We start from the raw sequence: 57671 nt of genomic DNA on the forward strand, positions 1-57671 counted from the left end.
GGGGTAGATCACACGGTTTCGGGTCTACGTCCACGTACTCATTCGCCCTATTCAGACTCGCTTTCGCTGCGGCTACGGCTTTTCACCTTAACCTTGCACGGGAACGTAACTCGCCGGTTCATTCTACAAAAGGCACGCCATCACCCATAAAACGGGCTCTGACTTTTTGTAAGCACACGGTTTCAGGTTCTATTTCACTCCCCTTCCGGGGTGCTTTTCACCTTTCCCTCACGGTACTGCTTCACTATCGGTCGCTAGGGAGTATTTAGCCTTGGCAGATGGTCCTGCCGGATTCATACGAGGTTTCACGTGCCTCGCACTACTCGGGATCCGTCTCGGAGGGAACAGGCTTTTGACTACAGGGCTTTTACCTTCTCTGGCGGGCCTTTCCAGACCTCTTCAACTAACCGGTTCCTTTGTAACTCCATGTGAGACGTCCCACAACCCCAACCAGCAAGCTGATTGGTTTGGGCTAATCCGCGTTCGCTCGCCGCTACTGACGGAATCACTATTGTTTTCTCTTCCTCAGGGTACTTAGATGTTTCAGTTCCCCTGGTATGCCTTCAACCACCCTATGTGTTCAGGTGGAGATAACTGTCCATTACGACAGCTGGGTTTCCCCATTCGGACATCCCCGGATCAAAGCTTGCGTACAGCTCCCCGAGGCAGTATCGTTGTTCGCCACGTCCTTCATCGGCTCCTAGCGCCTAGGCATCCTCCGTGTGCTCTTAATAGCTTAACCATATTGTTCGGTATTTTGTCTCCTTCGCTCCACTTGTTTTGCTTACGCAAAGCCAAAAGTCGCTCACGATCCAAAAACCTCACTCAGCAATCCTTTAATCTTTACTTGTTTAACACAAGTTCAGCTTAAAGGATATTTCTAAAATCGCAAAATTGTTTCGTTATCTAGTTTTCAAAGAACAACACAAATAATGATGAAATTATTATGGTGGAGCCAAGCGGGATCGAACCGCTGACCTCCTGCGTGCAAGGCAGGCGCTCTCCCAGCTGAGCTATGGCCCCTCAAATTCCATCAAAACCGAACAAATGGATGAATGATTTGACTTATTAAGTCGATTTGAATGTTTCCGTTTCAGGAAACGATTCTCCATAGAAAGGAGGTGATCCAGCCGCACCTTCCGATACGGCTACCTTGTTACGACTTCACCCCAATCATCTACCCCACCTTCGACGGCTGGCTCCTTGCGGTTACCCCACCGGCTTCGGGTGTTGTAAACTCTCGTGGTGTGACGGGCGGTGTGTACAAGACCCGGGAACGTATTCACCGCGGCATGCTGATCCGCGATTACTAGCAATTCCGACTTCATGCAGGCGAGTTGCAGCCTGCAATCCGAACTGAGACCGGCTTTTAAGGATTTGCTCCACCTCGCGGCTTTGCTGCCCGTTGTACCGGCCATTGTAGTACGTGTGTAGCCCAGGTCATAAGGGGCATGATGATTTGACGTCATCCCCACCTTCCTCCGGTTTGTCACCGGCAGTCACCTTAGAGTGCCCATCCGAAATGCTGGCAACTAAGATCAAGGGTTGCGCTCGTTGCGGGACTTAACCCAACATCTCACGACACGAGCTGACGACAACCATGCACCACCTGTCTCCTCTGTCCCGAAGGAAAGGTCTATCTCTAGACCGGTCAGAGGGATGTCAAGACCTGGTAAGGTTCTTCGCGTTGCTTCGAATTAAACCACATACTCCACTGCTTGTGCGGGTCCCCGTCAATTCCTTTGAGTTTCAGTCTTGCGACCGTACTCCCCAGGCGGAATGCTTAATGTGTTAACTTCGGCACCAAGGGTATCGAAACCCCTAACACCTAGCATTCATCGTTTACGGCGTGGACTACCAGGGTATCTAATCCTGTTTGCTCCCCACGCTTTCGCGCCTCAGCGTCAGTTACAGCCCAGAAAGTCGCCTTCGCCACTGGTGTTCCTCCACATCTCTACGCATTTCACCGCTACACGTGGAATTCCACTTTCCTCTTCTGTACTCAAGTTACCCAGTTTTGGGTGCGACCCGAGGTTGAGCCCCGGGATTAAACACCCAACTTAAATAACCGCCTGCGCGCGCTTTACGCCCAATAATTCCGGACAACGCTTGCCCCCTACGTATTACCGCGGCTGCTGGCACGTAGTTAGCCGGGGCTTTCTTCTCAGGTACCGTCACTCCTTGAGCAGTTACTCTCAAGGACGTTCTTCCCTGGCAACAGAGCTTTACGATCCGAAAACCTTCATCACTCACGCGGCGTTGCTCCGTCAGACTTTCGTCCATTGCGGAAGATTCCCTACTGCTGCCTCCCGTAGGAGTCTGGGCCGTGTCTCAGTCCCAGTGTGGCCGATCACCCTCTCAGGTCGGCTACGCATCGTCGCCTTGGTAGGCCTTTACCCCACCAACTAGCTAATGCGCCGCAGGCCCATCCATAAGTGACAGATTGCTCCGTCTTTCTTTCTTCCCTCATGCGAGGGAAGAACCTATCCGGTATTAGCTACCGTTTCCGGTAGTTATCCCAGTCTTATGGGCAGGTTGCCTACGTGTTACTCACCCGTCCGCCGCTAAGTCTCAGAGAAGCAAGCTTCTCATTGACTCCGCTCGACTTGCATGTATTAGGCACGCCGCCAGCGTTCGTCCTGAGCCAGGATCAAACTCTCCAATAAAGTTATTGAAAAGAGCGATAAGCTCATTTAGAAAATGCTGACGAGAACTTAAAGTTCTCTTATAGTTTATCGTCCTTCTATTAAGAAAGACGTTCATCATCCATTTGTTCAGTTTTCAAAGAACTTGTTGTTCCAGTTAATTGTTCGCAACTGGATATTCAGTATAGCATGTCGATCATTTCGTTGTCAACTACTTTTTTCGACATTTTGTTTTAACTTGTTACTTAGTTAGCTTTTCTAACTCGTAACAGTATCGCTCGAAGCGACAATAAATAATATATCATGATAAAATAAATTTGACAAGCCTTTTTCTAAAAACAATATAAAAGATAGGTATCTAGCTTAACACCTTCCTTAGATTAAGTACTTATATAACTATAACAGGAGTCGCATCTAATTACATACGACTCCTGTTTTTCTTTTACTTTACCTATAGCTGAAGCAGTCTAATAAGCTCATCTTCATCTTCAATTGTATCAATACCTAGCTGTTGGGCTTTAGCAAGCTTACTGCCTGCTTTTTCACCCGCAATCACGAGATCTGTTTTCTTAGATACACTCCCCGTTACTTTGGCGCCGAGTGCTTCAAGCCGTTCTGTAGCCTCATCACGTGTCAACTTATGAAGGGTACCAGTAAGAACGACTGTTTTACCGCTGAAGAAAGAATCGGTGACGACTACTTGCGGTTCTTCCGGTGCTTTGGCTTCTACGCCAAGCGACAGCATTTTTTCTATACTAGCTCTAACAAAAGGATCCTGGAAGAAAGTCACGATACTCTCTGCAACGATCTGCCCAACATCAGGAAGTTCTACAAGCTCTTCTACAGAAGCATCCATGATCCGATGAAGATCACGGTAATGTTCTGCCAGCATTCTAGTTGTCGACTTTCCTGTATTCGGTATTCCAAGTGCATAGAGGAAAGAAGCTAGATCTCTGCCCTTACTGTCTTCAATGGCTTGAAGCAGGTTGTTTGCTTTTTTCTCTCCAAAGCGAGACAGTCCAATGATATCCTCATAAGTGAGAGAGTATAGATCTGCAGGTTCTTTTAGTCCGACCTCGTCATAAAGTTGAATTGCCGTTTTATCGCTAAACGTCTCTATGTCCATGGCATCCCGTGAAGCAAAATGGGAGATACGAGCGACAATCTGCGGCTTACAGTTTGATTTGTTATTACAGAATAGATGCGCCCCCCGCTCTTCAAGCGGATATCCGCAGGCTGGACATTCTACTGGGTACACGATTTCTTCTCCGTCTGCTTCATCCGTAACTTTTCCAAGAATCTCAGGAATGACATCATTTGATCTGCGGATAAAGACACGGGTGCCGAGTGCATGCTTCAGGTTCTTTCGCTCAATATCCCCCACATTGTTAAGTGTACAGTTCGAAACGGTTACACCTGCAAGTTCAACCGGTTCAACGCGGGCAAGCGGAGTTACTTTTCCAGTTCGACCAACATTCCAGCTTACGGCATTAAGAACTGTTGTTGTCTCTTCTGCCTCAAATTTATACGCTACCGCCCATCTAGGGAACTTATCCGTATAACCCAAAACTTCACGCATCCGCATATTTGTCAGCTTAATGACAGCTCCATCAATTAGATAATCCAGCTTATCTCTATTTTCCTGAATTTCGGCTAGACGCTCCATGACATCATCAAATTCAGTGAAATAGCTGATATATGGGTTTACTTTGAAATGATTATCCCTAAGAAATTGCATCATCTCTTCATGACTGGAGAAGCGGATCTTATCCGAGTATCCCACATTATAAAAGAAGGCGCTTAGTTTGCGTTCTGATGTTACTTTAGGATTAAGATTACGCAGGGCACCTGCTGCGGCATTCCGAGCATTTTTGAGCGGTTCAGCTGCTGTTTCGTTATATTTACTCAGCACTGATAAGTTCATAATACCTTCGCCTTGAACCTCTATTGTGCCGTCTGTAAAAGGAATGGTTAACGGAACGGATTTGATCGTCTTAACCTGCGCTAAAATCCCCTCTCCTGTCACACCATTACCACGCGTTGAAGCCTGAACTAAGTTCCCGTCCGTATAGGTGAGGTTAAGCGTAAGTCCATCAAATTTCAGTTCAATCGCATATTCTGGAGTAGGAAGCGGATTGTCAGGATTCTTCGTATTATAGTCCTGCACCAAACGCTGTACTCTTCCATTCCAACTGCGCAGCTGTTCAATATTTTGGGCTTTATCTAAACTCCACAAAGGAGATAGGTGCTTATGAGGTTTAAATCCTTTGAGGATTTCTCCGCCCACACGCTGAGTAGGAGAATCAGGAAGAATGATTCCTCCTTCTTGTTCAAGAGTAACAAGCTCATCATACAGAACGTCATATTCTTTATCGCTGATTAGCGGATTGTCGAGTGTATAGTAGTGATAGTTATAGTGATTCAGCTCTTTTACGAGCTCTTCTAAACGATGCATCGGATCCATGCAGGGCAATCCCTCCGTGAATTAATATGTAAGGCCTGCCAGCAAAAATGAAACGGAAATAGTTTGGTTTATAGGTTTTTTAAGTGTCGAACCTATTGTCAAACCTACCCTTTTCACTCATGCCGGCTGTGGCCTTGATTCATAATATAAGCGTATATATTTATGTTTCCCTTAACTGTATTACATGATTTGAACACCATCGTCTGCAAAAGAATACCATCTTACTGCAGAAACAACGGAGACTTTTTATCACATTAAGATTCTACTTTCGTAATAGGTGCGAATCCCGCAAGCAAACGTTTGAGTCCAACGGGTGCAGGGAAGGCAATCTGAAGCTCTGTGTCGTTGCCTGTACCTTTAATAGAAACAATCGTTCCTGTTCCCCACTTACCATGCTGCACCTTATCGCCTGCCGCAAAATCTTTGGATGCTCCTGCAGCAGATGTCTGAGAACCTCCTGAACCTGTTGTAACTGTTACACGTGAAGCAGCAGAAGCGGTCGATCCGCCAAGACTAAGGTCCTTACGTGCACCGCTCCCAAAGTTACTTCCTGTACCCGTGCTGCTAAACCCTCTGCCGCTGTAGGAACCACCTGTATTATTTCCAGTTCCGCGGCGATAGCGGTCACGTGCAATCTTGGTATCCTCTTTGAGTTCTTCTGGAATCTCATCCAGGAAGCGGGATGGCGGGTTAGCTGTCGTACGACCGAATAAAGTACGCATCCGAGCACAGGTCAAGAATAACTGCTGCTCTGCACGTGTAATCCCTACATAAGCCAAACGACGTTCTTCCTCTAGTTCCTCTTCGTCCATAAAGGCTCTGCTGTGCGGGAATACCCCTTCTTCCATACCAATGACAAACACAACAGGGAATTCAAGACCTTTTGCACTGTGCATCGTCATCAGGACAACCGCATCCGCCTGTTCTTCTTCATCATCGTTCATACTGTCAATATCCGCAATGAGAGCAAGGTCTGTCAGGAAAGAGACCAGGGACTTGTCCTCATTATTTTTCTCGAATTCCATCGTTACAGACAGGAACTCATCAATATTTTCGAGACGCGCTTTGGATTCAAGGGTATTCTCGTTCTGGAACTCAAGGCGATACTGGCTCATCTCGAGAATTTTCTCTGTCAGTTCGGTAACCGAAAGATACTCAACCATCTGGTGCAAAGCAGCAATCATATCATAGAATTCTACTAATGCATTACGTGTACGGCCTGCAAAGCCAAGATCGTCAACGATCTCAAGCACACGGAAAATAGAGATTCCTCGTTCTCCTGCTGCTGCAGCAAGCTTCGCTACCGTCGTATCACCGATGCCCCTCTTCGGTACATTAATAATCCGCGTCAAGCTGATATCATCGTCCGGGTTAGAGAGAAGTTTGAGATACGCAAGAATATCCTTGATTTCTTTTCGATCATAGAACTTAATCCCGCCGACGATTTGGTAAGGAATATCAGACTTAATGAGAATTTCCTCAATTACCCGGGACTGAGCATTGGTACGATATAAAATAGCATGAGCTTGATAGGATTTCCCATTCTTCACATTTTTACTGATCTCGGAAGCTACAAAATAACCTTCATCATGTTCGGAATCCCCGCGATAGACTTTAATCTTCTCGCCGCCTGTTTTGTCGGTCCAAAGTTTCTTCGGTTTACGGCCAGTATTCAGATTAATCACGGCATTTGCTGCATCTAGAATATTTGAAGTGGAACGGTAGTTCTGCTCCAGCATGATGGTGCAAGCTTCTGGGTAATCTTTTTCAAAGTTCAAAATGTTCGTGATATCTGCTCCGCGCCAGCGGTAAATCGACTGGTCACTATCCCCTACGACACAAATCCGGTGATGCTTATCAGCGAGCATACGGGTGAGCATATACTGTGCACGGTTTGTATCCTGGTACTCGTCCACATGAATGTATTGGAATTTCTTCTGGTAGAAGTCGAGAACCTCGGGTACTTCTTTAAAAAGCTGAATCGTAGTCATAATCAAATCGTCAAAATCAAGCGAATTGTTCGCTCTGAGACGTTGTTGGTACTTGGTGTATACTTTCGCCACAATTCCCTCAAAATAATCGCCAATCTGTGCTTCATATTGTGCCGGTGTAATTAGTTCATTCTTCGCGGCGCTCATTGCAGCCTGAACGGCTTTGGGTTCAAATTTCTTAGTATCGATATTCAGGTCTTTCATACAGTTACGAATGACAGACAATTGATCCGATGAATCCAAGATACTGAAATTCGCGGTAAAACCGATACGATCAATATCTTTGCGCAGGATTCTTACACACATGGAGTGGAATGTAGAAACCCAGATATCCCGACCTTGAGAGCCGCCAACGAGTTTCGACACACGATCCTGCATTTCACGTGCTGCTTTATTTGTAAACGTAATAGCTAGAATGCTCCAAGGTGCTGCTTTCTTAGTGGCTACAAGATAAGCAATCCGGTGAGTAAGCACACGGGTCTTACCACTTCCTGCTCCAGCCATAATCAGCAGCGGTCCTTCGGTAGTCACTACAGCTTCTCGCTGCGGGGGGTTAAGGCGCGAAATTGCGTCTTGTATGTCAATGGATTGCATAAATGCAAGCCCCTTTCTTCTATTAATATGGTGTTGATATAAGGAAGAACATGCTAGTCAAAAGAAATGACCCACCGACGTTCATGGTTATGCACCGGCTATTACTTATATAGCCGTGAAATCAGTGAAGTCAAATGGGCAAGATGGACTGGCCTAAAGACCAAGTTTGTTTAATTCGAGAAGATGATAGATAAAGGTATCATCTTTAAGATTTATTTTCGCGGATAATCAAAATCAGTTCCTGAGGTATTCATTGTACCCTTAGCTTGTATTGAGACTCAACTTGTAAAGTCTAGAGAAATATACTCATTATTCCGGCTCTACTCCGACTTTACGGCTGATACGGTAGAGAGCGCAGCTTTCAGATCACTGTATAAAATATTGCCAACGACAATCGTATCTGAAACCCGGCCAGCTTCCCTTGCTGTCTCCGCATCATAAATACCTCCGCCATAAAATAACTGTGCGCTAGATATCGCTTGATGAACCTCTTTTACGATTGACATATCGCCAAATGTACCGCTGTACTCTACATAGACAATAGGAAGATTCATTAGCTTGTCCGCAACCTGCGCATAGGCGGTAACACTGCTCTCATCGAGATCGGTATGCGCTTCTGTCAGCTTCGCTACAGTGGAGTCCGGATTTAGGACAATGTATCCTTCCGGAACCAGCAGTTCCCATGGGATCATATAGCCATACTCTTCAATCGCCGCCTGATGAAGTCCCGTGATCCAGCGTGAATGATCTGTATTCAGCACCATGGGGATCATATAAAGGTCGAAGCCTGGCACCACCGCGGATAAGTCAGACACTTCTTGCACACAAGGAAGCTCATACCGGCGTACACGAGATAGCAAATCGACCGTATTCTCATAGGTAATACCAGAGGAACCCCCGATCATAATCGCATCAGAACCCGACATACATACGGCTTCAAGCGTATCATCTGTCATCTCCCGGTCTGGGTCCAGCTTGAAAATATGCTTCCAATCCTTGATCATTTCCTTCAACAGTTCATTCCTCCATGCTGCATGTTTATACTTAAGATTAGGTGCGTAAATCCAAGATTTAAATCATACGAAAAACCTCTACTGCTAAGTCTAAGTCAGGGGGAAGTGAGTGTCAATTTATGTTCGCATTTTAGGGGAACAAAGTTAATTGTTGGGGGTGTCAGGGGGAGATGAAGTAGTTTGAGGTTAGATCAGTATGTCATAAACAAAACAATGATTAGGATATCGGTTAGATGTAATGTAGAAATCAACAGAAGAAAACCCGCCTAAAAGAACCAAGTACATACAATTCTTGTACAGAGTATCTAAAAGCGGGCTTATTTTTTTCGCCTATATATTCATTGATAAGCTACAGAAGATCGGCACAATGAGGACATTCTTTCTATTAATAAGCATTTTTGAAGCCATTACGTATCGTTTTAAAAATTATTTTAATATCGAATAATAAAGACCAATTCTCAATGTAGAAAATATCTTGCTCGATGCGGTCTTCGATCGAAGTATCTCCTCGTAGCCCCTGGCTCTGAGCAAGTCCAGTTATTCCTGGTCTGACGTGGTGCTTGATCATGTACTTTGGAATCTCTTCTTTGAACTGGTTTACAAAATACGGACGTTCCGGACGCGGACCAACCACACTCATATGACCAAACAGTACATTAAAAAACTGCGGCAATTCATCAAGACTGGTTGCTCTAAGAAAAGAGCCAAACTTTGTACGTCTTGGATCGTTTTTTGTTGTCCACCCAGTATCCACAGTTCCTTCCGGCAATATTTTCATTGAACGAAATTTGTACATATAGAAAGTGCGCCTGTTCAGTCCCACTCGTTCTTGTTTGAAAATGACTGGACCTGGAGAGGTTATTCTCACCCCTACCATGATACATAACATGAGCGGCGAAGTGATGAAAATAGCTGCTAATGAAAAAACAATATCGAACATTCGCTTGGCAAGGCGATTAACGGAAAGATCAAGCGGAATATCCCTTACATTGATAAGCGGCATCCCTGCAAAATAATCAAACATAGGTCTTGCTGGTAGATAGTCAAAAAAGTCCGGTATAATCAGCGTACGTACTCCGGCTTTTTCACATGTGTTAATAATCTGAGGATACTTGTCATGGGCATCCAGCGGAAGTGCAAGTACAACCTCATCGATCATTTGTTTTGCAAGAATCGTTTCCAGCTCATTCATAACGCCCATAATTGGTTTATATTGTTTCGCTTCCTCTGCATCCCATTTACGGTAATCATCCAAAAATCCCATTACTTCATATCCCATATCGGCATGCTGCTGTAAATTGTTATAAAACCTCTTACCTAACGAACCTGCTCCAAGAATAAGAACAAACTGACGGTTATAGCCTTTTTTGCGTAAAGATTTCAGTAGTCTCTTCAATGTATAACGATAGGTTACTGTGAATATGATATTCCCCGCCATATAAATGGCTAAATAAGAACGAGAAATATTAACTTCTTTGAAAAAGAACATTAAGCTTAAAAGTATAAACATACTTACAATGTGGATTTCAATGATTTTCCAAAAGTCATCCGCAAACCGTTTCTTACGCTTCGGTGTATATACGGAGAAAAGGAAACCAGTCAAAATAGCGATCAAACCATAAACAAGACTCCATAATGTATAAGTCTCTAACGGAAGCGGGTTGTCATATGAAATCCAACCACTCTCGAATTTAAGCCACCACGCGAGTAAAAATGATAATTGGATGATCAGAAAATCAACACATACATAAAGCTGTGTCAGGATTTGCTGATTTCTGCGAATCATGATTTCACCTCGCTTGAAAATTCTGTTGCTTGGTTCGTATTTGATCTTGTTGCTGCCCGTTTAGCTGGAAGCATGTTTTTTATTAGTGACAGGGTTAACTTGAGACCAATCCCCATGTAGATAGCCGCATTTGTAAAAAAGTTATACTGCTTATGGTAGTGCTTGCGATGAAAGATCCACATCGCTCGGTGAAATTCATAAATAATTTTGCGTGGTCTGCGTTTAGCGCTTCCGCCTTTGTAGTGAACAATATATGTATAAGGGTAATAGTAAATGCCCCAGCCTGCTTGCTTGATTCGGTAACACCAGTCAATATCTTCGCCGTACATAAAGAACGTCTCATCCAGTCCACCAATCTCCTGAATCACTTCTGATCTGACCAGCATAAATGCTCCTACCAGACAATCAACAGGATACGATTCATCGGGATCGAGGTGTCCCAGTTGGTATTGGTTAAATCTTGGATTTTTCGGGAAAAGCTTCGAAATACCAAACGCATAATAGAACGATGCCGAAGGTGTTGGAAAACCTCTCTTGCAAGCCTTATCTAAGGAACCGTCCGGTAAAATGACTTTGCAGCCCGATGCACCTGTCTCAGGATGCTCATCCATATATCGGAGCATCGTTTGGAATGTATCTGGCTGTACTATGGTGTCCGAATTAAGGAGCAGAATGTATCGACCAGATGCAATCTGCATCCCTTGATTATTCGCTTTTGCGAACCCTGTGTTGGTGAAATTGCGTATGATTTTCACATTAGGAAACTGTTGTTCTACGGCTTCTACGGTTGCATCGGATGAATGATTATCTACTAAAATGATTTCATAGCTATAGGTGATGCTAGAAGCATAGACGGATGCGATACAATCTAGTGTCAGCTGCTTCGTATTATAATTGACGATGATGATGCTGAGGTCCATAACAAAACTCCTGACAAAATATACTAATCTATTCGACAATTATAGCATAATCTGATTGGTAATTCCCAAAATATCCTTACTTTTACTCTGTAGTATGACTATACCTTTCCTAAAACAAAGAGTATCTTAAAAACAACATTATCTATTTTAGATTGTCTGTATAACTTTGTATTCATAGTATAAACGAAACGTATAACTATATTTTTTTGTCCGCTTAGTAATAAACGTTCAATCTCTGCTATTTGTTGCTTATTCAATTGTTTATTAAACACTTTTAGAAACTCATGTGCTTGAGTTGAAAGAATATAATGATTTTTACCGTTCCAAAAACGCTTTACTCGATTTATCCATTTTATAAAAAACGATTCAGATGCTCCTCCTAGCACGTTATTCTGATGCTGCCGATAGAGAATCCCGGGATTAGTATCAAATACAACCTTTCCCAGTGCAGATATTGTTAGATACATCCACCAATCATGCATAATCATATTATCCATAATCTCCGGTGGGTTCTGTTTAATCAGCTTACTCGCTTCAGGATTAAGTACAATCGTACAACCCACACAAGTATTTTCGATTAGTGAATTGTATAACGATAATTTCTTTCTTGGTTTGGTAGGCCAAACTTTAATGGGTTCTAATTGCTCATTCACCATTTGAGTTGATGAGCAGTACATTCCTGGTTCATTTTTAATTTCTTGTAGCTTTTGTACAGCGTTAGATAACTTATTACTTAGCCAGACGTCGTCTTGATCACAGAAGGCATAATAGTCATACTCGCTAGAAGCTATAGAAAGCAGTTCATAAAAGCTTTGTTTCACACCTAAGTTAGACCCTGTAGTAACGGAAATCTTGGAAGGATACTCACTAGCATACTTATGTAGAATAAAGACTGTATTGTCCTTCGAACCATCATCACGGATCAAAATATGTATGTTCACATTTTTCTGAGTTAATAAACTATCTAGCTGTTCTTCTAAATACTTTTCTCCATTATATGTAGACAACAAAATCTGTATATTTGGGTTACCCATATTCCCACCTCCAGCCTTTAACTATACACAAAATCTTACAATCTTAAAGAAAAACAACCCCTACAAAGAATTAGAGGTTGTTAATTAATCTATTTTATTGAATTTAGCATAAACTCTAGTAAAGCATCTTTCCAGTGAGGAAAATCAGTTAAGCCGTTCGTTCTGATAGATACATGATCCATCACAGAATTAGTAGGTCTAGGTGCCTGTCTTGGAAACTGATCGGTGCCACATGGTACTAGCTTCGCCGTTACTTTTAGAGCAAGAGTTTCTTCGGCTTCTTTAAGAATAGCCTGAGTAAACTCATACCACGTGCACTCTCCTGTACCAGAAGCATGATAGATTCCATAGCTTTCTGTATCTACAAGTTCAAGAAGAAACTTAGCAAGATGTACCGTGTAGGTGGGAGATCCTTTTTGATCATTGACAACTTGAAGTTCAGGTTTCTCCTGACCTAACCGTAGCATTGTTTTTACAAAGTTATTTCCGTGCGCCCCGTAAACCCAAGACGTACGTACGATAAAGTAGCGTGAGTTTAGCGACTGCGTAAGGATTTCACCTGCACGCTTGGACTGTCCATACACACTCTGCGGATCAGTATTATCGTATTCTCTATAGGCAGTAGTAGATGCTCCATTAAAAACATAGTCAGTACTTATATATACGAGTTTGGCTCCTACTTTTTCAGCAGCAACAGCAATGTTTCTAGTCCCTGTTGCATTAATATGATAAGCACCATCCACATCTGTCTCAGCAGCATCTACAGCAGTATAGGCGGCACAATGAATAATGGCATCAGGATGAAAAGTTTCAATGACTTGGTTACACTGTGCTTGATCCGTAATATTTAACTTATTCCGATCACAACCTAAAACCTCATGTCCACTACTGCGAAATAGTTCAACCACATCTGTACCAAGCTGCCCACCTGCTCCTGTAACCAATACTTTCATATTGACCCTCCAATTATTTACAATAATTGTTCATCCTATTGCTGATACTCACCTGATTGAATACGAGCATACCATTCTTTATTAGACAAGTACCAAGCAATTGTTTCTTTAATGCCCGTTTCAAACTGATGCTTCGGCTTCCATCCCAGTTCCTCAGTGATCTTCGTAGGGTCAATCCCATAACGCCGATCATGTCCGAGACGATCTTCGACAAAAGTCATTAGAGACTCTGGTTTATTCAGTTCTTTCAGTATTGTTTTCACAATATGGATATTCGTACGTTCGTTATTTCCGCCTATATTGTATACTTCTCCGACCTTACCTTGATGGATGACAAGATCGATTGCACTGCAATGGTCTTCTACATAGAGCCAGTCCCTAATGTTCAGTCCATCTCCATAAATCGGAAGTACCTGATCATTAAGCGCTTTAGAAATAATAAGCGGGATGAGCTTCTCTGGGAATTGATAAGGGCCGTAGTTATTTGAGCATCGTGTAATATTTACAGGAAGACCAAAAGTTTCATAATAGGCACGAACTAACAAATCACCTCCTGCCTTGCTTGCAGAATACGGACTATTGGGTTGTAACGGCGTTTCTTCTGTAAACAATCCTGTCTCTCCAAGAGATCCGTAAACTTCGTCCGTAGAAACCTGTACATATTTCGTTACTCCGTATTTTTTAGCAGTATCAAGAAGAACTTGCGTCCCTAAAATATTCGTTTTTACAAACACCTCTGGATTTAAAATACTTCGATCTACATGAGACTCAGCAGCAAAGTTAACAACAATATCAACGCCTTGCTGAAAAATATGATCAACTGCAGCAGCGTCAGCAATATCTGCCTTGACAAATGTATAGTTAGTGTTGTTCTCAATGGATTTTAGATTATCTAAATTACCAGCATAAGTAAGTAAATCCATATTTATTATGTGATAATTTGGATAATTCTTCAACAGGTATATAACAAAATTGCTACCAATAAAACCGGCTCCGCCAGTCACTAAAACATTCATTAATGTAACCCCCTACTCAAAATTGATTTCCGCATCCTTAAGTAGAGGATGTCTCTTGTCTTTATCTGATAAAATCGGACTTGTTGTTGGCCAATCAATACCCAAAGAAGGATCACTCCATAATATGCCTCGATCATTCTCAGGTGAATAGTATTCGTCCACCTTATAGAGTACCTGAGTGTTCGGGACTAGCGTACAGAATCCATGTGCAAAACCTTTGGGTACAAGCAGTTGGCGCTTGTTGTCTTCGCTTAAAATCACCCCAACCCACTGACCAAACGTTGGCGAATTTTTACGAATGTCAACAATAACATCATATATTGCCCCACTAAGAACTCGTACTAGTTTCGTTTGTGCTTTAGGATTGAGTTGGTAGTGTAATCCACGCAGTACTCCTGTCTCCGCTGATAAAGAGTGATTATCTTGAATAAAATGATGGTGAATACCGTTTTGCTTAAAAACTTGTTCATTGTAGCTTTCCATAAAGAATCCCCGATTGTCCCCATGGACAACCGGTTCAATTATAGAAGTTCCGTCAAGTTTGAGATCTAGTACTTTCATTACTCTTCCTCCTATAACTTCAATTTTCCGAATTCTTCGCTAAAAACGATATCCTTAGCTAATTCATTTGCTCTAGATAAGGAGGAATGCGTACCTGCATCGGTCCACCAACCATGAAGTACATCAAAGGATAACTCGCCTAGATCGATATAAGCGTTATTAACATCTGTAATTTCAAGTTCACCTCTTGTAGAGGGCTTCAAGGTTTTAACAATATTAAATACTCGATGATCAAACATATATATTCCGGTTACTGCATAATTGCTTTTCGGATACTTTGGTTTTTCTTCAATTGATACTATCTGCTGTCCACGCAGCTCTGCTACACCAAATCTATGAGGATCTTGAACCTCTTGAATGAGGAGTTTTGCCCCCTCTTTTTGTTCTCTGAAATTAGATACAAATGGTGAAATATCATCTTCAAATACGTTATCTCCTAAGATAACCACCATTTGATCTTCCCCAACAAAGTTTTCAGCTAGATTAAGTGCTTGGGCAATGCCACCTGCCTCATCCTGTACTTTATATGTAAAATTAACTCCCATTTCTTTTCCGCTTCCAAGAAGATTAACGACATCTCCCATGTGATCTTTTCCAGTAACGATAAGAATGTCATTGATATCTGCTTGTTTAAGCTTATAAATGGGATGAAATATCATTGGGTACTTACCGACTGGTAATAGGTGCTTATTTGTCACTTTGGTTAAAGGAAAAAGTCGGGACCCTGTTCCTCCAGCTAATATTATCCCCTTCATGTTTTCTACTCCTTTATAATCTCAATTATTTTATTGCATCTTTGTTTCCAAGTAGATTGATTTAGAAAATGCAGAGCACTTTCCATAGATTCGACTTTCAGTTCTCCTTTTTCAAGGGAATGAGTATATACCATGAATTCGCTAAGAGTTGAATACAAATAGACAAAGAGCTGAAACTTATGCATTTCACCATAATCCACAGCTATAATTGGTTTTTGAAAAAATATATATTCGTATATTTTCACTGGATCTACTGATTGAACAAGTTCATTAATCTTGAAAGGCATAATTAATGCATCCGATTCTTTTGCATAATGAGGAATATCATGATGGTCTACTATCCCTACAAAATGTAGTCTTGGATGAGATGGGGTTCTAGTATCAATAGGACCTATCATATTAATGATAATGTTTGAAGCACGATTTAGAATCTCTAAGATTAATTCAAAATCAACCCAATCTCCAATCGTTCCAATATAGGTAAGATTTATGAACTGGGATTTCACAACTGTTTTTCTATCGACATATCCCCCTTTATCATTCAGCGTATTAACAAGAGATGAACTGATCCCGTTATTAATAAGAAAGGGTTCTTGTTTAAGATGTCTTCCGTATAAAAACTGCATTTTATCCTTCAAGAAAGTTGATGAGGTAATAACTATATCTGCAACCTGCACTAGTTCAAATTCTAATTTTTTCATACGATTAATTTTATCGGAATCATGATAGAACTCTAAGAAATCATCCATACAATCATAAATAATTTGTTTCCCCTCTAGTTCCTTTAGAGGAATAAATTCTAGAATCAAAGGAGATGTAATCCAAATATAATTATATTGTTCGAGAGATATTTTCCTGTTTATAAATTTCTCTATTTGTTGAAGCCATGTATACCTCCCGGAAAGCGGTAATTTTTTAATTTTATTAACTTTCGAGCTTCTATATGTATTCCTCGTATTATTAATCTTATATTTGCTTCGATCAAGAAACTTATCAATATAGTAAAGATCGATATCAATATAATAAGAAAGTTCTTCGTATAGAAAATGTGGTCTCTGCTTAATCCAATTCCAATTGATATGCATAAGATACGCCATTTTAATTTTACCTAGCAATATGTTCAACTCCTGGAAATCAACATCTTAAAATTAATCAAATAGTAAAACAACCTTTACTTTAATAATATACCAGAACATTGTAGATTGTTGTCGTTTTTTGGTATATTTATTAGGTTAGATAAAAAATATATAAGGAAGGACTTTAAATAACAATATTTTTAAAAGTATAAGCAAATCCTTTTTCAAAAAACATTGAAGGTTAATTTCTTGAATGAATACAAACTAACAGGAGGACGAAATGTCTATTCTAAAAAAACATCATCCGTCTGTCTTCTTCCCTCTAATCATATTTATACTAGCTGAAAGTCTATTCGCAGGAGGAATTATTAAGTTCACCCAATGGTTAATTCATGAACCCATTTATGCCCTACTATCTTTTATAATTATTTTTAGTTCAATAAATATTTTTTATTTATTTAAGCCTTTAATTTATAAATCTATTGCAATTATTTTATCTTTATTTCTAATTATTATAGCTTTTATTAGTCATACCAAATATCAATATAGAGGGGATATAGTAACACCATCAGATATCTTTTTACTTAACGAAGCATCTGATATTTCCAGTTATTTAAATATCTCCTTGTACATAAAATTATCATCTTATCTTTTATTATTTTTCATAATTAGTTTGCTATTAATCATAAATAAGAATCGACCATTAAACTTCCAAAAGAGGATATTCTTATCCGTAGGGGCTATCATAATTTTATTAACTTTTGTAATTTGGGTAGGACCTTATATGAAATCCGAGAAACAGGTGACTATTCTCCCTGGTAAAAATAGCACTGGATATATAACTGGAATATTAAGTGACTTTATTAGTACAAGTAATATGAATGACTCTGATTATAATAAAAATCGTATTGCCGAAATTAATAATGCACTACCTATTAATAGTGAAAACAAAGAATTTAAGCCTAATGTAATTATGGTTCTATCAGAGGCATTCTGGGACCCAACCCAAGTAGATACTATTAAATTTGCTGAAGATCCTCTTCCGTTTTTCCATAGTTTGGCCAAGAATTATTCAAGCGGACAAATCCTTTCTCCTGTATTTGGTGGTGCAACAGCTAACCCAGAATTTGAATCATTAACTGGACTCTCTACACGCTTTATAGATGATCCTACACCCTATGTACAATCAATTAAAAGGCCATTGGATTCATTAGCAAGTATTTTCAAAAAATACGGGTATGAAAGTAGCGTAATTCACAGTTATCATAACTGGTTTTACAATAGGCCTAATGTATATCAATACCTAGGTTTTGATAAATTTATTAGTGGCGAATTCTTTAATACACCTACCATGATTGGTCCTTTTATGGATGATAAAGATTTGTATGATTCAGTATTACGAGAAATGCAAACTACTGAAAACCCGAATTTCATTTATACTATTACGATGTTAAATCATGGACCATATAAACCAAATCGGTTTCAGGATAAAAAAGGAAATACAGATATAGTAAGTGGAGAATTGAGTGAATCCTCAAGTGATATATTAAATGCCTATTCACATTCCCTTAAGTATGTAGACCAAGCCTTGGAAGAATTAATTAATAATTTAAATAAGATTAATGAACCAACCATCCTTGTGTTCTTCGGAGACCATTTGCCTTTACTAGGAGAAGACTATGCGGTGTATAAAGAATTGAATTATTTTAAAGATAGCGAGGATCTGCTTGACTACCAGCGGAAGTTTACGACACCTATCGTTGTATGGAATAATTTTGGAGCAGAAAAGGAAGATATCGGAATACAGAGCACCAATTTTATAGGAGAGTATGTATTAAATTTAAGTGAGAAACAAGGTAACAATATTTTTTCTTCTTTAAGTCAGCTAAGACAAAAAGGGGTTACTGTTATTCCTGAAGAACAATACTATGAAGATTTCCAAGTTAATTCTACTGATTTTGAAAATTTCAAGCTACTGCAATACGACGTATTGTTTGGTAAAGATTACAGCAAAACTAATCCTAAACAAACTACCTTACTTAAGAGAGGAAGTTCAGATCTTAAGATCGATTCAACTACCCCGAGTAAGATTATAACTGGTGTAAAATTCTATACATCTGAAGGTCCTTCTGTATTAAACATCCAAGGTTCTGGATTTATACAGGAAAGCTCCTTTTTTGATTTTATAAAAGGGAGTCAAATTTATATTAATAATGAACCCTACGACACGATCTATTCAAATGAAAATTTAATAAGTACTGTTATACCAGAAGAATTATACAATAAACCTGATGAAATAAGCATAGATGTACGTATTACTGATACCAAAGGTTCGGTCCTCTCAGAATCTAACCAATTGATAATCCCTATACTAGATCAAGAGAATATAACCCCCATAATTAAATGGGCAGAACCAGGAAATATTATAAAGCATACACCATTTAATGAGGTGAATGGCAAGTCTTATCTGAAATTAGCTGGAGAAGGCTTTACAAATGATAGTAAAATTTTCATCAACAACATTCCTATGGAGAGCACAATAGAAGATAACGGTTATATACAGTGTTTCGTTCCAAATGAGTTTTATAATCAACCAACCGTTTGGACAGTAAATGTTAGAACAGGGTCTAAACAGTCGAACGAACTAAGTTTATATGTAACTGACTAGCATAAAAAAATCACATTGTTACACATAATACCTCTTTATGTGCACAATGTGATTTTTTTATTAAGTAAAGAGTGAAATCCATTGTTCTGTAAAGTCATATTCTAGAGACTGTGAGTATATCTCGATCTTTTGGGAACAGGAATCGTAATGAGACAAAATATATTCTAATTTCTTATGAGCCTGTTGCAGATCTTTGCCCTCGAACAAAAAGGTTTGATCTCCATTTAATAGACTATAATGTGCTTGATTATCATATGCCAATACAGGAAGCTGTACTTTCATAGCCTCGGCGACAGATAGACCATAACTTTCGCTGATAGAGGCCGACATAAATATTCCACGATTTTTTTTCACAAAGTGTAATAGTTCACCTACTCTGTCAAAGTCTACAGGTGGCAAGTATATGGTCCTGTTTAACATTTTATGTTTTTCAAGGGTTTCTTTTAAGTTAATATCATGTTCTATAATAGGACCCGCCAATATAAGTATTAGCTCATCCGAATAGCTATTATATGAAGAAATAATCTTAACTAATTCTTCTATATTTTTTAACTTGTCCAATCTGCCTACGTAAAGAATCGGTGTCTTATTATAAATTTTTGAATACTTAGTGCTACTATCTTTCACATGGACACTGTTAGATATAACTATCAGCTTATTACGCAGATCTTCAGAAAGTTCTTCCTCGAGCTCCTTTTTAAATTGCTCGGAAGGAACTAATATTCCTTTTATCCTAGAATCTAATGTTTTAAGATAGCTTCGATTGGACTTATAAGAAGTATGGCATTCCATAAACAACTTACTTGGTTCTACGAATTCAAATATTTCTGGAGTATCTATTGATAAAACGTAATCATAGTAATCATTATCTATATAATCTACTATTTTCATAATATCTGTGAGATTATTACATTCCAGATATTGATTAAACTTTTCTTTTCCCCCGCTGTCAAAGAAAAAATAAATATGATACTCTATATTTAGATTATTCTGCTGAATTGCATGTGCCCTATTCAAAAGAACTCTTTCTACACCACCCATGGTTGCCCACTTATACACACCTAGTATTTTAGTTTTATTCATTTCTATATAACCTCACAAAGTTACTAGAATCGTCTTCAGCTATAAAAGATTCAAAGCGTTTCTCCCATTTCGTCTCCTCTAGGAACTCTTGTATAATTCTATAGTCAATAGTTTCTCTCACTACGTTATCATAGCTCATTTGGACTGCATTCATGAAATTATCCGCATCATTTTCTACAACTATCACATTTGGATATTTCTGTAGGTGTGGAATACCAGTAACAACCGTAGGCAGTCCAAAATACAGATATTCATAGACCTTGATTGGATCTACAGCAAGAGAAAGTGTGCTTTGTTTAAATGGAATTATCCCCACATGCCAATTCCTCACATGTTTTATCAATTCATCAGGCTTTACTTTCCCATAATAAGAAATATTCTTATATTTCTTTAATCTGCCTAAGATTGCTTCAGAAGCACCATAACCAATAATATGAAGCATAATGTTATTATTATTCTCTGCCATATCAAAGAGTATATCCCAATCAAACCATGATTCTGTTAAATGACCGAAATAGCCAATATGAATAATGCTCTTCCCATTTGGCTTCTTGCAGGAAACATTGGAATCTCCAAGCAAGTCTGCATAGAAACCATTTCCAATACATTTTATATCATTTCTCAAAAACTTAAATTTAGATAGGAGTGGCTCGGAAACCGCTATAACAAGATCGGATTGTAGCACTAAGCTTTCCTCTGCTTCACCACTGTACCACGGAGCTTGTCCTACTTTATAGAACTCTTCCCAATCATCCATAATGTCATATATTAATTTAAAACCATGTTCTCTAACACTTGGTATAAAATCCATATAAGAAGAAGATGGCGTATTGTAAAAAGCATATTTAAATTTAATTTCTTCTAATAGAACTAGCTGTTCAGGACGATCAATTATGGAATACATTGGTATGCTATAGACATGAGGGTAAACGACTTCAAATGGCCGGTCAGTAATTTCATCTCTTTTCCATTGCCAGACTAAAAAAAGGCATGCAATTTTCTGCTGTGAAAGATATTTTGCTAAATTAATTGTACGTTGGTTATAGAGCTCATCAAATGGAAATGCAGAAGGGATTATGGCAACGCCTTTGATCTCCTTGTTCTTATACTGCTCTACCAATTTAGAATATATCGATTCTAATTGATTCGTTTCCAGCTCGTTTAGTTTTGTCTGATTCCCTCTTGTCTTTAACTTATGTCGACATACTTTATAAAAGTTTTTAAATCCATGATTCTTAATGAATCTTAGGGCTTTAAATCCATGCTTTATAACCGGAGTATGATCACGCACTTTATAGTATGCTAACGCCAATTTCCAAAACCCAGACGCATATATTTTTTTTAGTTCATAAGAATATTGATAATTTTCATTAAGTAGCCACTTCTCTTGATCCTCTAATATCTGACGCTTTTGTCTCTCATTCTCTAAGGTGATTTCCAATTTTCCTTTTGAGGTTTGTTCTTCCCATAATTGCTGCTGAGCCATTCTCAGTTTTATTTCGTAATCTTTTACTATTTCAGCCTGCTTGTCAGAAAGCGCTTCTATTAGGTTTTCAACTCTTGCATATGAAGAATTAATATCTTTAAACTTTATACTTAGGGAGTTATAGTTTTCAGAAAGATCACCCACAAAATCATGTAACGATAGCTGTCTTTTAGAGTGATTATTTTTTCTTTGATAAATAACCAGTAACTGTTTACCTGACCAAAAGATATTCTCTACTTGTGAGCAATCATATTCTCTTGCATACACAAGCGAAAACCCCCCATTTTCTAAAGGGAAATCGCTATACTCAAAAGTATAAAAATGTTCATCAAATCGCATTCGTTCTTGGAAAGGAATGAGTATAACTACGTATTTATTTGAGCATCTAAATAAGTGCTGCATAATTTCTAATGGGCGATGGAAATGCTCTAAGGTATTGGAACTATAGATTACATCATACGTGCGATTTAAATTGGTAATATCAGCAGCTATATAATTCACATTTGGATAATGTTTCGCTGCTTTATCTATTGCTTCGGTAGAGAAGTCAATTCCTGTGAATATACTATTAGGGAATCTATTAGCTAAATAATTAGTACAATCCCCTTCAGCACAACCTACATCGCCAAACGTAAGACCTTCTTCCAGATCCTCAACAAACCATTCTGGAAACAAATTGACTGAAATATTGCAGAAAAACATTGTTTGTCTTCTACCCGAATTTTCTTCCCAATTTTCAACAAATCTTTTGTCCCAATATTCCTTACTGTTTATCATATTCAAATAAATCACTCTCTACTTCCGTAAATAGTTCCGAACTGGCGTATGCATAATACCGAACAACTGACTTTCAGTAATAGATTTCAAAAATTGTGCTCCTTCTATATAATCAAAATACTCAGGTTGTATAGAGCTACGATCCTCTATTGCTGACACTAGAATCAAATCGCCTTCAGTAAAATAATTAATAAATTCAAATATTAAATGATTCATTCCTTGATTGAAATTTTGTCTTTCGCTTTTGTTATCATGGGTTGTGTACACTAACAAATCTAACCCCATTGTATTTTTAAAGGAGATCGCAACTGAAATATTATCAATGTCACATTTCTCTGGAAGAACAAAACTAACTACAACTCTAATCGTTTCTCCATACATAATCGTATTCATAGTTGAGCCCTTTTCATTAATTACCTTTACTTGCCGAATTAAATTAGGTTGACTCCCCCATCGATTAATAGCATCGTTCAAACTCTCTGACTCTTCTGTACTTGTTTGATCTTCATCAGATACCTTATCCATAGTGTTTTTTGCTATTAGCATACTAGCTTTATTGTTCTCCGAATTCATATATTCCATATATTCTGCTGTAACAGATAAAGTATCCCCAAAAGCAATTAATTCTCCATTATGAATCCACATTGTTCGATCGCAAAATTTTCTAATACTTGAGACATCATGTCCAACAAATAAAATAGTGACCCCATTGTCCCTTAGCTCTTCAAATTTTCGAAAACACTTAGCTTGAAATTTCATATCTCCTACAGCTAATGCCTCATCCACTATAAGAATGTCAGGGTCAACGTTTATCGCAACTGCAAAAGCCAAACGAGCAAACATTCCACTAGAATAAGTCCTTACGGGTTGCTCAATAAAATGGCCAATGTCAGCAAATGATAATATTCGATCCATTTTTGCATCCATTTCTTTTCTACTCTTACCTTGGAGAGTACCATTCAAATAAATATTTTCTCTTCCAGTATATTCAAGATTAAATCCAGCGCCTAATTCTAGTATGGCTGAGACTTTACCATCAACCTTAATTTCCCCACTTGTTGAATTGAGAACACCAGAAAGAATTTTAAGTAAAGTTGATTTACCCGATCCATTCTTACCTATAATCCCTACTGTCTCTCCTTTACTAATCTTAAAAGATATATCTTGAAGAGCGTGAAACTGTTTATGTCTTTTTTTTTCAGGGAAGAATGTTTCTTTTAACCTATCAGAAGGTTTCTCATATATTTTATAAATTTTGGTTAAATTTTTGACTTCTATCATAAGAGTTACTCCTTATAAAACATCTGCGAAATGTGGACTGACTTTTTTAAATAATTTAGATCCAATGATCATCAAAAGAAAAGTTACAACCCAAAAAAATAAAGTAGTATTATAATGTTCCCAGAACCATATTTTATTAATAAAAGTGTCTCTATATCCTTCTACAATATAGAAAACAGGATTTAGTTTAAATAAAAATTCGAACTTTTGAGGTACCATATTGAATGACCAAAAAATAGGTGTTAACCAGAATCCAAATTGAAGTATGACTGAAACAACTTGACCCACGTCTTTAAGAAATACATGAAGAGCTGAAGTAATCCAAGATAGACCTATAGTAAATAGGATTAAAGCAAAGGAATAGTAGAAAATCTGCAATAGATACATATCAATACCTACCCCATATACCGCAAAAACAAGAAATGTCAACATTACAAACAGGCAGTGAATAAATAAAGATGACATGATTTTAACTATAGGTAATAAGTGAGTTTTAAAAACTATTTTTTTTACTAAAAAACTATTCTGTTCAATAGAATAGGTTGCTGCAGATAAGCTTTCGGAAAAAAAGAACCAGGGTGTAATCCCTGCTAATAGCCAAAGAATATAAGGAATATCCCCCACAGGGAATGATCTTAACCCCACCTGGAAAACAAACCAATATATTAAGATAAGCAGTATAGGATTTATAATCGCCCAAAACACTCCTAAGCTCGACCCTAAGTATCTTAACCTCAAGTCCTTTTTAGAGAGCTCCCATAGCATCCTTCTTTCTATAATTAAATCAGTAATATATACTTTTAAGTTCATATAATCCTTATCCCTCTTTATGTTTATATTAGAAAGTAGTTCCATCATAAGTATTATGCTAAAATAATGTCGTATCTACTAGAAAAGGAGAATTCTACCTTGTCAAATCCAGTATACGGCAATACTACTAAAACAAAAGGTAGTATTAAGCCGAAGAATCAACGATCTATGCTTGAATGGCTCCTTGTTGGAGGCCTTGTTTTGTTCCTGATCTGGGCACCGTTCCAGATTGCTTTGTTTAACGGTCAGATGTTGAATTTCGAAAAGCCTCTCTATTGGGCTGTCCTTATCTCCACCCTGCTCATGTTCCTATGGATCGCAAACTATTACAAAGTGATTAAGCTAGAAACGCAGAGAGATTGGCTTCTTGTAGCTGTCTTACTGTTACCTCTGACTTATGTACTTTCTCTTATCTCAGCAGCATCCGAATATCTAGCAATGAATATGATACTTATCCAGTGCATTTATACGGTGATTTTTGCCATTGCAGTGGTTATTCTCCAAAACAAACAAATTAATCATATCATACATTTGGCAATTTTGGGGATTTCGTATGTTATTGTCGGATTTGGTCTAATGAACTGGCTGGGTGCATCCCATTTAGCCGCAAATTTAGTCGGATGGTTTACGGGTGCTGTCCAGAATGGAATATATGTAGATGCTGTTATGGTCGATTCCAACGGACCGCGGCTTACATCGGTATTTCAATACGCAAATACATATGCAGCTTTCCTTATGGCTCTGCTATTTGCATCCATCTTTAGTTTGGTGAAATCAAAGAAATGGATTGGCCAGTTAACTCACAGCTTCATGCTTGTGTCCATTATTATCTCGTTACTACTTACGTTATCGAGAACAGGACTTGTCTTGTTGCCAGTTGTTTTTGTAGTACTTTTGCTCTTCTTAAAACCAGCAAAACAAATTTTATGGATTATATATTGTCTTATAGCTGGAGGGGCTACGATTGCCGTACTTAATCCAATTACGACAGCGGGTCTGAAGCTACACGAAGAATATTCTACCTCCGTTGCTTTAGACGGTTGGATGCGCCTTTTAGTTGCATCTATTATTACAGCGGTCCTTGCGTGGGTTATCCAAAAGTATCTGGCACCTCGCCTGACGAATGGTGTGCAGTACTGGGCAAACCGAAAATATTCAAATTTATGGATTCCGGTAGGTTCTTCTGTAATTGCAGGAGTTGTTGGAGGTTTACTTTTAGGAACTGGAATGAAGAGTATTTTGCCGCAAAGTATTCAGATTAGACTTGAGAACATTAACTTTAACCAGCATAGTGTGCTTGAACGTTTTACTTTTTATAAAGATGCGATGAAACTACTCGGTGATTATCCGATCATTGGTGCGGGCGGGGGAGCTTGGGCTACGCTGTATGAAACATATCAGAATAACCCATACACGAGCCGTCAGGCTCATAACTTTTTCATGCAATATCTTGTGGAAGTCGGTATTATAGGTTTCATCATTTTTATGAGCTTTATGATTTTCATTATTTATAAGTATGTCAAAGGATATATCCGGTCCTCGGAAGAGAATAGAGAGTCACATTTCCTATATTTCATTATTACTTTCTCTATTCTTACTCACAGTATTTTGGACTTTAATATGAGTTATGTATTTATGGGAATCCTCGTATTCCTAGGTTTAGGCGGAATGGCTACGGTTATGGATAATAAACCGGTGAAAAAACTCCGTTTTACAGGTGGTGGATCGCGGTATATGTACCTTGGTGTTGTAGGGGTCTTGTCTATCATCGTAATGTTTACCTCGGTACGTTACTTGCAGTCTAGCTATGCTGCATTAGAAGCACAACAAGTTGCACAAAACAGCCAATCTTTCGAAGAAATTAAATCAGCTTTGGATAAAGATTTATCTATACGTAAAACACATCCTGATTCATTGCAACTTATGGCCGAAATTTATCAGCAAGTCTATATTCAAACTCAAGACGAACAATTTTACAATGAGGGCATAGCTTGGCTGGAACGCGGAATTGCTGCAGAGCCTTATAACAAAAATATGTTGAAGCAACAGATTTCCCTTTATCAGGCTAATGGAGAAAATGAGAAAGCTTTTGCCATTCAAAACGAAAAAGCCAAAAATTTCAACTGGGATATCACCTGGTATGAAACACTGATTAGCCAAGCTCACGATTTTGGATATCAGGCACTCGGGAATCAAGATAATGAGAAAAAGGAAAAGTATTTCAAAGCAGGGCTAGATGCATACGAACATGTGAAACAAGGAATTGAACATTTAAAAACATTGCCTGAAGGACAGTTACAAGGTAGAGCATTTGAAATCACGCCTTCCATCGCCCTAAGTGCAGGTAAAATTGAATTTATGCAGAATCAGCCTGCTGAAGCTGCATCAACACTGAAACAAGGACTCAAAGAAGATATGAGCGACCCAACCAATCAAGAAGTTGCTAGATGGTATCTCGCTTCCTTACAAAAAGCAGGGCAGACAGACGAAGAGATAATGAATCAACTCATTGCTGTTCAGCCCGAAGCAAAACAACAAGTGGATCAATTGGCTAATGTCAATTTCTAAGGAAAATAATTTTATCCTTATATCATCAAAAAGGACGATCTCAGTCAGTAAATGACTATAGATCGTCCTTTTTTAGTTTCTGTAGCAGACGGAGACTTCTCCTCACTTACATGAGAGTCCTCACCTCTGTTTATTAGAGATAACTTATTTATTTCACGAGCTGACCGCGAGTTACACCCAGCTGATTTGTTGCTTTAAGTGTCTTCCATACCTGTGTACCACTGATCTCTCCGCGCAAAGCACGGTTATACAGATCAATAACTTCATGTACTTGCTCTGGAGTTTCTTCCAGGAACTCGACACGGTAGCGGGATACGCCTAGGTCCATGAAGTTGGTCAGGTATTCAGCACCCGACTGTTCGATTGCATTGTACACCGTGTTACGGCAGCCTTCATCAACACGAACCGGATGGGACATACCGATACGGTCTTGCAATGACACGCTGTGATCTTCACAAGGACGACCGCAGTTGGTATAGTCTGTTCCTTCACTAAGGAACGTGCAATATACACAATGTTCCGTGTGGAACATTGGCAAATGCTGATGAATAACGACTTCCATTTTATCTGTCTGCGAACGTTCAAGTAGATCGACCATTTGCTGAATATTCAGGTCATAAGATGGTGTAACATAATCGCATCCTGACTCTACAAATAGCTCGACTGCTTTGTGGTTGGCAATGTTCAAAGAGAAATCACCAATCAGTTCCGGATGCTCTGCATCTGGATTCTCCATCCGGTGACGCAGGTAGAAGTATAGCGCACCTGTGTTACGAACCAGCACAGCATCAGGCTTCAGACGCAGGATATTGTTATGGTACCCATTCTCGCCTGGCATATGAATACGCGGTGTAGCAAGTGCAATTTTTTTGCCTGCTGCGTGAACCATCTCAACTGCCGCAGGGAACTGCTTAATGAACTCGAAATCGGCATAAATCATGCCCACTCCTGCTTCAATCGCTGCTTCCACTTGTGGAAGACTGCGGCAGAGTGCGGTAAGTTCAGCCTCGCCGCGTTTTACAGGTGCTGCAGGAGTAGCCGCATCGCCGTATACTTCCACTTCCCGTTTCACGTAAACAGGAGGTTTCGGACGTTCGCCAACGAGCATATCCACCGCACGGCGGCGAATACTGTTCAGCTCACGCATAGGTACGATAACGTCCCCTTGAAGCTCTACATCAAGTTTCTCCAGTTGGTACACGGTACCGCCAAGACGTCCAAATTGCTCTTCGAGCAATTCACGGTTCATCGGACGCTTCTTAGCAATCTCTAGTTCCAGTTCGGAGTTTACGTGAACGGTTGTCCCTTTTTGCACATCAGTCCAAGTCGTCTCAAGCAAACCGCCTGGACGGCCGACAACACTGACATGTACAGGGAAGACCCGGTAAGGTTTTTCCGTCTCATAGCTTTGACGCAGACGCTTGTCGAGCGCTGGATCGTTGGTTTTCCAGATCCGATCTCCTTCATGCAAACGACGCAAATCTACATCACTGCGGCCAGGTACGATATCAATAATCCATCCTTCGCCCGCTTCGCCTTCAATTTTCACACCTTGTCTACGGATATCGTATACACGTCCGCCTTCTTCACGTTGTGTTGGATCCCCCGCATCAAATACAATTCCGTCTCCTCGTTTCAGCGGAGCTTCAATCTTACATACAACACCATCACGCAAAATCTTCTCTACACGCCCTAGATATACACCGCGGCTTTTCGGGAAGGTACCGTCAACCAATTTCTTATTGTTCGTTCCTTCTAAGAAACCATGGGTAAATCCACGAGAGAAACTTTGCTGTAGTTCACGAATTTCTTCTTTACTTACGGGATTCTTAATCCCGTCAAAATATCCATCAATCGCTTTACGATATTTGCTCACTACGTTTGCCACATATTCAGGCGTCTTGAGTCGTCCTTCGATTTTGAAAGAAGTTACTCCTGCTTCAATCAGTTCAGGCATAATATCAATCGCAGCAAGATCCTTAGGAGATAGCAGATAAGCTACGTCGCCCATCGGTTTTTGCTCTCCATCTACCATCAGATCATAAGGAAGACGGCAAGCCTGCGCACATTCTCCACGGTTGGCGGAACGTCCGCCCCACATCTCAGAAGTCAAACATTGACCTGAGTAGGAGACACAGAGCGCACCATGCACAAATACTTCCATCGGCAAACGTGCTTGCTCCCCAATTTTCTGAATTTGCTTCAAATTATTTTCCCGTCCAAGTACGACACGTTCTATATCAAAAGGTTTCGTGAATTCAACCGCTTCAGGCGAAGTAATGGTCATCTGCGTTGACCCGTGAATCGGGAAGTCCGGAGAAATCTCGCGAATCAATTTTACAAGACCGAGATCCTGAACGATAACCGCATCTACCCCTGCATCTACACAAGCGTCCACAAGTTCCTTCGCATCACGAAGCTCGTTCTCAAATACCAATATATTAAATGTCAAAAATCCTTTTACGCCGTAGCTGTGCAAATACGCCATAATTTCAGGCAGCTCTTCCATACGGAAGTTATTCGCTCTTGCCCGGGCATTAAATTTCTCAACACCAAAAAATATCGCATCCGCACCATTCGCAACAGCGGAACGCATACAATCCCAATCACCGGCAGGAGCAAGCAGCTCCACATCTTCTCTTCTTAATGCTTTAATATCCATATATCCTCCTAAACCCGTATAAATCACGGGTTGCAATATAAAACCGAAACCTTGTATTCGTCCTTACTCCATACGATCAGTGTAGCCAATCTATGAAACAACTATAATAGTGTATCAAATCCACTCTCTTTCCTCTACCACTTCCTGAAAAAACCGATAAATAAAATAACATGTAAAGTCTCACATGGTGCACATAAAAAGAGCAGTAAACAGATTGCTCCGCCTACTGCCCAATTTATAAAACAACTTTTCTTTATTCATTAAAAGAGAATGATTTCAGTGCATGATCCAGTGCATTCTTTTGAACCTCTGTACGATTGGCATCATTCATGACGCTTGTTATGGTATACGTAACTCCTTTATGTTCGAACAGAATTTGTTTCCCTTGATGCGGAATTCCATTCTCTATCTCATGATAAGTAAAGGATGTGGCGGGTTGTCCTGCAAAGGTGATGCTTTCAGTTCCTACCAACCTAAAATCCTTTCGGCTTTTCCCTGCCTCTATATAGGATTCCTTCATCTGACTTACAGCCAGTTCCACAGAAATCTCTTCGTTTGTCTGAATAGAAAAATATCCACCCGTGAACTGATAAGATATTTTAGATTTCTCATATTGATCTTGAAGCGGTGTCCAAAAGCGTGGAATGTCCAGTGAGTATCCATATTTTTTAGATGAGCGTGTTACGGACTTCGTTTTATCGATTAAATAAGGATCTTCGCCCAAACGTCCAAAATTCTCGGTGACAGTCTCAAAATCAATCTCGAGAGACTTCAAGATGGAATCAAACCGTTCCATCTCTTCTTCTGCTTTTTTCGGGACCGCGTATTCTAGATAATATCGATACCCTTTTTCCTGAATCAGCACGTTATATTCTGTTGTCCATCCATCTCCGAAGTTATACTCAAACTTGTTAATCTGTGCATCCTTCTCTGCCACTTTCGCTGTATAGGAATCAATCTCACGGTAAGCATCAGTAACAAATACATCTTTCATCCATTTTGCCAGCTGGTCGCTCCAATCTTTGACCGAAGCACCCTTGGGGGCAGAAGTGACTTGCAAAGAAAGATGGGTTCCCTTTTTACTCTCATACACCATGTTCTGATTATCTTTACTCCACTCCGCAGGCACCGTGAGCCCGATACCATAATCTTGGTTATAGGCTGTTGTCATCCCGTCTTCTACTGTCGATAAATCTTTTATCGAATGATCTGACGTGTTAAATGATGTTTTGAATGAGTTTAGTAAAGGGGCATATTTTTGGAGATCTTTATAGTTGCTTGCTTCGTTATCTGAAAAATATATTTCATATAAGCGCCCGTTATCATAGTATTGTCTAACTTCCCAGAATACCCCCTCTGTATCCTTTGCAACAATGCGGGCATAAGGCGTAGGTGCGTTTGGATAAGCTTCCCGGTCCATTACTGTCTCGCCCATGCTTTTGGCTTCCTGAACCAGCTGCTGCAGCATATCATCTGCATCAAGCTTCACTTCTTCTGCATTCACAAGAATTTCAAAATAATAGGCACCTTCGGCATCCATAAAGTTGATATAATCTTCACTTTCATCGTAAGAACTGCCGACAACAAGTCCTGTTGGGTAATTCATAGACCATCCATAGTAACTGTTTCCTATTTTCGTTTTCCCTACATCAGCGTCAATCCCATCTTCGGATTGTTCGTGATCGGCATCTTCATTATCATTCCCTTTGAGACGAACTACAAGCTCACCGCTCGGGTTCTTCTGAATACTCGCTCCAAGACCTTGTGCAACAGGACGCAGCGGCACCATCAGTACCCCTTGTTTCATTTCCGGAACAGCATTCATCTCTACCTTCTTACCATCGATCCAGGCTGTAGAACTGCCAATAGTTAACGCGACGGTATGTGGTCCATCCATTATCTTAACGACATCCGTACCGCTCAGCTTAATTTGACTGTTAAACGTCTTTTTAAAAACGCCCAGCGGCACCATCAACGTTCCTTTTTGAATATACGGTTTGTTAATGCTCTGTTTCTCTCCATTGATAGCCGCAACCGTGCTACCTACTTTTACTCTAAGCTCTTCCGTATGATTAGCTTCAGCAAGCATGGGAACAGCTCCGCCAAAAGCAAGCATCCCTGTAAGCAAAAAAGCAGCCACGATCTGTGCCGATCTTGAATTATTCAATCTATCTTCTCCCCATTCTTCGGTTAAAAATCAGATTCCTCTTCCTCGGAATATACTTCCGTTTCGCCTTGGGTAAGAACGACCTGCCTTGACACAATATCTCCGCCCGACTGCATGAGAAGCTTCACTTTTTGTCCGGGTAGATAACTTTTGAGCAGTTCGTTAATGTCGATCACCGAAGTAACACGTTTTCCAGCAATACTGTAGAGTTCATCCCCATCTTTAATTCCTGCTTTCTTCGCTTCCTTGGTGAGGACACTTGTAATCGTGAGCGGATCTTCTGTCGGGAGGCCCACGATAGCAGACCAGCTTTCTTCGAGTTCTACTCCCAAACTGGCGCGTTTCACCTCTCCATACGTGAAATAATGTTTAATTACATAATTAACGGTTTCTGCTGGTATAGAGAAACCTGTATTTTCTACGCCCAAAGCTGCAAATTTCATGGAATTAATGCCGACCACTTCACCTTTTAGATTCACGAGCGGACCGCCGCTGTTTCCTGGATTAATGGCCGTGTCGCTTTGAATAAGCCGGTATGAACCATTGACTGCACGGTTTAACCCGCTCACTACCCCAACCGTAGCCGAATTTCGCAATGAAAAAGAGACCGGTGTTCCAATTGCAATCACCGTTTCTCCTACACGAGTCTGCTCTGTGGAACTTATAAATTTGGCTGCTTTCAGTGATTTTGCATTGATTTTTATAATAGCGATGTCACTAACAGGATCACTGTAGCTTTTTACAATCTTATAAGACTTGCCATCAGACGTAACAACTACAGCTTCGGTGAGCCCATCGATCACGTGCGCATTCGTTACAATCCATCCGCTGGATTTAATAACCACACCTGTGCCATGGGCTAGGTTATATCGATCCGATCCTCCTAATTCTTCCCCGCCTTCAGCACGACCTATAATTCCTACAACGGAAGGAGATACGGTATCGATGACATCTGGCACCTGATCTTTCGCAGTATATATGTACTTCCCCGTTTTGCTGTCGTATTTGCCAGTACCGCCTATTTTGGCGAGAACCTGTTTTGAATTAATATAAATTTGGCCGCCTTCTTGCTTCGCATCGAATGATGTGCTCGCCGCATTTACGTCAGATGCAAATACAAAGGTGGACGCCACTAGGCATGCAGCTGCAGCCATGCCAGCTGATCTGTATATAGATTTCATTTTTTTCACCTGTTCCTCTCTATCCTCTTCACTTCGTTCTCTATCTAATCTCTAATTAGGTATGTATGGTGAATAGTTAATCTCATATCTATGAAACTACTGAATTATCGCGTCTTACTTGAAATACGGGAATAAAAAACACCTTCCTTATAATTCAACGGAAAGTGTTCTTGAAATAATAAGGCTTAATTCAATTAACTGAGCCAAAAGCAACTAAAGGTACTATGAAATTGATTCAACTGAGCCAATTCTTAATCATCGCATAATCTGTAATCAAAAAGACAAGCAGGCTGACGATCGTAAATCCAATGGCAAATAGGTTTTTCTTAGGTGCTTTTACCAAACGAACCAAGCCAATAGATATAATGATGGTAAACAAGATGACAAAAATATCAAAACCATTAAATTTCGTAGTTGCACTTGCAGCTTCTGCTAACAGCATAAATGCACCTCCTTAGGTCGATTATCGTACACCGTACAAGCGTTTACACCTTCTTATATGTTATCTTCATAATTCAGGTTACGCAAGCCTTTTCATCCAAATAATTCAAAATAATCCAGTTTACCGTTTTCTCTACCCTCTCCCTGTCTTCTAAATGCATAAAAAAGCAGAAAAGACGAATGTCTTTCCTGCTGGTTACTATGATTTACGTGTGATGAAGCTCAAGCTTTTTACTGCGCTCTGTATCCCGTTCAAGAACCGGTTTGAGGTATTTCCCTGTGTACGATCCTTTGACATTCACAATCTCTTCTGGAGTTCCTGTACCTAGCAGTGTTCCTCCACCGCTTCCTCCTTCAGGACCCAGATCAATAATGTGGTCAACCGTCTTAATTACATCCAGATTATGTTCGATCACAAGTACCGACTCACCAGAATCCACAAGACGTTGTAACACTTTTAGCAAGCGATCAATATCATCAACATGAAGACCTGTGGTGGGTTCATCCAAAATGTACATTGTTTTTCCTGTACTGCGTCGATACAGTTCAGAAGCGAGCTTCACGCGCTGCGCCTCTCCTCCAGATAAGGTGGTTGCTGGTTGACCCAGCTTAACATAACCAAGACCTACATCCATAAGGGTTTGCATCTTCCGGTGAATTTTCGGAATGTTTTGGAAAAATTCGGTTGCATCTTCTACTGTCATTTCAAGTACTTCAGAGATGTTCTTCGATTTATATTTTACTTCCAGCGTCTCGCGGTTATATCGTTTCCCTTTACATACTTCACATGGAACGTAGACATCTGGCAAGAAGTGCATTTCAATCTTAATAATCCCGTCTCCGCGGCAAGCCTCACAGCGTCCACCTTTTATGTTAAAGCTGAACCGGCCTTTTTTATATCCGCGAAGTTTCGCTTCATTCGTCTGGGAGAACAAATCACGGATATCATCAAATACACCAGTGTAGGTTGCAGGGTTTGAACGCGGTGTGCGCCCAATCGGTGACTGGTCAATATCGATAACTTTATCAATATGCTCAAGTCCGCGAATCTCTTTGTGTTGGCCTGGACGTACTTTAGCCCGGTTCAGATCACGCGCTAGTGTCTTATACAAAATTTCATTAACGAGCGTAGACTTACCAGAGCCGGATACCCCTGTAACTGCTGTAAACACACCAAGTGGAATTTTTACATTAATGTTCTTCAGGTTATTCTCCTTTGCACCGCGAATCTCTAGAAAACGATTATCGCCTTTGCGTCTCTCTGCTGGAACTGGAATGAACTTACGTCCACTCAAATAACTGCCTGTCAGGGAGTTAGGATCCTCCATAATTTCTTGCGGCGTTCCTTGAGACATGACTTGTCCACCATGAATCCCGGCACCTGGGCCAATATCAATGATATGGTCGGCTGCCATCATGGTGTCCTCATCATGTTCTACCACGATGAGCGTATTACCAAGGTCACGCATATGAGCGAGTGTAGAAATGAGGCGATCGTTATCTCTTTGATGCAGACCAATACTCGGCTCATCAAGAATGTATAATACGCCCATGAGACTTGAACCAATCTGAGTTGCAAGACGAATCCGCTGCGCTTCTCCGCCGGACAAAGTTCCTGCAGCACGGCTCATCGTCAGGTAGTCGAGACCTACATTGACAAGGAAGCCGAGACGGCTGTTAATTTCTTTTAGAATGAGCTTAGCAATGGATTGTTCTTTCTCTGACAACGTTAATGAACTAAAAAAGTTCACTGCCTCTCCAATCGAGAGTTCCGTAACGTAAGCCATGTTGTGATCGTTAATCGTAACAGCCAAGATCTCTTTCTTGAGCCGATGACCTTTACATGTTCCGCAGGGCTTTGCACTCATGTAGCCTTCGATAAACTCCCGAACCCCTTCGGAGGCTGTATCGCGATACCGGCGTTCAAGATTCGGAATAATGCCTTCAAAAGCGACATATGCCTCTTTTCGCTGACCAAAATCATTCTCATAACGGAAGCGAATCTTCTCTCCATTCGTTCCATGCAGCAGCTTGTTCATCTGATCAGCAGGAAGTTCGCTGACTGGAACATCCGTAGGAATCTTATAATGCTCACACACCGAGCGCAAAAACTGAGGATAGTAATTGGAGGTTCCTCCCGCCCAGGCATCAAAAGCTCCTTTTTCAATGGTCTTACTAGGATCAGGTACAAGCAGTTCTGGGTCAACAATCATCTTGACTCCAAGTCCATCACAATCTGGGCAAGCACCAAATGGACTGTTAAATGAGAACATCCGCGGAGACAATTCTTCCATACTGAAGCCACAAATCGGGCAGGCAAAATTCGAACTGAAACGAAGCTCTTCCTGTCCAATAATATCGACGAGCAATTGGCCGCCAGAAATTTTGAGAGCCGTTTCTATTGAATCTGCAAGCCGGGCTTGTACATCTTCTTTTACAACAATTCGGTCTACAACCACTTCAATGGTATGCTTTTTATTTTTCTCCAGCTCAATTGTTTCCGAGAGATCTCTCATCTCTCCATCAATTCTTACACGAACAAAACCTTGTTTTGATATGTCCGCTAGAATATTCTTGTGTTCTCCTTTACGTCCCGAAATCACAGGCGCCAAAATTTGAAGTCTGGTTCTCTCTGGATAATTCATAATCCGGTCAACCATTTGCTCCACCGTTTGAGAGGTAATCTCAATCCCGTGTTCCGGACAATGCGGATGACCAATCCTTGCAAAAAGGAGACGCAAATAGTCATAGATTTCCGTTACGGTACCTACCGTAGAACGCGGATTTCTGCTCGTTGTTTTCTGATCGATAGAGATCGCAGGAGATAGACCCTCAATGGAATCTAGATCCGGTTTTTCCATCTGCCCAAGAAATTGACGGGCATAGGCAGACAACGACTCTACATATCGGCGTTGTCCTTCCGCATAGATCGTATCAAAAGCAAGTGAAGATTTACCGGAACCGCTAAGTCCGGTCAGTACAATAAACTTGTCACGCGGAATGGTGACATCTATATTTTTCAGGTTATGCGCTCTAGCGCCTTTAATTACAATATTCTCGCTTGCCACATGCTCATCTCCTTAGGGGAACTTCGTACTTCACCCACCTAAATCCTCCCTGACAGGGAGGACCCCAGAGGACTTCCCTCTGGACTCCCAAACTGGCTGTTGGAATAGGTTGGCGTTGTTATAGTGCTACTTTGGTGTAATGGGGGCGCATCCCCCTGATCTATAACACTCCCATCGGAGTGTTATAGATCAGGGATGCTTGCAGGCGCTGGATTGCTGGAGGCTTCGCTTCTCCAGCGGCGGACCATTGCCCCCTGGGCTCGGTCCTTGAAGGACGGTGGCTGGTGATTGCTTCGCTCCTCCAGCGGCGGACCATTGCCCCCTGGGGCTCGGTCCTTGAAGGACGGTGGCTGGTGACCGCTTCGCTCCTCCAGCGGCGGACCATTGCCCTCTGGGCTCGGTCCTTGTAAGGGACGGTAGCTGGAGATTGCTTCGCTCCTCCAGCGGCGGACCATTGCCCCGTGGGCTCGGTCCTTGAAGGACGGTGGCTGGAGATTGCTTTGCTCCTCCAGCAGCGGACCATTGCCCTCTGGGCTCGGTCCTTGTAAAGGCGTGGCTGGGATCACCTTGCTCCTCCAGCTACGGACCAATTGCCCTCTGGTCGGTCCCATTTATATTATTTAAACAGTATATCTACAAGTATAGCCTGTGAACTTTATTTTCAAGCGATATTTCTTTAGTAGAAAACAAAGAAGAGTACATAAAGATCAAACTCTATATGTACTCTCGAAGAAGAGAACGACCCTAGGGCCGTTCTCTTCATTATTATTCTGCCTTTAATTCGAGCAGCGCATCCCGGAGTTCTGCGGCTCGCTCAAACTGTAGATTCTTAGCTGCATCTTTCATTTCTGCTTCTAGACGCTGAATGAGAGACTGGCGATCTCGCTTCGACATTTTCTCTGCGCCGCCAACCAGGTAATCACTCTTCGATTCAGCAACTTTCGTTGCTTCAATCACTTCACGTATTTTCTTACGTATCGTCTGAGGAGTGATTCCATGCTTCTCATTGTATGCAATCTGTGTAACCCTGCGGCGTTCTGTTTCTTTGATTGCTTTATCCATAGAGTCGGTAATTCGATCACCGTACATAATAACCCGGCCCTCACTATTACGCGCGGCTCGGCCGATCGTCTGAATCAGTGAACGCTCCGAACGCAGGAATCCTTCTTTATCTGCATCAAGAATGGCGACGAGAGAAACCTCTGGTAAATCAAGACCCTCTCTCAGCAAGTTGATCCCTATAAGTACATGGAATGTACCTAGCCGAAGATCCCTGAGGATAGCCATCCGCTCCAGTGTCTTGATATCAGAGTGCATATATCTAACCTTAATTCCTACTTCTTTGAAGTAATCAGTCAGATCCTCTGCCATCTTCTTCGTCAGCGTGGTAACAAGTACCCTTTCATCCTTCTCAACCCGGTCGCGAATCTCATTAATGAGATCGTCAATCTGACCTTTGGTTGGTCTGACTTCAATAATTGGATCAAGGAGTCCTGTTGGACGAATAATCTGCTGTATCATTTCGCCTTCAGTATGCTCCAGTTCATAAGGACCTGGCGTTGCAGATACATAAATAATCTGTTTAGCCTTCTCTTCGAACTCTTCAAACTTGAGCGGTCTGTTGTCAAGTGCCGAAGGTAACCGGAACCCGTGCTCTACCAAGACGGTTTTTCTTGCTTGGTCACCATTATACATGGCACGAATCTGCGGAAGTGTTACATGAGACTCATCGACAACAATTAACATATCATCAGGAAAATAATCGAGCAGCGTATAAGGTGTCGCTCCTCTTTCCCGGAAAGTTAAAGGTCCTGAATAGTTCTCAATTCCGGAACAGAAACCCACTTCTTTCATCATCTCAATATCATAACGCGTACGCTGCTCAAGACGCTGTGCTTCGAGAAGTTTCCCTTGTTCCTTGAGCACGGCAAGACGTTCTTCCAGTTCACGTTCTATATTGACGAGCGCAACCTTCATCGTATCCTCATGCGTAACAAAGTGAGATGCTGGGAAGATCGCGACATGATCGCGTTCACCAATCAGTTCACCGGTAAGCACGTCGATCTCTGTAATCCGTTCGATCTCATCTCCAAACAGTTCAACACGAATGGCATGTTCATCTTTGGAAGCAGGGAAAATCTCAACAACATCTCCGCGAACACGAAAAGTACCGCGAACAAAATTAATATCATTGCGCTGGTACTGAATATCTACAAGCCGTGCCAGAATCTCATTACGCGGCTTCTCCATCCCTACCCGAAGAGACAATAGTAAATTCGAGTACTCCATCGGGGAACCGAGACCGTATATACAGGACACACTTGCTACGATGATGACATCGCGCCGTTCAAACAAAGAACTCGTAGCCGAGTGTCGTAGTTTATCTATTTCTTCATTTATACTTGAATCCTTCTCGATATACGTATCCGAAGAAGGGATATACGCTTCTGGTTGATAATAATCGTAGTAACTTACAAAGTAATCCACCGAGTTACTAGGAAAAAACTCTTTAAACTCACTTGCCAGCTGTGCTGCAAGTGTCTTGTTATGTGCAATAACAAGCGTCGGTCTATTCAGCTTCGCTATGGTCTGAGCAATCGTAAACGTCTTACCCGTACCCGTAGCACCAAGCAAAGTCTGGTGCCTCTTACCTGCACGCACACCTGCGACCAGCTCTTCAATTGCTGCAGGCTGATCTCCCTGGGGCTGAAATTCCGACTCGAGTTGAAACGTCTTCGTGCTCATGACTATATCACTCATTGCCCAACCTCACCCTCATCGTCTAAAATAGATCTTACATTTATGTCGATATTTGCCGAGAAAACTGGTATCGGAAATATTCTTTGAATAGGAATATTTGTTCCCGTTTATTATACTCGGTTCAGATCATGGATGCAAATGTAAGTAACGAACGAGGAGGCGAAATCATTCATGGATATCGCGACCCTAATCGGTCTCATTGCCGGAGCAGTCGCCATTATCGGAGGTTTTTTATGGGAAGGAGGGCAACTTACAGGATTATTTCAATTTACAGCAGCACTTATTGTATTTGGCGGAACCATAGCAGCTATTCTAATTAGTTACCCGATGTATCGTATTCGGACGATACCTGCGGCTTTGCGTATGGCGTTTCGCAAGTCTAATCATGAAGCAAGCAAGTGGATAGATGACATTGTGGAAATGTCGATGCTTGCCCGAAGAGAAGGGGTTCTCTCCCTTGAGCATAAAGTAATGGAACATTCTAATGATTTTTTAAAAAATGGAATTCAAATGGTCGTCGATGGAACTGACCAACCTGTGGTCCAGCAAATTATGGAGCTCGAAATTGATGCCATAGAACAGAAGCATGATCATTACGCCAAAATTTTTGAATCTGCCGGTGCCTATGCACCAACGATGGGAATCATCGGCACTGTGATGGGATTGGTACAGGTTCTTGGAAGCCTCACCGATCCTACGGAGCTAGGTCCTTCCATTGCTGTTGCTTTCATCGCTACTTTATATGGCGTCGCAAGTGCCAATCTCATCTTTCTGCCGATTGCATCCAAAATCAGAGCAAAAAGCGAAGAAGAAACCTCTACTCTAGAAATGCTTTTAGAAGGCATACTATCTGTTCAGAATGGGGAGAATGCTTTGCTTGTTCGGAAGAAACTCGAAACCTATGCCCTAAAACATGAGTTTCCGGAAATGAACAGAAAGGAAAAAGCTCATGAGACAGCGGAATAGGCATAGTCGCCTCATTCGAACAAGACAGACGCGAGCAAGTAACCCCGGCGCTTCCCATGACCGCTGGATGATTACCTATGCTGATCTAATCACTCTTTTACTTATTTTTTTCATCATGTTATATGCAATGAGCAGACTCGATGCCAATAAATATGAAGATATCACGAACTCGCTGCAAACCACATTCCAAAATTCAAACCATATTCTGGAGGGAAATGAAGGGATCACAGGAGATAAACCTTCTCCCGGACAACAGAATTCAGGCGGCAGTGCAGTGCAGTCCGGTGATCCTAATAACGAAAACCCTGAATCTGAAAAAATAGAATCGGCTCATGAAGCAGCTTTTCGAGCTCAGGAGAAAGAACTCCAGCAATTACTCAGCCAGATTGAGGGATACATAGAAGATCACAATCTGACAGAAATGATCTTTGTAGAGGACAAGCCGCAAGGGATATCAATTACGCTCAGCGAACGTTTTTTATTCCGCAGCGGTAATGCTAAACTGATGGATGGATCTTCTCCCGTACTACATCAGTTAGCCAGCTTGTTCAGAGATTTGGGCATGAATATTTCCATCGAAGGACATACGGATAACATGCCCATTGGTAATAGCTCCACTTATAAAGACAACTGGGAATTATCCGGTGCAAGAGCCCTGTCCGTATTACGTTATTTTATGGACGAGGAAGGTCTGGAATCGGATCATTTCCAGTATGCAGGTTATGCCGATACTCGCCCTGCCGAGGACAACAGCACGGAAGAAGGCAGACAAAAGAACCGCCGGGTTGAAATTACCGTACTACGGCAGCTTCAAGAATAAGTCAGAAACAGCCATTCCCTTTTAAGAGTTACTAGGTCACGTTATATGAAACAAAAAGACCTCCAATCTGCTTACGGTAGATTTGGAGGTCTTTCACTTATTAAATTATTTTATTATGACGGATGACGGACGACAGATTAACGATTAGCTGTCTTGCCGAAAAGCTTCAGCAAATCCTTCGTTTGGATTCACCTTACGCTGTGTCTGAAGCTTCATACCAAATATCTGATAGATTGACGCAGGACTCTCCTTAATTGCTGAACCTGTATCTGGATCAGGGGCTAGTAAGGCACCGAGCTGATGATGTTCGCCCTCGTAAAGAGCACGCTGTAGAAATTTACTTTCCCCGTTAATATTCCGTATTTCGAGCTTACAAAAAGCTGCATTCATCCGAAGACAACGATGTAAATCTGCCTCTGAATGAACCATTTGACCATTCACTTTGTAGATTACCTCACCAGGCATAAATCCAAGTTCGTCTGCTGGACTTCCCGGAAGAACGGCGAGAATCTGCAGGCCTTGCTTTGGATGAACATAGATCGGGCTTCGATTCTCCTCTTCATATGAACTAATCCAACTGAGTGCTTCGTGTCCCAGAAATGCGAATAGTACCGCAATAATCGCAGCTGGGCTCCACCACATCGACAACAGTCCCAGTAAAAGCAGGATGGCACCATATAAAGACATTCGCTTAGAGGTTAGGGAAACCTTCTCCTCTGGAAGCATCGTTTTGGTTATCTCACCAAAACCGATAATCAGTGGGAGTCCGAATAATAAATACGCTCCTGATCCTTGTAAAAATACAGGATCCCAAGGAAGATCGGCCCCAGTTCCTAAACCAGCAGGAATCAGCATCATGAGTGGAACGGGAGTTAAGTACTGCAATTGATAACCCCCAACCAATTTCCCTCGTTTCCCCTCAAAATAAACCGGGGATGCAGCTTGTCCCCGCTGCAAGCGAATAACGATGGCATGTATCAGGTGAAGTACCGCACAGAGTACAAGCAGGGAAGGGACACTAATCCGCTCAATCTCACCAATGATACTCCCCATAAAGCCGCCCGGCTGCCACTGTTCAAAGAACCCTAAGATCCACTGGATGAGCCCAAGAATACTGATCGCATACACCGCATTCAAATAACGCACACGAATTAGCATGAGTACGAAAGAAGTTACCCAGATCAGTACAACGCCTTGAATGGAAAGCTGAATTCCGAGGAACACATATAGTATAGAGACGATTACTCCAAGCATTACACCGGTAATCACGGTTCGAGTCGTTAATAACGGCCAGGCGTTAAGACGCACATGCATTAATTTTCGTTCCAGCATCCCTTGCCTGCGAAACCACAGAGCAATGATAATAATGGCAATATAATAAAATGGCTGGCTTAATAAATCAATCGCTGCATCTAATATCAGCCAAAGCCATGAGATAACTTCATTCAAATAGGTTCACGCTCCTTTTTATGCAATTCGTCGTTTTGTAAAAGTAATGAAATGGATTCAACTAAAGGTATTATAAAATTGTTTACTCATAAATCCAATAAAAAAAGAAGGCTGAACAGCAGCCTTCTTCTTGAAATCAGACAGTTATTCAACTATCTGCATTCCTGATTTCAGTTAAGAAAAACTTTTCTGAACGTTACATGTTCACCCTTGTTTTTCTTGTATTATTTCGACGCACCTGAAGTTATTTCCTTCTTCATTTCAGATACGGCTTTTTTAAGCTGAGTATCGTACTGCGGGTCACTGATCTTCTCGATGAGTGCTGCTTCCAGTGCTTCTGCCGTTTTCTCATCTAAAATGCCGCTGGCAGTAAGTTTTTTGGAAGTCTGGAAAGCCTTAATCGCAGTTTGTGTCTTAGCATCGAAATATCCATCTTTACGGTCTGTCTTAAATCCAAGACCCTCCAGCATCGTTTGTGCATTCTTCACATCCGTGCTGTTCGAATCAAGTTTAAGCGGTAAGTTATCCCTGTTAATCGGAGCTACTGAGAAGTATTCAGGCTGACTGACTGTAACATCAGGCTCAATCCCCTTCTCATGAATCCAATCTCCATTCGGTGTAAGCCATTTTGCTATCGTAATTTTCACTAGGCTTCCATCGCCAAGCTGGCGTTCAAAACTTGTCTGAACCGTTCCTTTACCAAAAGAGTTCTCTCCGAGCAGGGTTGCTCCTGCGGATTGCTGCAAAGCACCCGCCAGAATTTCGGAAGCACTCGCACTGCCTTTATTCATAAGTAGACTTACAGGGTAAGGTTTCGCAGAACCCTTAGATTCATTCTTTTCCCGATTGCCGTTCTTATCTTCTACCTGAACAATAAGCTCGCCTTTGGGAACAAATTGTTCTGCAATATCAATGACAACAGATAACACACCACCAGGGTTGTTCCTAACATCAATGATAAGGCCTTTCATATCCTGGGCTTCGAGCTTGGCTAGCTCTTCTTCAAAACGTTCTGCAGTATTCAGCGAGAATTGGGTAATAGTAATAATACCTACCCCATCTTCCTGCATTTCTGCATATACGGTTTCAAGGTCGATATCATCTCTTACAATCGTAAATTCGAGTGGATCTGTAGAACCTGCTCGCTTAACAGAGACCTTAGCTTCGCTGCCCTTTGGACCACGAATTTTGTTAACGGCCTCATTTAGGTCAAGTCCTTGAAGAGATTCTCCATTCACCGATAAAATGACATCCTTGGACCGTATACCTGCTTTTTCTGCCGGTGATCCTTTAATTGGCGAGACTACAATGACATTTCCATCCTGAGAGGAAACCTCAGCACCAATTCCTGTAAAGGATCCTTCAATTGATTCTTCAAACTGCGCTGCTGTCTCCTGTCCCATATAACTGGAATAAGGATCACCAAGCGCTGCCATCATGCCGTTAATCGCACCATCAATCAGTTCGGCACGATCAATATCCTGATAGTAGTTTTCTTCAATAAGACCAAGCGTTGTTTCGATTTTCGAAAGATCATTCTTCTGACTGCTTCCGGTTACACTCGCAAGTAAACCTTCTCCACCCTGACTATTCAGAGATTGAAAGTTTACAAATGCCAGTGTCAGCAAACACCCGCCTAGTAGGCCAATGATAACCAGCATGAAAGCAGAACGCTTCTTCATCATGAGCGTCACCGCCCTTTCTATTCCGTCTGACTTACAATTCACCCTGATCTACCAGCAAGAGTATATGATAAGCTTGTACGGAATATGCCCTAAGTATGCCGAATTTTACAAATAATTCAGTGGATTCGTATGACTTCCGTTCACCCGTACTTCAAAGTGCAAGTGATTCCCTGTTGAATTCCCTGTTGAACCGACCTCTGCTATTTTTTGACCGCGTGTTACACTGTCGCCTTCTTTTACCTTGATTCCACCGTTGCGAATATGTCCGTATACTGTCCATAGTCCATCTCCATGGTCGATAATAACGGTATTTCCATAACCGTTTGTCCATTCAGCCACGAGGACTACTCCACTCTCAGCTGCCGTAATCGTCGTACCTTCTGGCGCTGCATAGTCGATGCCGGCATGCATTTTACCTACTACACCGGTAATGGGGTGAACCCTCGGTCCATAACCGGATGAAATATAGGCACCTGAAATGGGCATCGCGAAAACTCCACTGCCGCTGGAAGTGCTGCTGCTTGAGTTGCTGCTGGAAGAACTACTGGAACTTGAGCTAGAGCTAGAACTGGAAGAAGAAACTTTCTGTTGCGCTTTTTTACGAGCTGCTTCTTCAGCTGCCGCTTTGGCTTTCGCTGCTGCCGCTGCCTGCTCCGCCTTCAGTTCATTCTTCTCTTGAAGCAAAGCTGAACGTTTGCTGGCAATTGCTACGAGCATACGGTCCTGCTCTTCACTCATTTCTTCCTGAGTCTCAATTTCCCCATCATACTGAGCGATAAGCTGCTGCTTTTCTATTTCTTTTGCATCAAGTTCCGCTTTGCGCTCTTTCTTATCTGCGTATAACTGCTTATGTTCTTTGTATTGTTCTTCAAGCTCTTGCTTCTTCTGAACAACCAATTCTTTGTCTTTCTTATGTTCTTCTAATAGATTCTGATCTTGATCGACAATCATCTTGAGTGAATCTGCACGTTGAAGGAAATCCGCAAAACTAGTAGATGAAAGTAATACATCAAGGTAAGATACCGATCCATCGGTATACATCAAACGCACACGCGATTCTAGCAATTCCTCACGGGCTGCAATCCGTTCTTCCGCTTCTTTCAACTCTTTTTTGGTAAGTCGTAAATTTTCCTCTGTTAACTCAATCTTATAAGAAATGTTAATGAGTTCATTACTTACAATATTAATCTGTTCGATAATTTTATTCAAATAATCTTCCGTTTTTTGCTTGTTATGTTCAGCCTCTTCTTTTTTCTTAGCTGCCTCTTCCTGTTTTGTCTTGGCAGACTGTGATTGTTCCTCGAGCTGTTTAATTTTATTATCGATTTCATTCAAGCTAGAAGCAGCATAACCATAACTAGGTGATAGGATTGCAGCGGTGAGTAAACTCATCGCAAGTGCAGTAGCCGTCTTTTTCAAGTTGTCTTCCCCATCCTTCATTTTAAAATATATATATCATCGCATTATTTTCTTGTTGTGATGAGCAGCTGCCCCTAAACCGGGACAGCCGTCATAAATGTAATAGTAAGTTAAACTTTCAGTGACTTACGAATAGACAATGTGCTGCCTAGAACGCCAACGAGTACTCCCATAATGAGGAGTGAACCTCCAAGCCAAACCCATAGACTAGATAAAGGTACTAGGTTCAACATTTTAATAATAATGTCTTCCTGTACAGTAATAAGCAGCTGGTTATAACCAGCAAACAAAATCCCGATCGTAATAAGTGAACCGATCAGACCGATCAGTGCACCTTCCACAAAAAATGGCCAACGAATGAATGCATTCGTGGCACCAACTAGCTTCATAATCCCAATCTCCCGGCGTCTTGCCAGGATCGTCACGCGAATCGTGTTGGAAATCAGGAACATAGACATTAGTGCAAGTCCCGCAACAAATACAAAACCGATCGTCCGGATCAGACGTGTAATCTTGAACAACGTCTCTACCGTTTCTTCACCAAAATTAACTTTCATAATAGGCTTCTCAGTATATTTCTCATTCAGAGCTTCAATCTTCTCCGCTACAAAATCAACGGTACTCGGATCAATAAGCTCAACTCGAATGGTGTCTGGAAGCGGGTTGTTATCTACATCAAAGCCTTCCAAAAGTTCCTGTTGATCCTCGCCAAGCTTTTCTTTAAATTCAGCCAATCCTTGGTCTTTAGGAACAAACTTAATCGAACTTACCTCTGGCATCGCTGCAATTTCTTCTTGTAATGTTGTACGAAGCTCTTCATCTACATTCAGCTGCAGGTACGTACTGATCTCTACCTGGCTGTCCGCATTATCGGCGATCGAATTAACATTCACGACCAAGAGAACGAACACTCCTAAAATCAATAGAGAAACAACAATAGACGTTATGGATGCAATAGACATCCAGCCGTTGCGGAAAATACTCTTGAATCCTTCCCGCAGATGGCGCAAGAAGGTGCTAAAATTCATAGCCGTATTCCCCTCTCAGCTCGTCCCTAACGATATGGCCTTTTTCAATCGCAATAACCCGTTTTCTCATCTTGTTCACAATGTCACGGTTATGCGTAGCCATTACAATGGTCGTTCCTCGGAAATTAATTTCATCAAGAAGCTGCATAATTCCCCACGACGTCTCGGGATCCAGGTTGCCGGTAGGCTCATCCGCAATAATAACAGAAGGATTATTCACAATGGCTCTAGCAATTGCAATCCGCTGCTGCTCCCCGCCGGAGAGTTGTGCCGGCTCTCGGTCTGCCTTTTCCTTTAGACCTACTAGATCGAGAACTTCCATTACACGTTTCTTGATATGCTTCTTAGGGGCTTCAATAACCTCCATAGCAAAAGCAACATTCTCATATGCCGTCATCTTCGGCAGCAGTCTGAAGTCCTGAAAGACCACCCCAATATTTCGTCTGACATAAGGAATCTTACGATGTTTCAACTTTCCAATATTAAATCCGTTCACTGATATTTGACCTTTAGTCGGTACTTCTTCTCTGTAAATTAATTTCATAAAAGTCGATTTACCCGCTCCAGAGGGTCCGACGATATAAACAAATTCATTGCGGTCGATCTTCACCGAAACGCCTTGAAGCGCATGCGCACCATTCGGATAGGTCTTCCACACGTCTTGTAACTCAATCACATCATCACTTCCCGTTGCATTAGTAGCTTCTTTTGCTCATTTCGACACTTTCCAATGATTTCCTTTAAAATCTCTCGATTTTCATCAAGATGTCTCTCATTGTAACAAATTTGTTACCTTTTGAGTAGCCGAAAGATTTCCTCTCCCTCCGCATATATTGAATGAGTGTTCCTAACACCGGGAAATCAGAAGTCTGAGAGGAGTTCTATATGAAAAAAGTTCACATTTCGTTCATGGTTTGTGTGTTTCTTTTTCTCCTATTCGCTTTTATCTTTGGCTGGCTATACATGTACGCTCACCAGTCCAAAATCCCCCCAGGAGTTCATTTATCCGGGTGGTCGGTAGGAGGGCAGGATAAGGATACCATACTGCAGGAGTTAGAACAGAAACTCACATCACTTGAAAATCTTCCGCTCGGAGTAAAGTCCAAGAACACTCCTATCTCCGATACGAAACTAACACTGGCTGATGCTGGAGTGACGTACAAAGCCGATCAATTCAAACAAGCTTTACGTACGCTTTCGGAAGGCGGTCTTGTCCAAAGAGTCGTTCAGCGCTGGCACTTCACTAAGCAATGGGAGCTGGAAGTGGACATCGTTCCTGATCATCTTAAGCAAAAACTCACTCCAGCTTGGGAAGAAAAGCAATTCGGAAATCCCGTAAATGCAGTTCGAAAAATTACACCAAACGACGAAGTTGTTTATACACCCGAACGTAACGTACAGCGGATTAAGTGGGATCAAATGAATGCGATTATATCTCAAATCGTACCTGACCATTTTTCAATACTTAATAAGAAAGATAAAGAACCGACTAGTATAGTTATCGACCTTCCCCTCCAAGAGTTGAAGCCCAAAGTTACCATTGCTTCTCTAAAAGAAGAAGGGATTGAAAGGAAGATCATTGAAGTGGTGACGTCTCTTGGATCAAGCGGAGAAGGAAGAACACATAATGTCAGCGCGGCAGCCAGCGCGTTAAACGGACTCATTTTAAAACCAGGGGATATTTTTGATTATGGCAGTATTGTCGAGAAGGCAGAAAAGGAGAGCGGATTTCAGGAAGCGCCCGTCATTGTAAGAGGTCAGTTAGTACCCGGTGTCGGGGGAGGGATATGCCAGGTATCCAGCACACTATATAATGCAGCCCTGCGAACGGGGCTAGAGATTGTTGAGAGGAGAAATCATTCCCTTCCTGTCAGTTATCTTCCTAAGGGGCTTGATGCAACCTTTGCGTCCGGGTACATTAATTTCCGATTTAAAAACACGACAGATAAGCACCTCCTTATTAAAGCAGAGGTAAAAGACCGCGAACTGAATGTCTCTTTCTTCGGAACTTTTCCGGAGAATGTAAGTTACGAACTCGATACCGAACTTCTCGAAACCCTTCCAGCTCCGCTCACCTATGTATCAGATCATTCTCTTTCCCCAGGAAGCGAGATGGTGCGTCAGGCCGGTTCAACCGGATATGTTGTTGCCTCTTATCAGATTAAGAAAGTAAATGGAGAAGTCGTCTCTCGTAAATTGATATCTAAAGACACTTACCGGCCGCAAGACCGAGTTCTTGCTGTAAACCGTACTGCACAGGAGAAAGAACCACCTCCATTGCCGCCCTCTTCGGACACTCCTCCCGTGGAAGATGGAGTTCGCACGGAAGATGCAGGCTAAGATTTCAATAGAAAAAGAGCGCTGCATCATTGCACGCACAATAATAACCCGGGCTGGTATGTTGCATACGTCCGGGTTTCTTTATTTTCTAAAACCGATTCATGGTGTATTACACCTGCTCATTCATCTATAACGAGCCAATCTGGTTGCAAACCTCTGTCACTGCGTCTGAATGCTTCTTGCAGGACTCACTATATTCGACAAGCCCAATTCGGCACCCAGGACCAATATAAACCTTACGTCCCCTTACTACTTTAGCTTCTGTATGCTCTAGATGCAGCACATCACCTTCTATCGTATCCGCGATCAGATCACTTTGGCGCTTAGGGTTAAACATGTGGAAGAGAGAAGACATCAGCGTTCGTTTAATCTCAATCTTGTGACCGCCGATCTCGGCAACTTTACAGAGCCCATACAATCCAATATCGATATGTTCAGCATTCAGCATCCCCTCTGTCTGAATTGCCCCTTTAATCCTCAATTGTTCTGCACTGCAATCGCCATGAAGGCGAACCGAGCCAAATGCTTTAAAATGCTCACTATGAATGGAACGTTTAACGACCGTATCTCCGTTTAGCTTCACATGCCGGACTTCCAGTTTCCCACCCACTTCGAACTGTCCGCTCGTTTTAATGGAATCTCCGTATACATCGCCCTGGACATGAAGACTCCCCGTAAGCTTAATCTGATTACTCCGGAGATGGCCATTTACCGCCGCTGTACCCGTACATTTAAAATACTGGCTCTCCACATCACTATGAATCACACCTTCTCCTACAATCTTTACGTTCCGAACGATGCCTCCACCCGAACTTCCGTTTCCTGTGATCTTAATGTCTTTATCCATGTGTCCACTCCTGTATCCTGTTATCATCTGTGGTTCCTCCTTACTTCCGTTCTACATCTGAACTTGCCGGCCTACTCGAGATTCAGGATCTTGCTCGTAAGATACGCTGTATTCCACTGCACCAATCTCACACCCAGGACCGATGGTAATCCGGCCTCCTCTAACTGTACCCGCATGAGTATGCTCTAGATAGATATCGTCCCCTTCTATGATATGAGTCTTTAGCCTAGGCGTCATAGCAGGTACGAACTGATCCAGTAATCTAACCTTTGATTTACGGCGGACCTGAATTTGCTCCCCGCCAATTTCTTCTACCTCACAACGATGATGCAGCACAATATCCACAGTTCCTGCGTTCAGCATACCCTTGATCTTGAAACCACCCTGTACTTCGATAGTCTCACATTCCACGTCTTTTCCTACTGTAATCCCACCTGCAACCTCTACACAGCTTCCGATTAATTTCCCATCGATCGTTGCTTTCCCGTTTACAATCAATTTATCAGTCTGCAGATGTTCTTTAATAGATGTTATTCCATCAATTCGGGTCTGCCTTGTCTTAACACTGCCTTCAATCTTGCTGCTTCCATTGACTTGATATTCATCCGCAGCCACACTTCCCTGAATATTAGCTGAACCATTCACAACATACCGTTCACAGTGAAGATTACCTTGCAGACCCGATGTACCATTTACTTCGTAACTCACACAATCGATATCGCCAGAAAATTTACCTACCCCATCCACACGTACGTGGCGGTACATACCGCCTGCTGCTCTGCCAACGCCTGAAATATTTAAGTCTGGTCTGGTTTGCTCGTTCTTCATTAGAACCCCTCCGACTCACTCAATTTAACTTTCAACTGCTCCAAATAAGTATTTAGAGATAAACGCAGAACTTCCTTAACACCTGTGTCAAAATAAACTTCGCTTCCTGTAGTCAGCATTGTAAATAGGGGGATTCCCATTTTTCGGGTCAAAATGATGTCACAACCTTTATCTTGAAACTTGCTGTAATACGCCTGAAACGTCTGTACAAGCAAAATTCCTTCTTCCCGGTTCATCTGTCCACTGGCAAGAGCCTGATCCAAAACATAGATACACAGCATTTCCTCAAAAGAAAAAGTTTGTTTCTCCTTTTCACTTCCACTTTCTAAAAAAAGATGTATTGAAATCGGTGTTACCAGATGTTTTCGCTCTATTTCTACACGGGTAAGCACCTTGTTACTCACCGAAGGGGAGAACACATCGGCCAATTCATCCAAAGAAAGTTCATCTTTCATGTTTTTTATTCGGTCAATTCGTGTTAAGATGCTTTCCCTAGGAAAAAAAGTCTCCTGTCCTGTAAAAGAAGATTTACGTATAAACCAATCCTCTGGTATTAGGTTTTTTCGCTTCCAACGATAGAGTTGACCGTATGATATTCCCGTCTGTTCCAAAAGTTCTTTCTTAGATATTAAGTCTTCAGTCATGTAATTCTAACCCCCTGAAGACAATGTAACATAACATTGTTACGCTGTAAATGTACGTTTCGTTCATTTCTCTGTTTTTATTGATGGGACGCTTGTTTTCTCTTTATTTAAAGAAATTTATGTAGAAAAATATATTTATTATTTAGTTACCAACCTGTTGATAACTTTTTGAAAATCCATTGTTTTTTTGTTTTCTATTCACAAATTGGTATTGGATTCGTGGAAAAACAGGATTGACTGTGGGTAATGTGCATAGAATTGTGCATAAACACGAAATTACTAATATCATTTTGCGATGAGTCTGTGAATAACACAATGTTATGCACAAAATGGGTATAACATTGTGAATGACTTTCTTTTTACTTCTCCATTCTTCCATTCACACCTGTGGATGAAGTCTCTTCGGTGCTTTATTTAGTGGCGATGATCCACCGACTTTCGTTATACTAGATGAGTATCAATGATGCTTTATCTTACATAGGGAGGGATTTGGGATTATGGCACTTATGCAATGTCATTTCTATTCAGAAGTACTCGGTATGAATACGACGATGCACGTTATTTTACCTCAGCAAACCGCTACACAGATTGGTGTCGATACCAAACAAAGCAATGGACTTCATCAAACACTTTATCTTCTTCATGGTCTATCTGACGATGACTCAATTTGGCTTCGCCGTACTTCCATTGAACGATATGCATCGGCTTACGGAATTGCTGTCGTTATGCCTAATGCACATCGCAGCTACTATACAGATATGGCAGAAGGAAGCGCTTATTTTAAGCACATATCCGAAGAACTTCCCAATCTTGCCCGTTCTTTCTTCCCTCTATCTGCAGCACGAGAAGATAACTTTGTAGCTGGCTTGTCCATGGGCGGTTATGGCGCAATGAAGATCGCTTTAAGTAAGCCGGAATCTTATGCAGCAGCGGCAAGCCTGTCAGGAGCACTCGACATGGCAAATCTTCAGGATCGGATGAATGAATCTGCGCAAGCGAATACTGAATTTAGACGAGTTTTTGGTGACCATGTGACAGATACCGAGAATGATTTGATGTGGCTATTAAAACAATGTGAACAAAAGGATGGCCCTAAACCGAAGCTGTTCCAATGTTGCGGAACAGAAGACTTTTTATATGAGGACAATCTTCGTTTCCGCTCAGCCGCGGAACAAACACGACTGGATTTCACTTATATAGAAGGCCCCGGTGAACATGAATGGGGTTATTGGGATGCCCGCATTCAGGATGTGCTGAAGTGGCTTCCTCTCTAATTCTTCTTTATAATTTAATGGACAAACTAGCTTTCTTTTAGTTGTAATTTAGTTATCTCTTAGTAGTTATCTGATAGCTATATTTTTAGCTATCCATAGTGATGTATAAAAAAGAGCAGCCACCGGGCTGCTCTTTATCTTTAGTATTTGTCTATAGCTTACTCTAATGAAATAGTCAGTGAGTTAGATCTATTTTTCGAGAGAGTTAGGTTTACATCACTTATACTTAAGCTTCTGCATGCTCAACAAGCCACTGATCCGTGAGCCGCATGATTGCTTCACTCCGTTTGATCGCATCGCATACTTGTTCAGTGGCAGTTCCCCCGTAAACATTCCGTGCATTCACGACCGCTTCCGGCTGAAGTACGGCGTAAATCTCCTCATCAAACAGCTCTGAAAATTGGGTGAATTCATCTAGAGTCAGATCCAGCAAGTATTTGCCGTTCTGAATACAATAAAGAACCGTTTTGCCAATAACTTCGTGTGCCTGGCGGAAAGGCAGTCCTTTGTTCACCAGAAAATCTGCGATATCTGTAGCATTAGAAAAATCTTTATTCACCGCTTCACGCATACGATCTTTGTTCACCTTCATAGTAGCAATCATTGGAGCAAACAACTGCAAAGCCCCTTCAAGTGTCGCTACCGTATCGAACATGCCCTCCTTATCCTCCTGCATATCTTTGTTATAAGCAAGCGGCAAGGATTTAAGAACCGTAAGCAGACCTATGAGATTTCCATAAACTCGGCCTGTTTTACCGCGAACGAGTTCCGGTACATCTGGGTTTTTCTTCTGCGGCATAATGCTGCTTCCCGTACAGAAGGCATCATCCAGTTCTACGAAACTAAATTCCGTACTGCTCCACAGCACCAGCTCTTCACTAAGACGGGATAAGTGCATCATGATCAGGGAGGCATCTGCCAGGAACTCAACGATAAAATCACGATCGCTTACTGCATCAAGACTATTCTCGTATACACGGTCAAATTGCAGCTGTTCTGCTACAAAATGACGATCAATCGGAAAAGTTGTGCCTGCAAGCGCTCCTGCACCAAGCGGAAGAACATTGATTCGTTTGTAACTGTCCATCAGTCTCTCTGCATCCCGCTGGAACATCGACACATAGGCCATTAAATGATGAGCAAAAAGGATCGGCTGCGCTCTTTGCAAATGGGTATAACCTGGCACAATGGTATCCACGTTATCTCTCGCCTGCCCAATAAGTGCTTCTTGCAGCGTATGGAGCATTCCGACAATTTCAATTACCCGGGCACGCAAGTATAAATGCATATCTGTTGCTACCTGATCGTTCCGACTACGACCTGTATGTAATTTGCCGCCTACTGGACCAATCTGATCAATTAAGTTCTTCTCAATATTCATGTGGATATCTTCATCCGATACGGAAAATTCAATCTCACCTGCACGAATTTTACCAAGTACCGTCTGCAACCCTTCTTTAATCGTCTCCACATCTTCCTGAGGTAAAATACCGCACTTTCCTAGCATACTCACATGAGCCAGACTGCCCTGAATGTCCTCTTCTGCTAGTGCTTTGTCAAAGTTAATCGATGCTGTATATTCTTCTACCAGATGATTCGTTTGTTTCGTGAAACGCCCGCCCCATAGTTTACTCATGTCGCTGCCTCCCTTTCACCTCTCATGGACAAAGACCGTCCCTATTACTTATCAAGGAACGGCCTTTCGTCTCCTTACCCTTTATAGCTGCTTTTATTGATTCTGAGCTACTCCAGAACCTACTTTTAGTCTCAATGCGTTCAGACGGATAAAACCTGTAGCATCTCCTTGATCGTACGCTTGTGTTGGATCTGCTTCCATCGTAGCAATGTCGGGATTATATAAGCTGACCGGGCTTTTCACTCCCGCGCCAATCACGTTTCCTTTGTATAACTTCACACGAACCGTTCCGGTTACGTTCTTCTGGCTCTCTGTAACGAGTGCTTGAAGAGCAAGACGTTCTGGAGCAAACCAGAATCCGTTATACACGAGCGTGCTGTAACGAGTAATCAGACTATCGCGCAGGTTCATCACTTCACGGTCCATTGTGATGGACTCCATTTTGCGATGTGCTGTAAATAGAATGGTTCCTCCTGGTGTTTCATACACGCCGCGGCTCTTCATGCCGACAAAACGGTTCTCCACCATATCCACACGGCCAATTCCATGTTTGCCGCCCAGTTCATTCAGTTTCTCCATTACTTCCAGCGGGCTAAGTTTCTCACCATTCAAAGCAACACAGTCACCTTTATAAAATTCAAGCTCCAGATATTCTGCTTCATTCGGTGCATCCTCAGGATCATTACTCAGTAAGTACATTTCTTTGTTCTCAGGAGTGGTTGCATCAAACCAAGGATCTTCAAGGACACCACTTTCATAACTGATATGTAGTAAGTTACGGTCTGTAGAGTATGGTTTTGCTGCGGATGCGGTTACAGGAATCCCATGTTTTTCGGCATAGGCAATCATCTCTGCACGTCCAGGGAACTGATTACGGAACTCTTCTAGACGCCATGGAGCAATAACCGCAATATCCGGTGTAAGTGCAGCCGCGTTCAGCTCAAACCGAACTTGGTCATTACCTTTACCCGTTGCTCCGTGAGCAATGGCGGTTGCCCCTTCAGCGATAGCGATATCCACCATACGTTTTGCAATCAGGGGACGAGCAATACTGGTACCGAGTAGATATTGTCCTTCATACATTGCCCCTGCCTGGAACATCGGGTAGATGAAGTCTTTTGCAAACTCTTCGCGAAGGTCGTCAATGTATACTTTGGATGCTCCTGTAGCGAGTGCTTTTTCCTCTAGGCCATCAAGTTCGTCTTTTTGTCCGATATCTGCGGTAAAGGCAATAATCTCTGCGTCATATGTTTCTTTCAGCCATTTTAGAATGACGGATGTATCTAGTCCGCCGGAATAGGCTAATACTATTTTCTCTTTTGCCATGTTGTTTCCTCCTCGTTATACGGTGGCTGGGGGCTCGATATTGACGGATCGTTATTGACTGATGCAGAGGGATCGTTATTGACTGGTTCTCTCCGGTTGTTTTGCTTCGCAAAGCCAAAAGTCGTTCATCATTCAATAACTTCACCCTGAGCAGTAGTTCATAACCTCCGACATTAAAACCGAACCCCTAAGCACAGGCTGCTTTGTTATCACTCGCTCACTGTGCTAAAACCCTGGAACGAATCTCTCTATCAGCTACTCTGTCATGTCTATTCCATATTCTAACATCAAACGCGATTTATTTTGTCATTTTATAAAAAAAAAGTAAGTTACTGTATTCATTAGTGGAAGCATCGCTTACTCGAAGCGTTTTATCCCATTAGTGCGGCCATTAATGCTTTTTGTGCATGCAGGCGATTCTCTGCTTGATCAAAAATGGCGGAGTTCGGACCGTCAATAACTCCCTCACTCACTTCTTCTCCACGGTGCGCTGGTAGGCAGTGCAAGAAGATATAATCTGGTTTTGCACCTTTTACAAGTTCCTCATTTACCTGATAATCAGCAAAAGCCGCTTCACGCTCTTTTTGCTCCTCTTCAAATCCCATACTTGCCCACACATCGGTGTAAATAATATCTGCATCTTGTACTGCTTCTTGCGCGCTGTTTGTTACCACAACCTCAGCACCTGTTTCTGTAGCAATGCTCTTTGCCTGATCCACAATAGCTGCAGACGGTTCATATCCTTTCGGACTTGCCACGGATACGTGAACACCCAGCTTCGCTGCTCCGAGCATTAATGAATGCGCCATGTTGTTGCCATCACCGACATACGCCATCTTTAGACCTTTCAGTTTGCCCTTATGCTCAAGTACGGTCTGGAAGTCAGCGAGTACCTGACAAGGATGTGCATCATCGCTCAGTCCATTAATGACAGGGATATCCGCATACTTCGCCAGCTCCGTTATATTGCTGTGTGCAAAAGTACGAATCATAATTCCATCGAGGTAGCGGGATAGCACCTGAGCCGTATCACCGATCGTCTCGCCGCGACCGAGCTGGATATCATTTTTACTAAGAAACAGCGCATGCCCACCGAGCTGAAACATCCCCACTTCAAAGGATACACGAGTACGTGTGGAAGACTTCTCAAAAATAAGTCCAATGGTTTTGCCCTTCAGCGGCTGATAAACCTCACCATTTTTCTGCTTCTTCTTGATATCAATGGCCAGATCTAGAAGATACTCGATCTCTTCCTTCGTGTAATCTGTAAATTCGATAAAATCCCGTCCGTGCAGATTTAGTTTTGTAATTGCCATACTATTCTCCTCCTAAGGGTCCTTTGGCAGCGACATGTTCTTCAATTAATATTGCAATCAGCGATACCGCAGTATCGATTTCTTCTTTGGTCACATATAAATTCGGAAGGAAACGGATGACGTTTGGTCCTGCTGTCACAAACAAGAATCCTTTTTTCTGTCCCGCAAGAACGATGTCACCTACAGCTTCTTTGCACTCAATGCCGACAATCAATCCTTGTCCCCGAATTTCAGTAACAAAATCTTGATCTATCAGCTTCGTCCGCAGTGACTCGATTAAATAATCACCCATCTCCGCCGCGCGAGCAGGGAGATTATCTTCAAGAATGGTCT

Annotated in this window: 39 protein-coding genes, 1 tRNA gene and 2 rRNA genes (2 of these 42 cut by a window edge); 6 read left to right on the forward strand and 36 right to left on the reverse strand. The window is 41.6% G+C overall.

The window, feature by feature from the left end:
- From QPK24_RS21350 to QPK24_RS21415, 14 genes are all read right to left on the reverse strand, one after another.
- A 23S ribosomal RNA gene (locus tag QPK24_RS21350) occupies positions 1-742 on the reverse strand (it extends 2187 nt beyond the left edge of the window).
- 205 nt (positions 743-947) lie between these two features.
- Positions 948-1023: transfer RNA gene (locus QPK24_RS21355), tRNA-Ala, on the reverse strand.
- A gap of 91 nt (positions 1024-1114) precedes the next feature.
- Positions 1115-2666, reverse strand: a 16S ribosomal RNA gene (locus QPK24_RS21360).
- The 16S and 23S rRNA genes sit together here with 1 tRNA gene alongside, the layout of an rRNA operon.
- 430 nt (positions 2667-3096) lie before the next feature.
- Complete coding sequence (gene ligA, locus QPK24_RS21365; RefSeq protein ID WP_285744514.1) at positions 3097-5109, reverse strand: NAD-dependent DNA ligase LigA; 2013 nt, start codon at positions 5107-5109, stop codon at positions 3097-3099.
- 254 nt (positions 5110-5363) lie between these two features.
- Positions 5364-7694 (reverse strand): DNA helicase PcrA, encoded by a 2331-nt coding sequence (gene pcrA / locus QPK24_RS21370; RefSeq protein WP_285744516.1) that lies wholly within the window; start codon positions 7692-7694, stop codon positions 5364-5366.
- A 320-nt stretch (positions 7695-8014) separates the two neighbouring features.
- The gene (locus QPK24_RS21375) at positions 8015-8698 is read right to left on the reverse strand and encodes a heptaprenylglyceryl phosphate synthase (RefSeq protein ID WP_407083039.1); all 684 of its coding nucleotides are present in this window, start codon (positions 8696-8698) and stop codon (positions 8015-8017) included.
- Between the two features lie 394 nt (positions 8699-9092).
- Complete coding sequence (locus tag QPK24_RS21380) at positions 9093-10493, reverse strand: undecaprenyl-phosphate glucose phosphotransferase (protein WP_285744520.1); 1401 nt, start codon at positions 10491-10493, stop codon at positions 9093-9095.
- Complete coding sequence (locus QPK24_RS21385; protein ID WP_285744522.1) at positions 10490-11413, reverse strand: glycosyltransferase family 2 protein; 924 nt, start codon at positions 11411-11413, stop codon at positions 10490-10492. The genes QPK24_RS21380 and QPK24_RS21385 overlap by 4 nt, the downstream gene beginning before the upstream one ends.
- A 98-nt stretch (positions 11414-11511) precedes the next feature.
- Positions 11512-12447, reverse strand: a complete 936-nt coding sequence (locus QPK24_RS21390; RefSeq protein ID WP_285744524.1) for a glycosyltransferase family 2 protein — start codon at positions 12445-12447, stop codon at positions 11512-11514.
- Between the two features lie 89 nt (positions 12448-12536).
- Positions 12537-13400 carry a dTDP-4-dehydrorhamnose reductase gene (gene rfbD / locus QPK24_RS21395; protein ID WP_285744526.1) on the reverse strand — a complete coding sequence of 288 codons (864 nt, stop codon included), beginning with the start codon at positions 13398-13400 and terminating at the stop codon, positions 12537-12539.
- 35 nt (positions 13401-13435) lie between these two features.
- Positions 13436-14416 carry a dTDP-glucose 4,6-dehydratase gene (gene rfbB / locus QPK24_RS21400; RefSeq protein ID WP_285744528.1) on the reverse strand — a complete coding sequence of 327 codons (981 nt, stop codon included), beginning with the start codon at positions 14414-14416 and terminating at the stop codon, positions 13436-13438.
- 12 nt (positions 14417-14428) lie between these two features.
- The gene (gene rfbC / locus QPK24_RS21405; RefSeq protein ID WP_285744530.1) at positions 14429-14977 is read right to left on the reverse strand and encodes a dTDP-4-dehydrorhamnose 3,5-epimerase; all 549 of its coding nucleotides are present in this window, start codon (positions 14975-14977) and stop codon (positions 14429-14431) included.
- Between the two features lie 11 nt (positions 14978-14988).
- Positions 14989-15732, reverse strand: a complete 744-nt coding sequence (locus QPK24_RS21410) for a sugar phosphate nucleotidyltransferase (protein ID WP_285744532.1) — start codon at positions 15730-15732, stop codon at positions 14989-14991.
- Between the two features lie 5 nt (positions 15733-15737).
- Positions 15738-16847 (reverse strand): glycosyltransferase family protein, encoded by a 1110-nt coding sequence (locus tag QPK24_RS21415; protein ID WP_285744534.1) that lies wholly within the window; start codon positions 16845-16847, stop codon positions 15738-15740.
- Between the two features lie 241 nt (positions 16848-17088).
- On the opposite strand from QPK24_RS21415, the gene QPK24_RS21420 reads away from it, so the two are divergent.
- Positions 17089-19476 carry an LTA synthase family protein gene (locus tag QPK24_RS21420; protein WP_285744536.1) on the forward strand — a complete coding sequence of 796 codons (2388 nt, stop codon included), beginning with the start codon at positions 17089-17091 and terminating at the stop codon, positions 19474-19476.
- Between the two features lie 60 nt (positions 19477-19536).
- On the opposite strand, the gene QPK24_RS21425 is transcribed toward QPK24_RS21420, so the two are convergent.
- From QPK24_RS21425 to QPK24_RS21440, 4 genes are read right to left on the reverse strand one after another with little or no spacing between them, the layout of a single operon-like run.
- Positions 19537-20559, reverse strand: a complete 1023-nt coding sequence (locus QPK24_RS21425; protein WP_285744538.1) for a glycosyltransferase — start codon at positions 20557-20559, stop codon at positions 19537-19539.
- Entirely contained in the window at positions 20552-22822 is a 2271-nt protein-coding gene (locus QPK24_RS21430) for a methyltransferase domain-containing protein (protein WP_285749481.1), read from the reverse strand. The genes QPK24_RS21425 and QPK24_RS21430 overlap by 8 nt, the downstream gene beginning before the upstream one ends.
- A gap of 18 nt (positions 22823-22840) precedes the next feature.
- Positions 22841-24103, reverse strand: a complete 1263-nt coding sequence (locus tag QPK24_RS21435) for an ABC transporter ATP-binding protein (RefSeq protein WP_285744540.1) — start codon at positions 24101-24103, stop codon at positions 22841-22843.
- A 12-nt stretch (positions 24104-24115) separates the two neighbouring features.
- Positions 24116-24913, reverse strand: a complete 798-nt coding sequence (locus QPK24_RS21440) for an ABC transporter permease (protein ID WP_285744542.1) — start codon at positions 24911-24913, stop codon at positions 24116-24118.
- Positions 24914-25012: 99 nt separating this feature from the next.
- Here QPK24_RS21440 and QPK24_RS21445 point away from each other — a divergent pair, with 99 nt between their 5' ends.
- Positions 25013-27481 (forward strand): O-antigen ligase family protein, encoded by a 2469-nt coding sequence (locus tag QPK24_RS21445; RefSeq protein ID WP_285744544.1) that lies wholly within the window; start codon positions 25013-25015, stop codon positions 27479-27481.
- 148 nt (positions 27482-27629) lie between these two features.
- Here the strand turns inward: QPK24_RS21445 and QPK24_RS21450 are convergent, their stop codons facing one another.
- The 6 genes from QPK24_RS21450 to uvrB all read right to left on the reverse strand — a co-directional run bounded on the left by QPK24_RS21450 (position 27630) and on the right by uvrB (position 39760).
- Positions 27630-30143, reverse strand: coding sequence for a U32 family peptidase (locus QPK24_RS21450; RefSeq protein ID WP_285744546.1), 2514 nt, complete (start codon positions 30141-30143; stop codon positions 27630-27632).
- Positions 30144-30396: 253 nt separating this feature from the next.
- Positions 30397-32310 carry a stalk domain-containing protein gene (locus QPK24_RS21455; RefSeq protein WP_285744548.1) on the reverse strand — a complete coding sequence of 638 codons (1914 nt, stop codon included), beginning with the start codon at positions 32308-32310 and terminating at the stop codon, positions 30397-30399.
- Positions 32311-32333: 23 nt separating this feature from the next.
- The gene (locus QPK24_RS21460) at positions 32334-33491 is read right to left on the reverse strand and encodes a S1C family serine protease (protein WP_407083040.1); all 1158 of its coding nucleotides are present in this window, start codon (positions 33489-33491) and stop codon (positions 32334-32336) included.
- Positions 33492-33726: 235 nt separating this feature from the next.
- Positions 33727-33933: a hypothetical protein gene (locus tag QPK24_RS21465; protein ID WP_160032778.1), complete on the reverse strand. Its 207-nt coding sequence runs from the start codon at positions 33931-33933 to the stop codon at positions 33727-33729.
- 205 nt (positions 33934-34138) lie between these two features.
- Positions 34139-37000 (reverse strand): excinuclease ABC subunit UvrA, encoded by a 2862-nt coding sequence (gene uvrA / locus QPK24_RS21470; protein WP_285744552.1) that lies wholly within the window; start codon positions 36998-37000, stop codon positions 34139-34141.
- Between the two features lie 765 nt (positions 37001-37765).
- Positions 37766-39760 (reverse strand): excinuclease ABC subunit UvrB, encoded by a 1995-nt coding sequence (gene uvrB / locus QPK24_RS21475; protein ID WP_285744554.1) that lies wholly within the window; start codon positions 39758-39760, stop codon positions 37766-37768.
- A 171-nt stretch (positions 39761-39931) separates the two neighbouring features.
- Between uvrB and QPK24_RS21480 the strand changes: the two genes are divergently transcribed.
- Together QPK24_RS21480 and QPK24_RS21485 are read left to right on the forward strand one after the other, a co-directional pair.
- The gene (locus tag QPK24_RS21480) at positions 39932-40726 is read left to right on the forward strand and encodes a flagellar motor protein (RefSeq protein WP_285744556.1); all 795 of its coding nucleotides are present in this window, start codon (positions 39932-39934) and stop codon (positions 40724-40726) included.
- A complete protein-coding gene (locus QPK24_RS21485) occupies positions 40710-41546 on the forward strand; it encodes a flagellar motor protein MotB (RefSeq protein WP_407082935.1) in 837 nt (278 codons plus the stop codon). Before QPK24_RS21480 ends, QPK24_RS21485 begins: the two co-directional genes overlap by 17 nt.
- Positions 41547-41690: 144 nt before the next feature.
- Here the strand turns inward: QPK24_RS21485 and QPK24_RS21490 are convergent, their stop codons facing one another.
- The 5 genes from QPK24_RS21490 to ftsE all read right to left on the reverse strand — a co-directional run bounded on the left by QPK24_RS21490 (position 41691) and on the right by ftsE (position 47803).
- Positions 41691-42995 (reverse strand): PDZ domain-containing protein, encoded by a 1305-nt coding sequence (locus QPK24_RS21490; protein WP_285744559.1) that lies wholly within the window; start codon positions 42993-42995, stop codon positions 41691-41693.
- Positions 42996-43219: 224 nt separating this feature from the next.
- Positions 43220-44680, reverse strand: coding sequence for a S41 family peptidase (locus QPK24_RS21495; RefSeq protein ID WP_285744561.1), 1461 nt, complete (start codon positions 44678-44680; stop codon positions 43220-43222).
- 105 nt (positions 44681-44785) lie between these two features.
- Complete coding sequence (locus QPK24_RS21500) at positions 44786-46099, reverse strand: murein hydrolase activator EnvC family protein (RefSeq protein WP_285744563.1); 1314 nt, start codon at positions 46097-46099, stop codon at positions 44786-44788.
- Positions 46100-46209: 110 nt separating this feature from the next.
- Entirely contained in the window at positions 46210-47127 is a 918-nt protein-coding gene (ftsX, locus tag QPK24_RS21505; RefSeq protein WP_285744565.1) for a permease-like cell division protein FtsX, read from the reverse strand.
- The gene (gene ftsE, locus QPK24_RS21510) at positions 47117-47803 is read right to left on the reverse strand and encodes a cell division ATP-binding protein FtsE (protein WP_160032769.1); all 687 of its coding nucleotides are present in this window, start codon (positions 47801-47803) and stop codon (positions 47117-47119) included. The genes ftsX and ftsE overlap by 11 nt, the downstream gene beginning before the upstream one ends.
- Positions 47804-48012: 209 nt before the next feature.
- On the opposite strand from ftsE, the gene QPK24_RS21515 reads away from it, so the two are divergent.
- On the forward strand, positions 48013-49467 hold the full coding sequence (locus QPK24_RS21515; protein ID WP_285744568.1) for a VanW family protein: 1455 nt from the start codon (positions 48013-48015) through the stop codon (positions 49465-49467).
- 127 nt (positions 49468-49594) lie between these two features.
- On the opposite strand, the gene QPK24_RS21520 is transcribed toward QPK24_RS21515, so the two are convergent.
- From QPK24_RS21520 to QPK24_RS21530, 3 genes are read right to left on the reverse strand one after another with little or no spacing between them, the layout of a single operon-like run.
- On the reverse strand, positions 49595-50314 hold the full coding sequence (locus QPK24_RS21520) for a hypothetical protein (RefSeq protein ID WP_285744570.1): 720 nt from the start codon (positions 50312-50314) through the stop codon (positions 49595-49597).
- A gap of 51 nt (positions 50315-50365) precedes the next feature.
- Positions 50366-51142, reverse strand: a complete 777-nt coding sequence (locus QPK24_RS21525) for a polymer-forming cytoskeletal protein (RefSeq protein ID WP_285744572.1) — start codon at positions 51140-51142, stop codon at positions 50366-50368.
- Positions 51142-51786, reverse strand: coding sequence for a YhbD family protein (locus QPK24_RS21530; protein WP_285744574.1), 645 nt, complete (start codon positions 51784-51786; stop codon positions 51142-51144). Before QPK24_RS21530 ends, QPK24_RS21525 begins: the two co-directional genes overlap by 1 nt.
- A 497-nt stretch (positions 51787-52283) precedes the next feature.
- Here QPK24_RS21530 and QPK24_RS21535 point away from each other — a divergent pair, with 497 nt between their 5' ends.
- Positions 52284-53060, forward strand: a complete 777-nt coding sequence (locus tag QPK24_RS21535; RefSeq protein WP_285744576.1) for an alpha/beta hydrolase — start codon at positions 52284-52286, stop codon at positions 53058-53060.
- Positions 53061-53286: 226 nt separating this feature from the next.
- Here QPK24_RS21535 and argH read toward each other — a convergent pair whose 3' ends face one another.
- The 4 genes from argH to QPK24_RS21555 all read right to left on the reverse strand — a co-directional run.
- Positions 53287-54696 (reverse strand): argininosuccinate lyase, encoded by a 1410-nt coding sequence (argH, locus tag QPK24_RS21540; RefSeq protein ID WP_285744578.1) that lies wholly within the window; start codon positions 54694-54696, stop codon positions 53287-53289.
- 93 nt (positions 54697-54789) lie between these two features.
- On the reverse strand, positions 54790-56022 hold the full coding sequence (locus tag QPK24_RS21545; RefSeq protein WP_191800454.1) for an argininosuccinate synthase: 1233 nt from the start codon (positions 56020-56022) through the stop codon (positions 54790-54792).
- Between the two features lie 371 nt (positions 56023-56393).
- Entirely contained in the window at positions 56394-57338 is a 945-nt protein-coding gene (argF, locus tag QPK24_RS21550) for an ornithine carbamoyltransferase (RefSeq protein ID WP_213530352.1), read from the reverse strand.
- Position 57339: 1 nt separating this feature from the next.
- Positions 57340-57671: the final stretch of an acetylornithine transaminase gene (locus QPK24_RS21555; protein ID WP_285749488.1), read on the reverse strand. The gene runs 877 nt beyond the window's last position; 332 of the gene's 1209 nt are visible here — the last part of the coding sequence; its start codon lies off the right edge, out of view; the stop codon is at positions 57340-57342.

It is taken from the genome of Paenibacillus polygoni (genome assembly GCF_030263935.1).
In the GTDB taxonomy this organism is placed as follows: domain Bacteria; phylum Bacillota; class Bacilli; order Paenibacillales; family Paenibacillaceae; genus Paenibacillus; species Paenibacillus polygoni.

What these genes read in the sequence shown, in the direction of transcription:
- ligA (WP_285744514.1), bottom strand. Translation starts at nt 5,109, where the DNA reads ATGGATCCGATGCATCGTTTAGAAGAGCTCGTAAAAGAGCTGAATCAC.
- pcrA (WP_285744516.1), bottom strand. Translation starts at nt 7,694, where the DNA reads ATGCAATCCATTGACATACAAGACGCAATTTCGCGCCTTAACCCCCCG.
- QPK24_RS21375 (WP_407083039.1), bottom strand. Translation starts at nt 8,698, where the DNA reads ATGATCAAGGATTGGAAGCATATTTTCAAGCTGGACCCAGACCGGGAG.
- QPK24_RS21380 (WP_285744520.1), bottom strand. Translation starts at nt 10,493, where the DNA reads ATGATTCGCAGAAATCAGCAAATCCTGACACAGCTTTATGTATGTGTT.
- QPK24_RS21385 (WP_285744522.1), bottom strand. Translation starts at nt 11,413, where the DNA reads ATGGACCTCAGCATCATCATCGTCAATTATAATACGAAGCAGCTGACA.
- QPK24_RS21390 (WP_285744524.1), bottom strand. Translation starts at nt 12,447, where the DNA reads ATGGGTAACCCAAATATACAGATTTTGTTGTCTACATATAATGGAGAA.
- rfbD (WP_285744526.1), bottom strand. Translation starts at nt 13,400, where the DNA reads ATGAAAGTATTGGTTACAGGAGCAGGTGGGCAGCTTGGTACAGATGTG.
- rfbB (WP_285744528.1), bottom strand. Translation starts at nt 14,416, where the DNA reads ATGAATGTTTTAGTGACTGGCGGAGCCGGTTTTATTGGTAGCAATTTT.
- rfbC (WP_285744530.1), bottom strand. Translation starts at nt 14,977, where the DNA reads ATGAAAGTACTAGATCTCAAACTTGACGGAACTTCTATAATTGAACCG.
- QPK24_RS21410 (WP_285744532.1), bottom strand. Translation starts at nt 15,732, where the DNA reads ATGAAGGGGATAATATTAGCTGGAGGAACAGGGTCCCGACTTTTTCCT.
- QPK24_RS21420 (WP_285744536.1), top strand. Translation starts at nt 17,089, where the DNA reads ATGTCTATTCTAAAAAAACATCATCCGTCTGTCTTCTTCCCTCTAATC.
- QPK24_RS21425 (WP_285744538.1), bottom strand. Translation starts at nt 20,559, where the DNA reads ATGAATAAAACTAAAATACTAGGTGTGTATAAGTGGGCAACCATGGGT.
- QPK24_RS21430 (WP_285749481.1), bottom strand. Translation starts at nt 22,822, where the DNA reads ATGATAAACAGTAAGGAATATTGGGACAAAAGATTTGTTGAAAATTGG.
- QPK24_RS21435 (WP_285744540.1), bottom strand. Translation starts at nt 24,103, where the DNA reads ATGATAGAAGTCAAAAATTTAACCAAAATTTATAAAATATATGAGAAA.
- QPK24_RS21440 (WP_285744542.1), bottom strand. Translation starts at nt 24,913, where the DNA reads ATGAACTTAAAAGTATATATTACTGATTTAATTATAGAAAGAAGGATG.
- QPK24_RS21450 (WP_285744546.1), bottom strand. Translation starts at nt 30,143, where the DNA reads ATGGATATTAAAGCATTAAGAAGAGAAGATGTGGAGCTGCTTGCTCCT.
- QPK24_RS21460 (WP_407083040.1), bottom strand. Translation starts at nt 33,491, where the DNA reads ATGAAATCTATATACAGATCAGCTGGCATGGCTGCAGCTGCATGCCTA.
- QPK24_RS21465 (WP_160032778.1), bottom strand. Translation starts at nt 33,933, where the DNA reads ATGCTGTTAGCAGAAGCTGCAAGTGCAACTACGAAATTTAATGGTTTT.
- uvrB (WP_285744554.1), bottom strand. Translation starts at nt 39,760, where the DNA reads ATGAGTGATATAGTCATGAGCACGAAGACGTTTCAACTCGAGTCGGAA.
- QPK24_RS21480 (WP_285744556.1), top strand. Translation starts at nt 39,932, where the DNA reads ATGGATATCGCGACCCTAATCGGTCTCATTGCCGGAGCAGTCGCCATT.
- QPK24_RS21485 (WP_407082935.1), top strand. Translation starts at nt 40,710, where the DNA reads ATGAGACAGCGGAATAGGCATAGTCGCCTCATTCGAACAAGACAGACG.
- QPK24_RS21495 (WP_285744561.1), bottom strand. Translation starts at nt 44,680, where the DNA reads ATGATGAAGAAGCGTTCTGCTTTCATGCTGGTTATCATTGGCCTACTA.
- ftsX (WP_285744565.1), bottom strand. Translation starts at nt 47,127, where the DNA reads ATGAATTTTAGCACCTTCTTGCGCCATCTGCGGGAAGGATTCAAGAGT.
- QPK24_RS21515 (WP_285744568.1), top strand. Translation starts at nt 48,013, where the DNA reads ATGAAAAAAGTTCACATTTCGTTCATGGTTTGTGTGTTTCTTTTTCTC.
- QPK24_RS21520 (WP_285744570.1), bottom strand. Translation starts at nt 50,314, where the DNA reads ATGGATAAAGACATTAAGATCACAGGAAACGGAAGTTCGGGTGGAGGC.
- QPK24_RS21525 (WP_285744572.1), bottom strand. Translation starts at nt 51,142, where the DNA reads ATGAAGAACGAGCAAACCAGACCAGACTTAAATATTTCAGGCGTTGGC.
- QPK24_RS21530 (WP_285744574.1), bottom strand. Translation starts at nt 51,786, where the DNA reads ATGACTGAAGACTTAATATCTAAGAAAGAACTTTTGGAACAGACGGGA.
- QPK24_RS21535 (WP_285744576.1), top strand. Translation starts at nt 52,284, where the DNA reads ATGGCACTTATGCAATGTCATTTCTATTCAGAAGTACTCGGTATGAAT.
- argH (WP_285744578.1), bottom strand. Translation starts at nt 54,696, where the DNA reads ATGAGTAAACTATGGGGCGGGCGTTTCACGAAACAAACGAATCATCTG.
- QPK24_RS21545 (WP_191800454.1), bottom strand. Translation starts at nt 56,022, where the DNA reads ATGGCAAAAGAGAAAATAGTATTAGCCTATTCCGGCGGACTAGATACA.
- argF (WP_213530352.1), bottom strand. Translation starts at nt 57,338, where the DNA reads ATGGCAATTACAAAACTAAATCTGCACGGACGGGATTTTATCGAATTT.